The organism is Microbacterium testaceum (assembly GCF_020781835.1).
GTDB lineage: Bacteria > Actinomycetota > Actinomycetes > Actinomycetales > Microbacteriaceae > Microbacterium > Microbacterium testaceum_H.
Map to the genome: position 1 here is coordinate 1 of NZ_JAJGNJ010000004.1, position 57193 is coordinate 57193.

Genomic DNA, 57193 nt, shown 5'->3' on the forward strand with positions numbered 1-57193 from the left:
GGATCAACCAGCCCTCACAGGAGGCCCTCATACAGACCGCCTGACGGAATCTGTCTCACCCGCCTTGACACTTTCCGTGATGCCGACGGCCACCTCGGCGGTACGTCCCGGCCACAGCAGGATGAGCAGACCCACGATGAGCGAGATCGCACCGCTGACGGCCAGGGCGGTGCGCACGGCCCGCACCGCGGGCGAACTGGACGAGGTGGAGGTGGACATGGCGAGCCTTCCTGTGTGAATGCTGGGAGCTTCGAGGCTTACCTTAGACCCTGCGGTGAACGTCTTGGGGGAGCGGTGTCAGCCCAGGACGAGGGCGACTCCGAAGAGCACCGGAAGGCACCCGACGGTGGAGATGAACACGACGTCGCGCGCCAGGATCTCGCCCACGCCATAGCGCTGCGCGAAGTTGAACACATTCTGGGCGGTGGGCAGCGCTGCCAGCACCACGACGACGAAGACCTGGTCGGAGGGCAGGCTGAACGCCGCAGCGACGGCCCATGCGATCGCGGGCATGACCAGGAGTTTCAGCACCGAGGCGATCACGACGTCGATGCGGCGGCCGGGCTCGGTCAGCACGCGCTGCCCGTACAACGACATGCCGTAGGACATGAGCAGGATCGGCACGCACGCCGCGGCGAAGAATGCCAGCGGGTCCATGACGATCGCCGGCAGGTCGATGTCGAGGACGGCCACGAGCACGCCCAGGGCCGACCCGATGAGCATCGGGTTCTTGACCGTCTGGGTGAGGATGCGCCGCGGTGAGCGCGAGCCCGAGGTCGCGGTATCCAGGATCGCCAGGGCGATCGGCATGAGGACGAGCAACTGGAACAAGATGACGGGTGCGGAGTACGCCGCGTTGCCGAGCATGTACAGCGAGATCGGGATCCCGATGTTGTTGCTGTTGACCTGGCCGGCCGAGAGGGCGCCGATCACCGTCTCGGCCGTGCGGCGACGCAGCACGAGCCACGAGACCAGGGCGTAGCCGAGGATGATGACGGCCGCGGTGATCATCGACACCGGCAGCAGCGCGGAGAACAGCGTCTTGACGTCGGCGCGGGCCAAGACGACGAACAGCAGGAACGGCGACAGGACGAAGAACGTCAGGCGGCTCAGCACCGGTCGGGCATGCGGGCCGAGCAGGTCGATGCGGGCGATGATGTAGCCGACGACCACGGCGAGCCCGATGACCGCGAATCCGGTCAGGATGCCACTCATGCCACGGCCCCGGGGCACACCCGCGCGCCGCGGGTGCGACGTCGCGATTCCATTGAGGCGAGCCTAGCCCGGTCGGAGCGGTTGGTGACCTCACCCCGTACGTCGTTCCCTCCGAGAACCCGTTCATCGAGCACCGCGGGACCGCCGTGAGGAAAGCGACCCCCGAGTTCGAGTAACGCCGATAATGCACATTATGTCAGTTTTTAGGGCGATGCCGCTCCCCGCCGACGGAGGTGCCGGCAGGCCACCGGTGTGTCGCGATGGGCGCAGGCCATCAGAGTGGTGCGCCGTCGCTAGGCTGTGGCGATGAGTTCCCCCCGACTCGTGCGCGACCGCCGTCGCACGGCGTCGATCGTGCTGTCCACGATCTCGCTCGCCGCCCTGACGTTCATCCTGCTGTGGACGTTCGGCCTCAACGCCACCGTTTCGGGCGCATCGAGCATGGTGGTGATCCTGCCGATGGTCGTCTTCTGGTTCTCGTCGGTGGTCTGCGGAATCATGGGTTTCATCGCACTCGGGCTCGGCGCCACCACGTCCCGACCGATGCTCCCTTGCCTGCTTGCCGTCGGGGTGCTCCTCGAGATCGTCGTGGGGCTGCTCCTGATCTCACGGCTCTGAGGCGTCGTCCGTCCCGGACTGCTCAGTCCACGATCTCGCCCCGCGCGATGACGACGTCCGCGGGCCTCACTCCCCCGCGAGCTCGCCGATCAGCGCCTCCACGCGGCCGCGGATGTCGTCCCGGATGCGCCGGACCGCCGTGGCATCCTGCCCGGCCGGGTCGTCGAGCTGCCAGTCCTCGTACCGCTTGCCGGGGAAGATCGGGCACGCGTCGCCGCACCCCATCGTGATGACGACGTCGGATTCGCGGACGGCCTCCACCGTGAGGATCTTGGGGGTGTTGCCCGCGATGTCGATACCCTCCTCAGCCATCACCTCGATCGCGACGGGGTTGATCTGGTCTTTGGGCTCGGAGCCGGCCGACAGCACGTCGATGCGGTCGCCCGCGAGATGCTGCAGATAGCCCGCGGCCATCTGCGATCGACCCGCGTTGTGGACGCAGACGAACAGAACAGTGGGACGTGACATGGGTTCCTCGGGGTTCAGGCTGCGCGCGCGTGTGGCGGCAGGGCGTCGATAGGGTGAGAGATGTCATCGAAGGCGGCGGCGAACGCAGCGGCACTGCCGACGCGGACGGGGTCGGGGATCGACCGGTGCAGATCGGTGGATGCCGGCGACTCGCGCGCGCGATCGCACACGGTGATCCGCAGGTCGTCGGTGCCCGCCACCTGTTCCGGGGTCTTGGGGGCGGCTCCGGGCAGGTCGAGTCCCTGGGAGGCCGCGACCGTGATGGCCCCCGCGGCAACCCGGTCGGAGCGCAATGTTCCGCCGATGACACGCGTTGCGCGGATCGGGGCAGCCTGCGCTTCGCCAGGCAAGGCGGTTGCCACGAGGCGGACGTAGCTGCGGCGTTTGTCTTCTTCGGACCAGCGACGTTCGATCAGGCCGAAGTCTTCGCGCGCACGCGGGTGATGAGCGCGAAGATCGGATGCGACGCTGAGCTGCTCCCCCAGCGACCGGTCCCCCAGCGCGAGCGTGTCGATGCCGCGCAGGCGCGCGGGGTCCGCCCGCGCGGAGGGCCGTGCGGCGCGGGCATCGAGCGTTGGCGCGTCCATTACCTCAATGATCATTGAGATAGATCGACTGCGCAAGTCCGTGCGCGTGACGAGTGCGGGTCCGGTAGCTTCGAGGGCATGCCGCCGCGACCGATCGCCGCCGCCGCCGTCATCGCGGTGTGCGCGACACTCGTCGGATGCGTTCCGCCCGGGTTCGCCTGCCCAGCCATCATGTACGTCACGCCGGGACCGGTGGTGGTCGAGATCGATCCGGCGCTCGTGGGCGATGGTTCCCTCGCTGCCTGCCTCGGTAAGCAGTGCAAGCCGACCACGATCTCTCCCGCCGAGTCCGGGGTGTGGAGGGTTCCGGATGCGCCACCCTACTCGGCGCAGAGCGTGGACGGAGTAGATCCCGACGCGGGGGTCCGAATCGTGATCCGGGATGCCACGGGCGCGACCGTCCGCGACGAGTGGCGCGAGATCCCCTTCACGCGCGACAGTCCCGGTCCCTGTCCCGGCCCCATCTCCCTGCAGCCCGTCGTGCTCGACTGATCTCTGTCGGCTCGCACTCGCTGTGTAACGCGCCCACGCCGACCGGACATCACAGGACATGGGGACCCTCGAGACCGACGCCGACCTGTGGCGCGACGCGCTCGCCGGAGACGGCGACGCGTTCGGCGCGCTGTTCGACAGGCACCGCGACCGGGTGTTCCGGCACGCCTACCGTCTTGTGCAGCACGCCGCGGACGCCGAGGACACTCTGGCGGCGGCATTCCTGGAGCTTTGGCGTCGGCGCCGGGCGGTTCGCCTGGTCGATGATTCCGTCCTCCCGTGGCTGCTGCTGACCGCCACGAACTGCGCGCGGAATCTTGCCCGCTCCCGCCGACGACACCACGCCGTCCTGGATGCACTGCCGCGGGAACCAGGAGAAGCTGACGCTCCACCGGATCCGATGGATAGGACGCTGGTCGCCTCGATCTCCCGTCTCCGTCCGCGCGATGCTCGACTGCTCGCGCTGGTCGCCCTCGCCGACCTCGAGATCCGTGAGGCTGCGCCCCTCGTGGGTCTGAGCCCCGGCGCCGCCCGCGTCCGTCTGCATCGCATCCGGGCCACGCTGCAGGACGACCTGGGGCACACGACCCGCGCCGACTACCTCACGGAGATGTCATGACGACTCCCACCCTCTCCCCCGCTTTCTCCGCCGCACTGCGGGAACGCCTGGTGGCCGGCGTCCGCGATTCCCGTCAACGGCGACTCCGCGCGCCGTGGGTCGCCGGTGTTGTCGTCGCGCTCGTGGCCGGCGGTGCATCCGCGGCGGTGGCATCCGGTGTCCTTTCGCTCCCGGGCGCACCGCAGGACACCCCCCTAGGCGCGGAGCAGACCCTCGAGGGAGTCGGTACCGACGCGCTCGATCTCGGCCCTCCGCCGGCTGGCGCCACCGGCGTCGCGCTGACACTGCGGTGCCTGGACCCCGGCACGGTGGGTCTTCCCGGCAGCGGGTCGATGGTGTGCCACGAGTCGGGCGACGGTGTGGCCTCGTGGACCGCAGCGCTGGATGCCGTCGACCCGACGCGTCTCGAGGTCGTCGCCGACTCCGGCACCCGGTGGACGCTGACAGGAAGGTACGTCTCACGCGAGATCCTCCCACTGGGCACCAACGGCGACGGGGAGACGTTCGGTTCGATCGTCGGCGGGGAGTCCCCCGATCTCATCGCCGTCGTCGCGACGAACGGACGTGAAGGGTATGTGCGACGCACGGAGCTCCAGGATGCCGACGGGACGAAGGCGGCGCGCTCGTTCCACTCTCCCGCAGAGGCTCTGGCGTGGCAGGAGAAGCGTGCCGGGAGATCGGTATCCATCCCGGTCTACGCGTCGGACGGGCGCACGGTGCTCGGCGACTTCGTCGTCGGCGACGGCGGCGCCGCGCGTTGAACGTCGCGCCTCAAGCCACTCCGGGCGCAAGCGCGCAGAACGTCAGCCTCCGCGCGGCGTGAGCTCTACCCAGCCGCCGCCGAACTTCGCGGCGCGGCCGTCCCCCGACGACGTCCCGGTGAGGCGCCGACGTACCCACGGCGCGACATGCTCGCGGTAGTACGCGGTGCCCTTCAGGCGCTGGATCTCGGAAATCTCCGGTAGCTTCCACCACTCCTCCGGCGCCGTCGCACCGACGGCCTCCAGAACGCGGGCGGCGACCCGGTGGTGCCCGCGGGCGTTCATGTGCAGCCGGTCGACCGACCAGAACTCGGGTCCGGCGAGCTCGCGGTCGAACCAGTTGTACGCCGTGATCACGTCGGGGCGTGAGCGCAGGCGCTCCTCGACGGCGTGCGACAGGCGGTCGCCGCGCCCGTGGACGACGCGGCCGAACGGCAGGCCTGCCGACGGGTTCGCGCCCGAGAGCACGATGAGCTGCACGCCCTCCTCGTCGCACCGGCGCACCACGTGGTCGAAGACGTCGACGATCCGCTCGATGCCGGTCCGCGGACGCAGCATGTCGTTGCCTCCGCCGTTGAACGACAGGTGTGTGGGCTTCAGGGCGAGCGCGGGCTCTAGCTGCTCATCGACGATCGGCTGGACGAGTTTGCCGCGGATGGCGAGGTTCGCGTACTGGATCGGCTCGCGGATGGCATCCGCCCATCCCTGCGCCGCGAGGTCGGCCCAGCCGCGGACGGTGCCGTCGGGCAGTTCGTCGCCGACGCCTTCGGTGAACGAGTCGCCGATGGCGACGTACCGCACGGATGCCATCGGGCCAGCCTACGCCGGGTCCACGCCACGGCCCTCGATCGGGTTCGGGGCGCGATCTTCGTTTCGGGGCGTGGATTACCGCGCTCCAGAGGGAAGAATGCGCCCAGAAACCCCGCGTGCTGCGGACGCGGGTCAGTCCTCGTCGAGCGCTCGGCCGCGCTGCTCGCGCAGGGTCAGAGCGGCGACCACCGCGACAGCGAAGAACGCCGCGAACACCACGAACAGCAGCGGCGCGCCCCCGAGGCCCAGCAGCGGCGGAACGCTCAGCGGCGCGAGGATGGACGCGATGCGGCCCACACCGGCCGCCCACCCCGACCCGGTGGCTCGCAGCGGCGTGGGATACGTCTCGGGGGTCGCCGCGTACAGAGCACCCCAGGCGCCGAGGTTGAAGAACGACAGCGCCATACCCGCCGCGATGACGGCGACCTCGCCCGAGGCGGTCCCGAAGAACACCGCGGCGACGGCGGAACCGGCCAGGAACGTCGCGAGCGTCGCCCGGCGGCCCCACGCCTCGATGAGCCACGCCGCGACGGCATAGCCCGGCAGCTGAGCCAGAGTGATCACGAGGGTGAAACCGAACGATCGGACGAGGTCGTAGCCCTGCGACACGAGGATCGTCGGGATCCAGATGAAGGCTCCGTAATAGGAGAAGTTCACGCAGAACCACAACACCCACAAGGCCGACGTGCGTGCCCGCAGGGGCGCGGCCCACAGAGCGCTCACCCGGGCGCGCGTCGCGCGCGGCTCCCCGCCGACCTCGGCCGGGACGGGCGAGAACGACACCCGCCCCGCCGCAGCCTCGAAGTCGCGCACGACGGCCGAGGCCTCGGCATCCCTCCCCCGGCTCGCGAGCCACCGCGGCGACTCCGGGAGTCCCCATCGCACGATGAGCGCGTACACCGCAGGGACCGCGCCGAGCGCGAACGCCCACCGCCAGCCGTCCGCCGACGCCGGTACGACGAGGTAGCCGATGACCGCCGCGGCGGTCCAGCCGATCGCCCAGAACGCCTCGAGGAACACGATCAGGCGTCCGCGCATGCGCGCGGGGGCGAACTCGCTGACGTAGGTCGAGGCGACCGGCAGCTCGGCCCCGAGCCCCAGTCCGACGACGAACCGCAGGACGAGCAGTGCCGCGAGTCCGCCCACGAGCGCACTCGCGCCGGTGGCCAGACCGTACACCAGCAGCGTCAGGGCGAAGACGTGGCGCCGACCGAAGCGGTCCGCGAGCAGGCCGCCGAGGCTTGCACCGATCGCCATGCCGGCGAATCCCGCGGACGCGATCCACGACGCCTCGGTCGGGGCGAGCTGCCACTGCGCGGAAAGCGCCGCGATGACGAACGAGATGAGCCCGACATCCATGGCATCCAAGGCCCAACCCAGTCCCGACCCGCCCAGCACGCGGGCGTGGCGGCGGGTGAACGGCAGGGCGTCGAGGCGGTCGGCGATGCGGGCGACGTCGGTCGAGGTGGTCACCGGATGCCGGCCGTCTCGGTCTCGGCGAGCATCTCGTGCACGAGAGGGAGGACGCGCGTGCCGTACAGCTCGATGCTCGACATGAGCCGATCGTGCGAGATCGAGCCGCTGGCGAACTTCATCTGGAAGCGGGTGTTGCCCAGGGCCTGGACGGTCGCGACGATCTTGCGCGCGACCGTCTCGGGCGAACCGATGTACATCGCGCCCTCGGGTCCGACGTCGTGCTGGAACCGCAGACGGTTGTACTCGGGCCACCCGCGCTCGCGGCCGATCGTGTTGTTCAGTTCGGCGACGCCCTCGTACGCCTCATCCCAGGCCTGCTGGTCGGTCTCGGCGACGTGACCGGGCGAGTGCACCGAGATGGGCATCTGCGGCTTGTCGAACTCCTCCAGCGAGCGGCGGTACAGGTCGGCGAAGGGTCGGAACCGGGCCGATGACCCGCCGATGATCGCGAGCACCAGGCCGTAGCCGTAGCGCGCGGCGCGCACCACGGATTCGGGCGATCCGCCGACCCCGACCCAGGCCTTCAGACCGTTCTCGGTCTTCGGATACACGTCGGCGTCCTGGAGCCCGGCGCGGGTACGGCCGGACCACGTCACGGGCTTCTCATCGAGGAGGAGCGAGAACAGCTCGACCTTCTCCTCGAACAGCTGCTCGTAGTCGCGCAGGTCGTAGCCGAACAGCGGGAACGACTCGATGAACGACCCGCGCCCCAGAATCACCTCGGCGCGGCCGTGGGAGACGGCGTCCAGCGTCGCGAACCGCTCGTACACGCGGACCGGATCGTCCGACGACAGCACCGTGACCGACGTGCCGAGGTGGATGCTCGACGTGCGCGCCGCAGCGGCCGCCAAGACGATCTCGGGGCTCGTGACGGCGAAGTCCTTGCGGTGGTGCTCCCCCACGCCGAAGAACGACAGGCCGACCTGATCGGCGAGCACCGCCTGCTCGACGACGTTGCGGATGGTCTGCGCGTCGGACTGCAGACTCCCGTCCGAGCCGCGGGAGATGTCTCCGAAAGTGTCGAGGCCGAGCTCGAGTGGGCGATCGTTCATGGCGTCTCCTTGCATTCGGATGAATGAACTTTATGCCCCCCGGCGGTATTCCCGAGAATCGGGGCGCCACCGCACGACGACGCCCCGATCCCGATCACGCGGATGCCAGAGCCGCACGCAACGTGTCGAGCCCGACGCCCCCGATGTCCAGCGCCTGAGTGTGGAACGACTTCATCGAGAAGTCCGCCCCCGCGCGCTCGCGGGCCTCGTCGCGCACCTGCTCCCACATGCGCTGGCCGACCTTGTACGACGGCGCCTGGCCGGGCCAGCCGAGGTACCGGTTGACCTCGAAGCGGACGAACTCCTCGGGCATGTTGACGTTGCGGAGCATGAAGGCGAGGGCGTAGTCGTGATCCCAGACGCCCTCGCCGTCGAGCCGCGGCTTGCCCAGGTGCACGCCGATGTCGAGGACCACGCGCGCCGCGCGCATCCGCTGCCCGTCGAGCATCCCGAGTCGGTCGGCGGGGTCGTCGAGATAGCCGAGTTGCTCCATGAGGCGCTCGGCGTACAGCGCCCAGCCCTCCGCGTGGCCGCTGGTGCCCGCCAGCAGGCGGCGCCACGAGTTCAGTTCGCCGCGGTTGTAGACCGCCTGCGCGATCTGCAGGTGGTGACCGGGAACGCCCTCGTGGTACACCGTGGTCAGTTCGCGCCACGTGTCGAAGCTCTCCACGCCCTCGGGCACCGACCACCACATCCGTCCGGGGCGCGAGAAGTCGTCGGTCGGGCCGGTGTAGTAGATCCCGCCCTCCTTCGTCGGGGCGATCATGCACTCCAGGCGCCGAATCGGTTCGGCGATGTCGAAATGGGTCCGTCCCAGCTCCTCGACGGCGCGGTCGCTCGTGCGCTGCATCCACTCCTGCAGGGCCGCCGTGCCGTGGAGCTTGCGGGACTCGTCCTTCTCGAGGAAGGCGACGGCCTCCTCGACGCTCGCGCCGGGGAGGATCTCGTTCGCGATCGCCTCCTGCTCGGCCACCATGCGGGCGAGTTCTTCCACGCCCCACTCGTACGTCTCGTCGAGGTCGACCGTCGCGCCGAGGAACTGCCGCGAGTGCAACGCGTACAGCTCCCGGCCGACCCCGTCCGTCTCCCCCGCGGCCGAAGCGAGCTCGGAGGAGAGGAAGGATGCCAGGGCGTCGTAGGCGACGCGGGCGGCGCCGGCGTTCTGGTCCAGGTCACGGGCGAGCGAGGCGGGCAGCTGCCCCTCCTCCGGTGCGGCCTCGCCCACGAACTGCGCGAAGAACCCGGTGTCGGCGGTGTAGCGCGCGATCTGCGTGGCGACCTCGGTGACCTGACGCCGTGCGGGGACGACTCCGCGCGAGATCCCCTCGCGCAGCGTCGCGATGTAGCCGTCGATCGCGCCGGGCAGCGCCTTCAGACGGGTCGCGATCGTGGCCCAGTCCTCGACCGTCGCGGTCGGCATGAGGTCGAACGCCTGGCGAAGGTCCTGCGCGGGCGACGCGATGACGTTGACGTCGCGCAGATGCGTCTGCGCGGCGTGGAGTTCCAGGTGCAGGTCGAGTTCGCGACCGAGGTCCATCTTCGTGACCTCGTCGACCGCATCGACGGGCGTGGCGTTCTCGAGTGCGGCCTTCGTCGCCCGCGCCTGGTCGGCGAGTTCGTTCGCGCCCTCGGGGCTGTAGTCGCCGAAGCGGTCGTTGTATTCCGAGCGTCCGATGTAAGTGGCCAGCGTGGGCACGCGCTCCGCCAGGGTGTCCACCCACGCGTCCGCGATCCGGTCGATCGGCGTGGGGGTGCGTTGTGCATCAGTCATACGTCGAGCCTAGGGAAGGCCCGGGGGCGTGACCACCCGGTGACGGGTCGGACCCGGGCGTCAGTGTCCCGCTTCGTCCCAGTCGCCCCCGCGGCCGATCTGCACGTCCAGCGGCACCGAGAGGTCGGCGGCGTCCGCCATCCGTGCGCGCACGATGCCCTCGACCGCGTCCCACTCCCCCGCGGCGACCTCGACGACGAGTTCGTCGTGGATCTGCAGCAGCACGCGCGAGCGCAGACCGGCGGACGCGAGCTCGTCACGGATACGGAACAGCGCGATCTTCATGATGTCGGCGGCGCTGCCCTGGATCGGGGCGTTCAGCGCTGCGCGCTCGGCGTTCTCGCGCAGCACCCGGTTCATGCTCGTGAGGTCGGGGAACGGCCGCCGGCGTCCGAAGATGGTCTCGGTGTACCCGTCCTGCCGTGCCTGTTCGACCGAACCGCGCAGATAGTCGCGCACCGCCCCGAAGCGGGCGAAGTACTCCAGCATGAGCTGCTTCGCCTCGGACTGCTCGATGCGCAGCTGCTTCGACAGTCCGAACGCCGACAGGCCGTACACGAGGCCGTACGACATCGCCTTGACCTTGGTGCGCATCGCGGGCGTCACCTCGGACGGCTCGACGCCGAACACGCGGGAGCCGACGAAGCGGTGCAGATCCTCGCCGGAGTTGAACGCCTCGATGAGGCCGGGGTCGCCCGACAGGTGCGCCATGATGCGCATCTCGATCTGGGAGTAGTCGGCCGTCAGAAGCGTCTCGTAGCCCTCGCCGACCTCGAAGGCGGCCCGGATGCGACGGCTCTCCTCGGTGCGGATCGGGATGTTCTGCAGGTTCGGGTCGGTGCTCGAGAGGCGCCCGGTCTGGCTGCCGGTCTGCACGTAGGTGGTGTGGATGCGTCCGTCGGCGCCGATCGCGGCGTCCAACGCATCGATGATCTGCTTGAGCTTGGTCGCCTCGCGGTGACGCAGCAGCAGGTCGAGGAAGGGATGGTGCGCGTTCTCCTGCAGGTCGGCGAGGGCAGCGGCATCCGTGGTGTATCCGCTCTTGGTCTTGCGCGTCTTCGGCAGCTGCAGCTCGTCGAACAGAACCTCTTGCAGCTGCTTGGGTGAGCCGAGGTTCACCTCGTGGCCGATGGAGGCGTACGCCTGCTGCGCGAGCGCGTCGGCACGCTCTGCGAGCTCGCCGGAGAACCGCGCGAGCTTGTCGTGCGAGACGGCGACCCCCGCGAGCTCCATGCCGGCCAGGGCCCCGAGGGTCGGGAGTTCGATGTCGTCGAGCACTCCGGCGACGCGCTCGGGCAGCTCCGCGCGCTGGGCCTCGGAGACACGTCGCACGTACCAGGACAGCTGACCCGGAGTGGCCCCCTCCGTCTCGGGGACGAGCTGCGTGGGGTCGGCCTCGGGCAGCTTCTCCCCGAGGTAGCGGTCGACGAGGTCGGCGAGAGTCTTGTCGGGGAAGCTCGGGCGCACGAGCCAACCGGCGAGGATCACGTCGTCAGCGATCCCGCCGACCTCGATGCCCGCGTTGGCCAGCGCCTTCAGCTGCGGCTTCGCACCGGCGAACGCCTTCGGCGCGTCGGATGCCAGCCACTCGGCGAGGGCATCGCGCACGGCATCCGTCCACTCGGCCTCGGCCGCGGCATCGGCGCTGGCCAGGCCGATCCGCGTGGGGGTGTGACCGAGAAGCGTGACGGTCACACCGACGGTGCCGGATGCCGACCTCGCCCATGCGGCGAGACCGTCGGCATCGAGGACCGCCGCGGTGGGTGCGGCGGCGGCGGGTTTGGTCTCTTCGGCTGCCGCCGAGGGATCGGCACCGAAGGCATCGAACACGCGCGGCAGGAGCGTGCGGAACTCGAGACGGGCGAAGATGTCGCGCACGGCCTGCGTGTCGATGGGCTGCACACCCAGGTCGGCCGGACCCACCGGCAGCTCGACGTCACGGAGCAGACGGTTCAGCGCGCGGTTGCGCTTGACGTCGTCGAGGTGCTCGCGCAGGTTGTTGCCCACGACGCCGGTCACCTTGTCGGCGTTCTCCAGCAGCGCCTCGAGCGAGCCCCATTGCGTCAGCCACTTCACCGCGGTCTTCTCGCCGACCTTCGGGACGCCGGGGAGGTTGTCGCTCGTCTCGCCGACGAGGGCGGCGATCTCGGGGTACTGTGCCGGCGGCAGTCCGTACTTCTCCACGACCGCGTCGGTGTCGTAGCGCTTGAGCTGCGAGACCCCCTGCACGTTGGGGTACAGCAGCGTGATGTCGTCGGTGACGAGCTGGATCGTGTCGCGGTCACCCGAGCACACCAGGACCGAGAAGCCCTCGGCTGCGGCCTCGGTGGCGAGCGTGGCGAGGATGTCGTCCGCCTCGACCTCTTCCTTCGTCAGCACGGGAACGTTCAGGGCGCGCAGGCAGTCCTGCAGGAGCGGAATCTGTCCTTTGAACTCGACCGGGGACTCGCTGCGGTTGGCCTTGTACTCGCTGTACTCCTTCGTGCGGAACGACTGCCGCGACGTGTCGAACGCCACGGCGAGGTGCGTCGGCTTCTCGGCCTTGACGAGGTTGACGAACATCGACAGGAAGCCGTAGATGCCGTTGGTGTGCTGCCCGTCCTTCGTGGAGAAGTTGTCGACGGGCAGGGCGTAGAACGCCCGGTAGGCCAGCGAGTGGCCGTCGACGACGAGGAGAGTAGGCTTTTCGGCATCCGTCACTCGTCCAGCGTAACGAGAACCACGGACACTCCCCCGGCCCCGGCTTCTCGAAGGCGACGATGACCTCCACGACACCCGACACCACATCCGGACTGGACTGGGCGAAGCAGCGCGGAATGGGCGCCCTCGCCGAGAAGATGGGCATCGAGTGGGTCGAGTTCTCGGTCGAGCGCAGCGTCGCCACCATGCCCGTGGAGGGCAACACGCAGCCGGTCGGTCTGCTGCACGGCGGCGCTTACGTCGTGCTCGGCGAGTCGCTCGGCTCGATGGCGGCGAACCTCTATGCCGGCGCCGGCCGACTCGCGGTGGGCATCGACATCAATGCCACCCACACCCGTTCGGCTACCTCGGGCATCGTGACGGGCGTGTGCACGCCGATCCACCTGGGGCGCTCGCTCACCGTCCACGAGATCGCGGTGTCCGACGAGCAGGGCCGGCGCTGCTCGACGATCCGCATCACCAACCTGATCAAGGACGCCCCGGCCTCCTGAGGCCGCACAAAAAGAATGGATGCCACCGCGGTGGCATCCATTCGTTCTCGGAAACGGGTGGGGTCAGCCCTTCTTGGGGGCGAGCTGCTCGATGATGGCCTTCGCCACATCCTGCATCGTGAGGCGGCGGTCCATCGACGCCTTCTGGATCCACCGGAAGGCCTCGGGCTCGGACAGGCCCATCTTCTCGTTCAGCAGGCCCTTGGCGCGGTCGACGAGCTTGCGCGTCTCGAAGCGCTCGACCATGTCGGCGACCTCGGCCTCGAGCGTGATGATCTGCTCGTAGCGGGCCAGGGCGATCTCGATCGCCGGCAGCAGGTCGTTGGGCGTGAACGGCTTCACGACGTAGGCGAGCGCACCGGCCTCGCTCGCGCGCTCCACGAGCTCCTTCTGGCTGAACGCCGTGAGGAGAACCACCGGGGCGATGTGGTTCTTGCTGAGCTTCTCGGCGGCGCTGATGCCGTCGAGCTGCGGCATCTTCACGTCCATGATGACCAGGTCGGGACGCAGCTCGGTCGCCAGCTGGACGGCGGTCTCACCGTCGCCGGCCTCGCCGACGACGTCGAAGCCGTTGTCGCGGAGGATCTCGACGATGTCGAGGCGGATGAGCGACTCGTCTTCCGCCACGACGACACGGCGGGGGGCGGTGGGCGCGCTCACCGGCGCGGCTTCGTGATCTGTCACGGTTCCATCCTATGACTGTGGTTGCGAGGGTCAGCCATGCGGCGACCTCGGTATGCGGTGCCGTCGGCTCCGCGGGGGAAAAGGATATCGGGTCGACTCCATCGCGGGAGCCGACCCGTCATCGTGCCGGTGGTGGGACTCGAACCCACACGCCCTTGCGGACAGAGCATTTTGAGTGCCCCGCGTCTGCCATTCCGCCACACCGGCCGGTGCTGCGTTCCCCAACCTACCCGGCGGGAACGACGACGCGCGCCGACAGCGCCGGCGCGCGTCGCCGAGGGGTCAGTTGTCCATGTAGCCCGGAGCCGCGCCGTGCACGGCGTCGCCCACACGGTGCACGCGCAGGTCGTTGGTGGAACCGGCGATCCCGGGAGGGGAACCCGAGATGACCACGACCTTGTCGCCGACCTTCGCCAGGTCGTTGGACAGGAGGTAGTCGTCCACCTGCAGGAACATCTTGTCGGTGTGGGACACGTGCTCGACGAGGGTCGAGCGCACGCCCCAGGTCAGCGCCAGACGGCGGCGGATGCCGGGCTCGGGCGTGAACGCGATCATCGGGATCGTGGAGCGCAGACGCGACATGCGGCGGGCCGAGTCACCGGATTCGGTGAAGACGCACAGGTACTTCGCATCGACGAAGTCGGCGACCTCGACCGCGGCGAGCGTGATGGCGCCGCCCTGGGTGCGCGGCTTGTTCGTCAGAGGCGCGATGCGCTCCAGGCCGTGCTCCTCGGTGGACTGGACGATGCGGGCCATGGTCTCGACGACGACGACCGGGTACGCCCCGACGCTCGTCTCGCCCGAGAGCATGACGGCGTCGGCACCGTCGAGCACCGCGTTGGCGACGTCACTGGTCTCGGCGCGCGTGGGCACCGGGTTCTCGATCATCGATTCGAGCATCTGGGTGGCGACGATGACCGGCTTGGCCATCCGGCGGCAGAGTTCCACCGCGCGCTTCTGCACGATCGGCACGGCCTCCAGCGGCAGCTCGACACCCAGGTCGCCGCGGGCGACCATGATGCCGTCGAACGCGTCGATGATCTCCTCGAGGTTGTCGACCGCCTGCGGCTTCTCGATCTTGGCGATGACCGGGATGTACCGGCCCTCTTCGCCCATGATCTCGTGCACGCGCTCGATGTCCTTGGCATCGCGCACGAACGACAGCGCGATGAGGTCTGCGCCGGCGCGGAGGCCCCAGCGCAGATCGGCTTCGTCCTTCTCGCTCAGCGCGGGGACGTTGACGGCGACGCCGGGCAGGTTGATGCCCTTGTTGTTGGACACCGGACCGCCGACGACGACCTCGGTCGTCACGACGACGCCGTCGGTCTCGACCACGCGGACGCGGACCTTGCCGTCGTCGATGAGCAGGAAGTCGCCGGGGCGCACATCCTGCGGCAGACCCTTGAACGTCGTGCCGACGATCTCCTTCGTGCCGAGGATGTCTTCGATCGTGATCTTGAAGATGTCGCCGGGGGCGAGCTCGTGCGGGCCGTTCTCGAACTTGCCGAGACGGATCTTCGGACCCTGGAGGTCGACGAGGGCGGCCACGGGGCGGCCCGCGTCCTCTGCCGCCTTGCGCACGTTGGCGAAGTTGGCGTCGTGCACGGAGTAGTCTCCGTGGCTCAGGTTCAGTCGGGCGACGTCCACCCCGGCGTCGATGATGGCGCGAACCATCTCATACGACGACGTGGCGGGGCCGAGGGTTGCGACGATCTTGGCGCGTCTCATCCGTTTTCAAGCTCCGTCAGGATATTCGGGAAGTGGCCGATCGGCCCTTGCCAGCTTAGGCGGGCAAGAGGCCGATGGCGACATCGGTGGGGCGGACAGGCGCCGGCAGCACCGTCTCTCCCATGAGGAACGTGTCGACCTCCGCCGCCGCGGCCCGGCCCTCCGCGATCGCCCACACGATGAGCGACTGGCCGCGCCCGGCGTCACCGGCGACGAACACGCCCGGCGCGGTCGTGGCGTAGGTGGCGTCGCGCTCGACGTTGCCGCGTGAGGTGAACTGGGCGCCGAGCTGCTGTTCGAGGTGCTCGCGCTCGGGACCGGTGAAGCCCATCGCGATGAGCACGAGGTCGGCCGGGATCTCGCGCTCCGTTCCGCTCTTGGGCACACGACGTCCGTCGACGTACTCGGTCTCGGCGACGCGCAGGGCACGCACCTCCCCCGCCTCGTTGCCGAGGAACTCCACGGTCGACGCCAGGTAGGTGCGCTCACCGCCCTCCTCGTGCGCCGAGGCGACCTCGAACAGGTTCGGCATCATCGGCCACGGCTGGTCCATCGGACGCTCGGCCGGCGGCTGCTTGCCGATGGCGAGGTTGGTGACGCTCAGCGCCCCCTGCCGGTGGGCCGTGCCGATGCAGTCGGCACCGGTGTCGCCGCCGCCGATGACCACGACGTGCTTGCCGTGCGCCGTGATCTGCTGCGGTACCTGGTCGCCCGCGACGGCCTTGTTGCTCTCGACGAGGTACTCCATGGCGAAGTGCACGCCGTCGAGGTCACGGCCGGGGATGGCCAGGTCGCGCGGAAGGGTCGAGCCGGTCGCGACCACGACGGCGTCGTACCGCGCGCGCAGGTCGCTCCACGAGATGTCGGTGCCGATCTCGACGCCGGCGCGGAAGCGCGTGCCCTCGGCCTGCATCTGGCGCAGCCGCAGCTCGAGGTGGCGCTTCTCCATCTTGAAGTCCGGGATGCCGTAGCGCAGCAGTCCGCCGATGCGGTCGTCGCGCTCGTAGACGGCGACCGTGTGCCCGGCGCGCGTCAACTGCTGCGCGGCGGCGAGTCCGGCGGGGCCGGACCCGACGACGGCGACCGTCTTGCCGGTGAGGCGCTCCGGCGGCTCGGGCTCGACCCAACCGTTCGAGAACGCTTCGTCGATGATCGAGACCTCGACCTGCTTGATCGTCACGGCGGGCTGGTTGATGCCCAGCACGCACGAGCTCTCACAGGGGGCGGGGCACAGGCGGCCCGTGAACTCCGGGAAGTTGTTCGTCGCGTGCAGGCGCTCGATCGCCGCGCGGCCTTCGCCGCGCCACATGAGGTCGTTCCACTCCGGGATGAGATTCCCCAGCGGGCAGCCCTTGTGGCAGAACGGGATGCCGCAGTCCATGCAGCGACCGGCCTGACGACGCACGACGGCCGGGTCGCCGGGCTCGTACACCTCTTTCCAGTCCATGATCCGCACGGGGACGGGACGACGCGGCGGGAGCTCCCGCTGCGTGGTCTTCAGAAAGCCTTTCGGGTCAGCCACCCGTCACCTCCAAGATGCGCGTCCAGACGACGTCGCCGTCGGGGTCGAGCCCCTCGGCCACGGCGTCCTGGCGGGTCTGCAGGACCGCGGCGTAGTCGCGCGGCAGCACCCGGACGAAGTTCTCCACCTCGGCGTCGAAGTCTGCGAGCAGACGACGGGCCAGCGTGGAGTCGGTCTCGGCGACGTGCTTCTCGAGCAGGTCGCGCAGGATCTCGGCATCCCCCGATCCGAGGGGGCCGAGTTCGAGTTCACCGGATGCCACGGCCTCACGGTTCACCAGGTCGGTGTCGAGCTTGTAGACGTACGCCTGTCCGCCGGACATGCCGGCGCCGAGGTTGCGTCCGGTCGCGCCCAGGATGACGGCGAGACCGCCGGTCATGTACTCCAGCGCGTGGTCGCCCACGCCCTCGACGACCGCGGTCGCGCCGGAGTTGCGGACGAGGAAGCGCTCGCCCACGACGCCGTTGAGGAACATCTGCCCCTGCGTCGCGCCGTAGCCGATGACGTTTCCGGCGATGACGTTCTCGGACGCCTCGAACGTCGACCCCCGCGGCGGCCGGACGACGATCTTGCCTCCCGAAAGTCCCTTGCCGACGTAGTCGTTCGAGTCGCCCTCGAGGCGCAGCGTGATGCCGGACGGCATGAACGCGCCGAAGGACTGCCCCGCCGATCCGGTGAGCCGCACGTCGATCGAGCCGTCCGGCAGTCCGTGCTCGCCGTGCGCCTTCGTGACGTGGTGGCCGAGCATCGTGCCGACCGCGCGCGCGGTGTTGCGCACGGGGAGCTCGATCGTGATCTGGCCGCCGTGGGCGACGACGTCCTGCGCGCGTTCGATGAGCTGCACGTCGAAGTGCTCGTCCAGCTCGTGGTTCTGGTTCCGGGCGTGGCGACGCGGCTCGTCCTCGGCGAAGCGCGGGCCCTCCAGGATCGGCGCGAGGTTGAGTCCGCGCGCCTTCCAGTGCTCCACGGCGCCGTTGACGTCGAGAAGCTCGGAACGGCCGACGATCTCGTCGATGGAGCGGTAGCCGAGTGCGGCGAGGTACTCGCGGACCTCCTGCGCGATGAACTCCATGAAGTTCACGACGTACTCGGCCTTGCCGGTGAACCGCTGGCGCAGCACGGGGTTCTGCGTCGCGACGCCGACGGGGCAGGTGTCGAGGTGGCAGACGCGCATCATGATGCAGCCCGACACCACCAGCGGCGCAGTGGCGAAACCGAACTCCTCGGCACCGAGCAGCGCGCCGATGATGACGTCGCGACCGGTCTTCATCTGACCGTCGACCTGCACCACGACGCGGTCGCGCATGCCGTTGAGCATGAGCGTCTGCTGCGTCTCGGCCAGGCCCAGCTCCCACGGCGTGCCGGCGTGCTTGAGCGAGTTCATCGGGCTCGCGCCCGTTCCGCCGTCCTGTCCGGAGACGAGGATGACGTCGCTCAGGGCCTTGGCCACACCCGCCGCGACCGCACCGATGCCCGACTGGCTGACGAGCTTGGTGTGGATGCGGGCCGAGGGGTTGGCGCGCTTGAGGTCGAAGATGAGCTGCTTGAGGTCTTCGATCGAGTAGATGTCGTGGTGCGGCGGCGGCGAGATGAGCCCGACGCCGGCCGTCGCATGACGCGTGCGCGCGACCCACGGGTACACCTTCGTCGGCGGCAGCTGACCGCCCTCGCCGGGCTTGGCACCCTGGGCGAGCTTGATCTGGATGTCGTCGGCCTCGGTGAGGTACAGGCTCGTGACACCGAACCGACCGGATGCCACCTGCTTGATGGCGCTGCGGCGCTCGGGGTCGAGCAGTCGGTCGACGTCCTCGCCGCCCTCACCGGTGTTGGACTTGCCACCGATGCGGTTCATCGCGATCGCGAGGACCTCGTGCGCCTCCTGCGAGATCGAGCCGTAGCTCATCGCACCCGTCGAGAACCGTTTCACGATCGCCGAGACCGGCTCGACCTCGTCGAGCGGCACGGGCGGACGCTGGCCGGTGCGCAGCGAGAACAGGCCGCGCAGCGTCTTCAGCTCCTGCGCCTGGTCGTCGATGAGCTTGGTGTACTCGCGGAAGATGTCGTACCGACGCTCGCGTGTGGCGTGCTGCAGGCGGAACACCGTGTCGGGGTTGAACAGGTGGGGCGCGCCGTCGCGGCGCCACTGGTACTCCCCGCCGGTCCACAGGCGCTCGTGCGCGCGGGCCGCCGCGTCCTCGGGGTAGGCGTACTCGTGGCGCGCGGCGTTCTCGGCCGCGATGACGTCGAGCCCCACGCCGCCGAGCTTGGTCTCGGTGCCGGTGAAGTAGGCATCCACGAACTCCCGCGAGAGTCCGACCGCCTCGAACACCTGCGCACCCGCGTAGGACGACACGGTCGAGATGCCCATCTTGGACATGATCTTCAGCACACCCTTGCCGAGCGCGTAGATCAGGTTCTTCACGGCCTTCTCGGGCGTGACGCCCGTGATGAAGCCGGCGCGCACGAGGTACTCGACCGTCTCCATGGCCAGGTACGGGTTGACCGCGGAGGCGCCGTAACCGATCAGGGTCGCCACGTGGTGCACCTCGCGCACGTCGCCGGCCTCGACCACGAGGCCGACCTTCATGCGGGTCTCCTTGCGGATGAGGTGGTGGTGCACCGCCGCGAGCATGAGCAGCGACGGGATCGGCGCGAGGTCCTTGTTCGAGTCGCGGTCGCTGAGCACGATGAACTCCGCGCCGTCCTCGATGGCGTGGTCGACCTCGTTGCACATCTGCGTGAGGCGCTTCTGCAGGCCCTTGTGCCCCGCCTCGACGCGGTAGAGACCGCGGATCGTCACCGACGAACGCCCGGGCAGGGCGGTGTCGATGTGCTGGATCTTGGCGAGCTCGTCGTTGTCGATCACGGGGAAGTCGAGCGTCACGGTGCGGGTGTGCTCCGGACCCCAGTCCAGGAGGTTGCGCTCGGGACCGAGCCCCAGAGACAGCGAGGTGACGACCTCTTCGCGGATGGAGTCCAGCGGCGGGTTCGTGACCTGCGCGAACTGCTGCGTGAAGTAGTCGAACAGCAGCCGCGGACGGTCGCTGAGGACCGCGACGGGTGCGTCGCTGCCCATCGCGCCGAGCGGCTCGGCACCGTTCTGGCCCATGGGGGTCAGGAGCAGTCGCACCTCTTCCTCGGTGTACCCGAAGGTGCGCTGGCGGCGCGTGATGGAGGCGATCGGGTGCACGATGTGCTCGCGCTCGGGTAGCTCCGACAGGCGCACGCGGCCGGCATCCAGCCACTCCTGCCACGGCTCGAGCGTGGCGAGCTGCGTCTTGATCTCCTCGTCCTCGACGATGCGGCGCTGGGCGGTGTCGACGAGGAACATGCGCCCGGGCTGCAGGCGGCCGCGGCGCTTGATGCGCTCGGGCGCGAAGTCCAGGACACCCGTCTCGGACCCGATGACGACCAGACCGTCGGTCGTCTCGGTCCAGCGACCGGGGCGCAGACCGTTGCGGTCCAGCGTCGCCCCCACGAGCGTGCCGTCGGTGAAGATGAGGGCCGCGGGGCCGTCCCACGGCTCCATCTGCATGGAGTGGTAGTCGTAGAACGCGCGCAGGTCGGGGTCGATCGTGGCCTGCTTCTCGTAGGCCTCGGGCACCATCATCATGATCGCGTGGGGCAGGCTGCGACCGGTGAGGGTCAGCAGCTCCAGCACCTCGTCGAAGGATGCCGAGTCGCTCGCGCCCTCGGTGCAGATGGGCAGCAGCGGGCGCACGTCGCCGATGAGCTCGGACTCGAGCTGCGACTGCCGCGCGCGCATCCAGTTGCGGTTGCCCTTGACGGTGTTGATCTCGCCGTTGTGCGCGAGCATGCGCAGCGGCTGCGCGAGCGGCCACGAGGGGAACGTGTTGGTGGAGTACCGGGAGTGCACGACGGCCAGCTCGGAGGCGAAGCGCTCGTCCTGCAGGTCGGGGTAGAAGGGCTCGAGCTGCAGCGTGGTGACCATGCCCTTGTAGCCGAGGGTGCGGCTGGACAGCGACACGAAGTACGCGTCGAGCTCGTGGCGCGCGCGCTTGCGCAGCCGGTACACGCGCCGGTCGAGCGCGATGCCGGAGAGGGCCGGCTGGTCGCCGACGGCGGGGTGGGAGACGAACAGCTGCTCGAACGCGGGACGAGCGTCGAAGGCGAGCTTTCCGAGGTTCTCGGGCTCGGTCGGCACCTCGCGCCAGCCGAGGACCTCGAGGTTCTCGGCACGGGCGATCTGTTCGATCCCCGCCTTCTGCGCGGCGCGCTCGTCGTGGCCGAGCGGCAGGAAGACGAGACCGGCGGCGTACTCCCCCACCGGCGGCAGGTCGAAGTCGACGACCGCGCGGAGGAACGCGTCGGGCATCTGCGTGAGGATGCCCGCGCCATCGCCCGTACCGGCGTCCGACCCGATGGCGCCGCGGTGCTCGAGGTTGCGCAGCGCGGTCAGCGCCAGGTCGATGATGTCGTGCCCGGGCTCGCCACGGAGCGTCGCGACCATGGCGAGGCCGCAGGCGTCCTTCTCGAACGCCGGGTCGTACATGCCCTGCCGGGCGGGGAAAGCGCCGCCGACGGCGCCGGAACGGGAGCTCGAAGCCATACCAACCGTCCTCACGTTGATGCTGCGAATGGGACGACGTCGGCCCAGGGAGTTACTTCGTGGCGGGGCTGCTTGTGGCGCTGGTGCCGACGGTGTCGTTCGTCGCGGGCGGCTCGCTCACGTCGACGAAGTCTGTGGGGTCGGTCGATTCTACAGCCCCCGGAGCCTTGGACTCGCGCCCCGGCATGTACGGCGAGGGTTCGAGACCGTGGTGGCGCCGAGACTGGACGACGAAGATCACCAGGCCGAGCACGACGCCGAAGATGGCGGCCCAGACGTTGGTGCGCAGGCCCAGGATGATGTCGCTCGGGTCGATGCGGATGGATTCCCAGACGATTCGGCCCGCGCTGTACCAGACGAGGTAGAGCGCGAACTGCTTGCCCCACTGCAGCGTGAAACGCTTGCCCGCCCACAGGATCACCGCGGCGCCCAGCAGGTTCCAGATGACCTCGTAGAGGAAAGTCGGCTGGAAAAGAGTGCCGGATGGCAGTCCGACGGGGATCGCGGGGTTGCCGGGATCGATCTCGAGACCCCAGGGGAGGTCGGTCGGCTGGCCGAAGAGCTCCTGGTTGAACCAGTTGCCGAAGCGGCCCATCGCCTGCGCGATGATGAGGCCGGGGGCGAGGGCGTCGGCGAAGGTCCAGAACCGGATGCCGGTCCACTTGCACCCGAGGTACGCGCCGATCGCACCGCCGATGAGCGCGCCGTAGATGGCGATGCCACCTTCCCAGATCGCCCACACGGAGCCGGGCTGAAGGGGGTTCCAGGGGTTCGATCCGGGTCCGAAGTAGAAGCCCAGGTGCGTGACGACGTGGTAGATCCGAGCGAAGACGATCGCGATGGGCACCGCGAGCAGGCAGATGTCGATGACGACCCACTTCTCGGCCCCGCGACGGGTCAGCCGCGCGTTCGTGAGGAACACCGCGACGATGATGCCCGCGACGATGCACAGGGCATAGAAGTGGATGCGCAGGAATCCGAGGTCGATGTACGAGATCGAGGGGCTCGGGATGCTGGCGAGCACGCCGGAGGCGGCGCTCGAGAGGGCGAACGTCATGCAGACGAGTCTAGGCGCGCCGTGCGGTGCCCGCCGACAGCTCCCGCGCGAGCTCCCGCAGCGCCTCCACGCCGCCGTCGCGCAGGGCCTTCACGAGCGCCGTGCCCACGATCGCGCCGTCCGCGTACTCGACGACTCCCGCGACCTGCTCGGCGTTCGAGATGCCGATGCCGACGCACGCGTGGGCGGCACCGTGCGCGCGCAGGCGTTCCACGAGCCCTCGGGCCGCGGCATCCAGCTGCGCCCGCTCCCCCGTGATGCCCATCGTCGAGACGGTGTACACGAACCCGGTGGAGGCGCCGACGATCATGTCGAGGCGCTCGTCGGTCGACGTCGGCGCGGCGAGGAAGACGCGGTCCAGGCCGGTGCGCTCGCTCACGGCGATCCACGCCGCTGCGGCGTCGGGCGTGATGTCGGGCGTGATGAGACCGGCACCGCCCGCGGCGAGAAGGTCGTCGGCGTAGCGCTCGACACCGTACTGCTCCACGAGGTTCCAATACGTCATCACGAGCACCGGTACGTCGGTGCGCGCGGTGATCTCGCGGATGATCGTGAACAGGTCGCTCATGCGGAAGCCGTTGGCCAGCGCCGTCTGCGTCGCCTCCTGGATGACGGGGCCGTCCATCACCGGGTCGCTGTAGGGCGGGCCCAGTTCGATGACGTCGACACCGGATTCGGCCAGGGCGACCGCGGCCTCGATGCTCGTCGCGACATCGGGGAAGCCGGCCGGCAGGTAGCCGACGAGAGCGCCACGGCCGGCGGCGCGGGCGGCGTCGATCGCCGCGGAGACCCGCGAGGTCACAGCTCGACCCCCGCACCGCTGGCGGCATCCGGGGCCGGGGCGACCTCGACCGGGGACCCGGACGCGGATGCCACGGCCTCGGCCCCCGCGGTCTGGCTCGGAGCGGGACGACCCTCGGGGGCGGGTGCGTGCTCGGCGTCGTAGAGGTCGAAGTATCGGGCGGCGGTGTCCATGTCCTTGTCGCCGCGCCCGGAGAGGTTCACCGCGAGGATGGCATCCGGACCCAGCTCCCGGCCGATGCGCAGCGCTCCGGCCAGGGCGTGGGCCGACTCGATCGCCGGGATGATGCCCTCGGTGCGCGAGAGGAGACGGAGCGCTTGCATGGCCTCGTCGTCGGTGGCCGGGATGTACTGCGCTCGGCCGATGTCGGCGAGCCACGCGTGCTCGGGACCGACGCCGGGATAGTCGAGGCCGGCCGAGATCGAGTGCGACTCGGTGGTCTGGCCGTCCTCGTCCTGCAGCACGTACGTGCGGGCGCCGTGGAGGACGCCGGGGCGTCCGCGCTCGATGGAGGCCGCGTGCTTCGGGGTGTCGACGCCGTCGCCCGCCGCCTCGACGCCGTACAGCGCCACGCCTTCGTCGTCGAGGAAGGCGTCGAACATGCCGATCGCGTTCGATCCGCCGCCGACGCACGCGAACACCGCGTCCGGAAGGCGGCCGAGGCGCTCGAGGAATTCGGCGCGGGTCTCTTCGCCGATGATCTTCTGGAAGTCTCGCACCATCGCCGGGAACGGGTGCGGGCCCGCGGCGGTGCCGAAGATGTAGTTCGTCGTCTCGACGCTCGACACCCAGTCGCGGTACGCCTCGTTGATGGCGTCCTTCAGGGTGCGCGACCCCGTCGTGACCGGGACGACCTCTGCGCCGAGCAGCCGCATCCGGGCGACGTTGAGAGCCTGTCGTTCGGTGTCGACCTCGCCCATGTAGATGACGCAGTCGAGGCCGAACAGGGCCGCCGCCGTCGCGGTGGCGACACCGTGCTGGCCCGCGCCCGTCTCGGCGATGACGCGGGTCTTGCCGAGACGCTTGGTCAGCAGAGCCTGGCCGAGCACGTTGTTGATCTTGTGCGAACCGGTGTGGTTGAGGTCTTCGCGTTTGAGGAACACACGGGCGCCGCCGGCGTGCTCGGCGAAGCGCGGGACCTCGGTCAGCACCGATGGGCGGCCGGCGTAGTCGTGCAGCAGCGTCTTCAACTCGGCGAGGAACGCCGGGTCGGCCATCGCCGACTCCCAGACCTCGGTGAGCTCGTCGATCGCGGCGATGAGCGATTCGGGCATGTAACGGCCGCCGAAGTCGCCGAAGAACGGCCCCTTCTGGTCGCGCAGGCTGACGGTGGTCACGGGGTCTCCTGGAGGAAGGCGCGCAGGGTCGCGACGGGGTCGCCGGTGACGAGCGCTTCGCCGACGAGCACGACGTCGGCTCCGGCGGCGCGGTAGTGCGCGACGTCGGCGGGTGCGAGGACGGCGGACTCGGCGATCTTGATCGCGTCCGCGGGGAACGAGTCGGCGAGACGGCCGAACAGGTCGCGGTCGAGCTCGAAGGTCGAGAGGTTGCGAGCGTTGACGCCGATGAGCTTCGCCCCCAGGTCGGCGGCGCGTTCGAGCTCGTCGGCCGAGTGCGTCTCGACGAGCGCGGTCATGCCGAGGTCGGTCGCCAGGGTGTACAGCTCGGTCAGCGTCTTCTGGTCGAGCGCCGCGACGATCAGCAGCACCAGATCGGCGCCCGACGCGCGGGCCTCCAGCACCTGGTACGGCGTGGCGAGGAAGTCCTTTCGAAGGACCGGCACCGACACCGCGGCGCGGACGGCCTCGAGGTCGGCGAGGCTGCCCTTGAACCTCCGCCCCTCGGTCAGCACCGAGATCGCGGAGGCGCCGCCCTCTTCGTAGAGGCGCGCCTGACGTGCGGGGTCGGGGACCGCCGCCAGGTCGCCGCGCGAGGGGCTCGCGCGCTTGACCTCGGCGATGATCTTCACGCGGTCGGCGGGAGCCAGCATCGCCAGCGCGTCGCGCGCGGGCGTCTGCGCGAGGGCATCGCGTTCGACGGCCGCGAGCGGGCGCTCCTGGGCGCGCTGCTCCGCATCCTCCACCGCTCCGGCCGTGAGATCGGCCAGCACGGTCAGTGCGCCTTCGGGTTGGACTTCGCGCCGTTCGCGCCGTATCCGGCCTTGCCCATCGCCCATCCGACGATCGCGCCCACCACGAGCAGACCCACCGAAGCCCAGACCAGCACCGGGAGATCGAACCAGAAGAACAGCGTGCCGAGCGTGACGGCGAGCAGCATGATGATCACGGCCGTCCAGGCAGCCGGCGAGTGTCCGTGGCCGGGGTCGCCGATGGGGTTGCTCATGGATCTCCTTAGAGTCGCGCGCGGGCGCGCGGGAAACAGCGTCGGCCCAGTCTATCGACACGGGCGGGCGCGGCCCGCGCGGTTGGCTCGATGTCGACGAAGCCGCAGCTCAGGCGGTGGGGTCGTCGCCGCGCGAGAGGTCGTCCCACGAATCGATCGCGTCGTGGGGGCGCGACGAGTCACCGGGGGCGTCTGCCGCCGTGCGGTACTTGCGGCCCGCACTCCCTCGCCAGCGCCGGGCGGTGACGAGCGTGAAGACGGCGGCGGCGGCCAGGATCAGCTGAGCGAGGAGCGTCAGGGCGGGCCAGGGGGTGAGCGCCATGGACGCGACGAGGTCTCCGACGGCATCCACACCGGAGATGCCGGTCGCATCGGTGACCGTCGCAGCCGTCGCCGACACCGGCAGCGTCAGCAGGATCTGCGCGGCTCCGACACCGACGGTCGCCGCGATCGTCAGCGCGATGACGCCGAGGACGTAGCGCAGCACCGGCCCGACGATCGACAGGGCGGCGCCGAGCGCCAGGGCCGCGAGGCTGAGCGGGGTGAGCACCGGAATGGCGTCCGACCCGGGGACCGCGAGGGTCTGCTGCGCTCCGTCGGCGAGGGTGACATCGATCCACGTCTGGGTCGATGCGATGACGCCGAGGGCTCCGGCGAGGAGCATCCCGACGACGGCGAGCGAGCGCGCTCGGCGCATCAGGGCTGCCCCACGACGGGCTCGAGGTCGGTGGAGTCGAAGCACGTGTGGTCGCCCGTGTGGCACGCGGCACCCACCTGATCGACCTCGATGAGGAGCGTGTCGCCGTCGCAGTCCAGGCGCGCGCCCTTGACGATCTGGATGTGGCCGGACGTGTCGCCCTTGCGCCAGTACTCCTGCCGTGAGCGCGACCAGAAGGTCACGCGGCCGGTCGTGAGGGTGCGACGGAGGGCCTCGGCATCCATCCACCCGACCATGAGCACCTCGCGTGAGTCGAACTGCTGCACCACCGCGGTCACGAGCCCCTGGGCGTCGTACTTCACGCGCTCGACGGCTTCGATGTTCACCGGCGCACCTCGATCCCCTCGGCCGCCATGGCGTCCTTGACCTGTCCGACCGTGAGCTGGCCGGAGTGGAAGACGGACGCGGCCAGCACGGCATCGGCACCGGCCTCGACGGCGGGGGCGAAGTGCTCCAGCGCTCCCGCGCCGCCCGAGGCGATCACCGGGACCGCCGCGACCTGACGCATGAGGCGCACGAGCTCGAGGTCGAAGCCCTGCTTCGTGCCGTCGGCGTCGATGGAGTTGACCAGCAGCTCACCGGCTCCCCGTTCGACGGCCTCGCGGGCCCAGTCGAGAGCGTCGAGCGTCGTCTCGGTGCGACCACCGTGGGTCGTCACGACGAACCCGGAGGGGGTGGATGCCGCGCGCTTGACGTCGAGCGACAGCACGATCACCTGCGCGCCGAAGCGGTCGGCGATCTCATCGATCAGCGCGGGGCGGGCGATCGCGGCGGAGTTGACGCCGATCTTGTCGGCGCCGACGGACAGCAGCCGTGCGACGTCCTCGGCGGAGCGCACTCCCCCGCCGACCGTCAGCGGGATGAACACCTGCTCGGCCGTCCGGCGCACGACGTCGTACGTCGTGGCGCGCTCGTCGACCGTCGCGGTGACGTCGAGGAACGTGATCTCGTCGGCGCCCTGCTCGAAGTAGAGCTTGGCGAGCTCGACGGGGTCGCCCATGTCGCGCAGGTCGAGGAAGTTCACGCCCTTCACCACGCGCCCGGCGGCGACGTCGAGACAGGGGATGATGCGGCGGGCGAGCGTCATCAGAGCCTCGCGGCGAGGATCTCGGTCACCAGGATCGCCCGGGCGCCGATCGCGTACAGCTCGTCCATGACGCGGTTGACGTCGCGGCGCGGGCTCATGACGCGCACGGCCACCCACTCAGGGTCGCGCAGCGGGGAGATGGTGGGCGACTCCAGCCCCGGGGCGACGGCGATCGCCTGCTCGACGAGGGCGGTCGGCAGGTCGTAGTCGATGAGCACGTACTTGCGGGCCGCGAGGACGCCGCGCAGCCGCCGCAGCAGCGTCTCGGTGCCCTCGACCTCGTGCGGTCCCGCGATCAGGACGGCATCCGACTCCAGCAGCACGGGCCCGAAGATCTCGAGCCCCGCCTGCCGCAGCGTCGTGCCGGTCGAGACGACGTCGGCCACGGCATCCGCGACCCCCAGCTGCACGGCGGACTCGACCGCGCCGTCCAGCGGCACGATGTCGACCGCCACGCCGCGCTCGTCCAGGAACGCGTCGACAAGGCCCGGGTAGGCCGTTGCCACGCGGAGACCCTGGAGGTCTTCGACGTCGGTGAAGCGCCCGGGCCGGCCCGCGAAGCGGAACGTCGACCCGGCGAAGCCGAGCGACTCGATCTCGCGCGCGCCGGGCATACGGGCATCCAGCAGCAGGTCGCGGCCGGTGATGCCGACGTCCAGAGCGCCCGAGCCGACGTAGGTGGCGATGTCACGGGGACGGAGGTAGAAGAACTCGACCTCGTTGACGGGGTCGACGGTGTACAGGTCTTTCGAGTCGCGACGTCCGGTGTATCCGGCCTCCGAGAGCATCTCGGCGGCGGTCTCGGCCAGCGACCCCTTGTTCGGCACGGCGATTCGCAGCATGACGGGGGCTTTCGTGGTTCGTGAGCGGCGGGTGGGAGAGCGCGGCTCAGAGATGTCGGTAGACGTCCTCGAGCGTCAGGCCCTTCGCGAGCATGAGCGTCTGCAGGTGGTACAGCAGCTGCGAGATCTCTTCGGCCGCAGCTGCGTCGGACTCGTACTCGGCCGCCATCCACACCTCGGCGGCTTCCTCGACGATCTTCTTGCCGATGGCGTGCACGCCCGCATCCAGCTGGGCGACGGTGCCGGAGCCGGCCGGGCGTTCGACGGCCTTGGCGCTCAGCTCGGCGAACAGGTCGTCGAAGGTCTTCACGCCTCTAGGGTATCGGCTCGGCGATGCCCCGGCTGCCGGGCGGTGCTCGGGCGGTGCGCCGGCGTTCGGGCGGTGCGCGGGCGCGCGGCCGGTGCGCGGGCGCGCGCTGTGCACGCATAAACGCTCTGAGCGTGCGGAAACGCGAGCAGGGCGTGTTTATGCGCGCGGATGGCGTTTATGCCCGAGGCGTCGAGGCGTGCGCGGCATCGAGGCGTGCGCGGCGGCGACGCGTGCGCGGCGTCGAGGCGGCGAGGCGTCGGTGCGCGACGTCGTCGAGGCATCGAGGCATCGAGGCGTGCGCGGCGGCGCCGTGCCCGATGCCGCTGGCCCCCGGGACCGCCGGAGTCCGGGTCAGTGCGCGTGGCGGGCGGCGAGGGAGCGCAGCGACTGGATCGCGCGGTCGGGATCGTCGGCGCCGAACACCGCAGACCCGGCGACGAAGGTGTCCGCCCCCGCCTCAGCGGCCTGGGCGATCGTGGACTCGCCGATCCCGCCGTCGACCTGCAGCCACACGCTCGACCCCCGACGGCGGGCCTCGTCGGCGAGAGCGCGGAGCTTCGGCATCGTCTCGGGCATGAAGGACTGGCCGCCGAAGCCCGGCTCCACCGTCATGACGAGGATCTGATCGAACTCGTTGAGCACGTCGAACAGGTTCTCCACCGGGGTGGCGGGCTTCACCGCGACGCCGGCGCGCGCACCGATCGAACGCAGCGTGCGGGCCAGGGCGACGGGCGACGCCGCGGCCTCCAGGTGGAAGGTGACGGATGCCGCTCCGAGCTCGGCATATTCCGGCGCCCACCGGTCGGGGTCATCGATCATGAGGTGGACGTCCAACGGCACGGGACTGGTGTCCTGGATGCGGCCGACCATCTGCGGACCGAAGGTGAGGTTCGGCACGAAGTGGTTGTCCATGACATCCACGTGCACGAAGTCGGCCCCGGAGATGCGGGCGAGCTCCGCCTGCATGTTCACGAAGTCGGCGGCGAGGATGCTCGGATTGATGCGGGGGGCGTCGGAGGGCACCCGACCATTATGCGAGGGGCGGCGGTCACACGCGGTGCAGGAGGGCGATCGACATCGCGTCGGTGCCGTGGCGATGCGGCCAGAGCTGGGCGCGGAGCGAGCCGTCGGACTGGGCGGGAAGATCGACGTGCGCACCAGAGATCTCGGCCACCACCGCCCGCGCGTCGAGCTCCTCGATCGCGTCCCCGAACTCGCGGCGCACCTCGGCGAGCACGCCGGAGGTCTCGGCCAGGTGCGGGGAGCAGGTCACGTACGCCAGCACCCCACCGGGCTTGAGTGCGCCCAGCCCCGCCCGCACGAGCTCGAGCTGCAGCGCGGTGAGGTCGGGCACATCCGCCGGGGTCTTCCGCCACCGGGCTTCGGGGCGGCGACGCAGAGCGCCTATGCCGGTGCACGGCGCGTCGACCAGGATGCGGTCGTACTCCCCCGCGGCCCGGGCGGCGCGATCGCGGCCGTCCTCCTCGGTCACCTCGACCTCCAGCGGAACGGATGCCACGGCACGGCGCACCAGTCCGGCGCGGGCGGGTGAGATCTCGTTGGCGTCGAGATGCGCACCGCCGGCGAGGGCTTCGGCCGCGAGGAGAGCGGTCTTGCCTCCGGGGCCGGCGCACAGGTCGAGCCACCGCTCCCCCTCGACCACGGGGCGCACCCGGCTGAGCGTGAGGGCGGCCAGCTGCGACCCCTCGTCCTGCACGCGGATGCGACCGTCGGAGGAGCGGATGAGGGCTTCCGGATCGCCGCCGCGCGTGGTGAAGGCGGTGGGAGCGAAACGTGCGGCACGGGCGTCGTCGGGGATCTCGGCGAGCCCCGGAAGCGCGATCATCGCCACCCGTGGCGCGTCGTTGTCGGCCGCGAGGAGGGCGTCGAGTTCGTCGACGCGGCCTTCGGCGGCGAGCGCGCGGCGCAGGGCCCGTACGATCCACACCGGGTGCGAGGTCGTGAGGCCGAGACGTTCGTCGTCGCTGCGGGCGGCGGCGGTGATCCGCTCCATCCAGTGCCCCGGCGTCTCGCGCGATACCCGCCGCAGGACGGCGTTGGCGAATCCGGCGGCCCCGCGCCCTCCGCCGTGGCGGCGGGCGAGCTCCACCGACTCGTTGACCGCGGCGTGCGAGGCCACCCGCGTGGACAGCAACTGGTGCACGCCGAGCCTCAGCGCGTCGAGCACCGGCGGTTCGATGCGGTCCACGGTGCGATCGGCGGCCGCCGCGATGATCGCGTCGTACGTACCACGGCGGCGCAGGGTGCCGTAGGTCAGCTCGGTGGCCAGCCCTGCGTCCTTGGCATCCAGCTTCGCCCTCTCGATCGCGTGCGGCAGCAGGAGGTTCGCGTACGCTTCGTCGGCCGTGACCGCACGCAGGACGTCGTAGGCGACGGCGCGCGCTCCCTGCACGGTCATGATCCCAGCACCGGTTCGCTCGTGCGCAGTCCGCGGAACCAGTCGCCGGCGGCCATGGCACCCTTCCCCGCGGGCTGCACCGTCTCCAGGCGCAGTGGCGCGGTCGCGGTGCCGACGAGGATCTCGCGTCCGGATGCCATGACGTGGCCCGGCGCTATCGGCGGTGCGGAGCTGGCCGAGGCGCGCAGCACCTTCAGCCGCGCTCCGTCGATGGTCGTGTGCGCGCCGGGCTCGGGCGTCACCCCGGCGATGCGCGCTCTCAGGCTCTCGGCATCCCGGGCGAAGTCGAGAGAGCCGTCGGCGAGCGTCAGCTTCGGCGCGAGCGTGGGCTCGCCGTGCTGGGGCGTCGCGACCGCCGAACCCTCCGCGATCCCGTCGACCACCCGGGCCAGCAGCGGCGCTCCGAGGTCGGCCAGGGCGTCGAGGACCTCGCCGGCGGTGGCGTTCTCGGGCACGGGGTAGCGCTCCTCGGCGAAGACGTCACCGGCATCCAGTTCCGCCACCAGCTGGAAGACGCTCGCGCCGGTCTCGCGGTCTCCGGCGATGAGCGCCCGCTGCACGGGAGCCGCGCCGCGCCAGCGTGGGAGGAGGGAGAAGTGCAGGTTGATCCACCCGTGCAGGGGGGCCGACAGGAGGGGCTCGCGCACCAGTCCCCCGTAGGCGACGATGACGCCGAGGTCGGGCTCGAGCGCGCCGATCCGGGCCGTCGCCTCGGCATCGAGGCGGTCCGTCTTGATCACGGGGAGCCCGAGCTCGTCGGCCGTCTGGGCGACCGGCGACGGCGTCAGGACGCGCTTGCGGCCGAGCGGGGCGTCGGAGCGCGTGACCACGGCGGCGATCTCGTGCGGACCTCCGGCCAGGGCGCGCAGGGAGGGGACGGCGACGGCGGGGGTGCCGGCGAAGACGAGGCGCATGGTTCTCCTCACGCTTCGGGTGCGGGTGGGTGGGACCGGGCGACGGCGCTCAGAGGTCGGGCTCGGGGAGATCGAGCCGCACTCTGAGTGTATTCCGGGGCCTCGGGCCCTTGTCCTTCGTCGACTTGCGCGCGCGGAGGGCGTCGGCGACGACACCCGCGCGCAGCGCTTCGGCGACGGCGCGTCCGTGCGCGTAGTCGAAGCGCACCAGAGCGCGGGAGGTCGGGGCATCCGCTGCCGCCGAGGTGTCGACCGGGCCGAGCACGGCGAGCGCATCGAGGTCGGGCACGGCCTCGCGCAGCTCGGCCAGCAACGCGTCGACGCTCCGGGCGTGTCCTTCGACGCTCGCGACGCGCACGGCCGGTGGCATGCGCAGCGGTGCCCGATCCGCCAGCTCGGCACGGGCGTATGCCGGCTGGGTCCACGTCGCCAGCGCACGCGCCACCGGTCCGGTGACACCGACGAGGTGGACGGGAGCGCCCGGAGCCGCCAGAGCCGCAGCGTTCGACCACCACCGCAGGCAGCTCTCGCCGATGCGGAGAGCCTCGTTCTGCAGCATCCGGTCGCCGTCGAGCAGGATCACCGCGCGATACCCGCCGCGCGCGATCGGCTCGGCCCCGCGGGTGGCGATGACCAGGGCCGGGGTGGCATCCACCTCGGCCACCGGATGCGTGCCGTCGGCGACGATCACGCGCGTGTTCGGGAAGGCGCGCCCCAGTTCATCGGCGGTGCGTTCGCTGCCCGATGAGGCCATGCGCAGTTTCACCGAACCGCAGTTGCCGCACGTCCACGCGTGTGCACTGCGCCCGCACCACGCGCACACCGGCACCGCGCCCGGCCGCGCCGCCCGCAAGGGTCCCGCGCAGTGCGCGCACCGCGCAGGACGGCGGCAGTCGGCGCACACGAGCGACGGTGCGTATCCGGGGCGGGCGACCTGCACGAGGACGGGACCGCGGACCAACGCCTCGCGCGCCGCCGCGAACGCCGAGGAGGGGACACGCGCGGTGCGCGACTCCCCCTCCCTCGTCGCGCTGAGCACGACCCGGGGGCTCTCGCGCCGCTTCGGGACCGTCTCCCGCACGTATCCCACCTCGACCAGACGCTGTACGTCGGTGGTGCGGGTGTGCCCCGCGAACACGAGCGCCGACCCCTCGATCTCCTGCCGCACCAGCGCCGCGTCGCGGGCGTGCACCCCGGGCGCCAGCGGCTCGGCGAGGAGCGAGTCGCCGTCGTCCCAGATCGCCACGAGCCCGGTCTCGTGCGACGGGGCATACACGGCGGATCGGCGGCCCACCACGATCACCGGGACCGGCGCGAGGGTCCGGAGGTACTGGGCGTATCGCGCCGGGCCCGACTGATCGGCGTCGTCGCGCACGACGGCCTCGGTGGGCACCAGTTCGCCCAGCGCCGCCATGAGCTGGGACTGGTCGCGGTAGTCGGGGACCACGAGCACGGCGCTCCTGCCCCGCGCGAGGGTGTGCACCGCGGCGGCGGCGAGAAGGTCCGCCCAGGCTCCGCGCGGCAGGTCGCCCGACGGATGCGGCGGCGCGTCCACGGCGACGCGCTCACCGCCGTCGAGGGCGTCGAGGAGGCCGACGTACGGGGCCAGCAGCGCGTCGGCCCGTTCGAGCGAGGCCCGTGGAACGTCGGGAGCCTCTGGCGGTGGGGCCGCGAGCCAGGCCTTTTCCGCCCGCACCATGCGCTTGGGCACCGCCAGTCGTAGGACGTCGCTCACCGAACCGGCGGCGCGGTCGGCGACCCGGCGGGCGAGGGTGAACAGCCGCTCGGGCAGCACGGGCATCGGCGAGACGACCGACTCGACGGAGGACAGCGGGCGCTCGCTGCCGTCATCGGCCACGACCTCGACGACGAAGGCATCCATCATCCGTCCCGCGGAGCGCAGCGGCACCTTCACGCGCACGCCCGGCGTCACATCGGCGACCAACGGGTGCGGGATGGCGTAGTCGAAGAGCCGGTCGAGCTGGGGCACCGGGGAGTCCAGCTGCACCCGCGCCACGCGCCGGGCGCTCATGCGCGTTCTCCGACAGCCCGCTGCATCAGGTCGGTGCCGCGCGCGGCGACGCCGAGGCGTGGGCCACGCCGGCTTCGTCGTGCCCGCGGGCACGGATCGAGGGATGCCAGGGGTGCGGCGTCGCGGTGCACGCCCGGCGCGGGCGCCCCCACGTCAGAGTCCGGCGGCGGCGCGCAGGTCGTCGACGCGGTCGGTGCGCTCCCACGTGAAGTCGGGCAGCTCGCGCCCGAAGTGCCCGTACGCCGCGGTCTGCGCGTAGATCGGGCGCAGGAGGTCGAGCTGGTCGATGATCGCCTTGGGCCGCAGGTCGAACACCTCGCGGATGGCGCGGACGATCGTCTCGTCGGCGACGTGCGCCGTACCGAAGGACTCGACGTACAGCCCCACCGGGTTGGCCTTGCCGATCGCATACGCGACCTGCACCTCGAGGCGGTCGGCGAGGCCCGCCGCGACGGCGTTCTTGGCGACCCAGCGCATGGCGTACGCCGCGGAGCGGTCGACCTTGGACGGGTCTTTGCCGCTGAAGGCACCGCCGCCGTGCCGAGAGGCGCCGCCGTAGGTGTCGATGATGATCTTGCGGCCGGTCAGGCCCGCGTCACCCTTCGGACCGCCGATGATGAACGGGCCGGCGGGGTTGATGTAGTACTGCACCCCGGGCAGGTCGAGTCCGGTGTCGCGCAGCACCGGGTCGATGACCTCGGCCTGCACGAGCGCGCGCAGTTCGTCCTGGGAGATGTCGGGGTGGTGCTGCGTCGACAGCACGACCGAATCGACCGTGCGGGGGGTGTGCCCGTCGTAACCGAGCGTGACCTGGGTCTTGCCGTCGGGACGCAGGAACGGCAGCGTGCCGTCGCGGCGGACGGCGGAGAGGCGCTCGGCGATCCGGTGGGCGGTCCAGGCGGCCATGGGCATCAGCTGCGGGGTCTCGTTGGTGGCGAAACCGAACATGATGCCCTGGTCGCCGGCACCCTGCAGGTCGCGGGGATCGACCGAACCGCGTTCGCGCTGCTCGAATGCCTTGTTGACGCCCGCGGCGATGTCGGACGACTGGGCGCCGATCGACACGCTCACCCCGCACGAGTCGCCGTCGAAGCCGGTCTCGCTGGAGGTGTACCCGATGCGGTTGACCACGTCGCGCACGATCGCAGGGATCTCGACGTACGCGCTGGTGGACACCTCGCCCGCCACGTGGACGAGCCCGGTGGTCACGAGGGTCTCGACGGCGACGCGACCGGTCGGGTCTTCGGCGAGGATCGCGTCGAGGATGCTGTCGGAGATCTGGTCGCAGATCTTGTCAGGGTGTCCTTCGGTGACGGACTCGGACGTGAACAGGCGCAGGTCGGTCAAGACGACTCCCGGTCGGTTTCGGGCTGGGGACGGGCACAAGTATGCCCCGGACGGCGGACAGCCGCCCGGGGCATCGTCACATCTGTGAACGGATCACTCGGCGGCGCGAAGGCGCAGCTTGTCCTCGTGGATCTCGTGCAGAGCGATCGTGAGCGGCTTGTCCTCGACGGTGGAATCGACCAGCGGGCCCACGTTGTCGAAGAGGTTGCCCTCGTGCAGATCGGAGTAGTAGTCGTTGATCTGACGCGCGCGCTTGGACGCGTAGATCACGAGCTGGTACTTCGAGTCGACCTTGTCGAGCAGAGCGTCGATGGGCGGGTCGATGATGCCCTTGTCACGTCCGGCCATGGGGAACCTCCTGGTTCGGCGGGATGGGGTGGATGCGGCGCCCGTCGGCGCCGAAGCATCCTCGTATTCTATCCGACGTCGGGGCGTCGTGCGGCGAGGGCCACGACCTCGGCCGCGGCGCGCGCGACCTCGTCGTTTACGACCCGGTAGTCGAACTCGTTCTGTGCCGCGAGCTCGGTCCGCGCGGTACGCAGGCGCCGCGCGCGCTCGTCGGCATCCTCGGTACCGCGACCGACGAGGCGGTGGACGAGTTCGTCCCAGCTCGGCGGCAACAGGAACACCAGCGTCGCGGACGGGTCCGCCGCGCGCACCTGACGAGCGCCCTGCAGGTCGATCTCGAGCAGCGCGGTGCCGCCGGCGGAGAGCACGCGTTCGATCGGCTCGCGCGGCGTGCCGTAGCGGTGCGCGTTGTGCACCGTCGCCCACTCCAACAGCTCGCCCGAGGCGATGAGACGGTCGAACTCGGCGTCGTCGACGAAGTAGTAGTGCTCGCCGTCCACCTCACCGGGTCGCGGAGCCCGCGTGGTCGCCGAGACCGACAGGTGGATCTCGGGGAAGTGCTCCTTGATGTGCGCGGCGACCGTGCCCTTGCCGACGGCGGTGGGACCGGCGAGCACGACGAGGCGGCTGCGGCCCTCGCGCGGGCCCGGTTCGGGCCAACGGCTGTCGAGGTACGCGCGCAGCGCATCCCGCTGGCGTGAACCCAGCCCGCCGAGGCGCTTCACGGGCGAGATGCCGAGCGAGGCCAGGATGCGGTCGCGCTTGCTCTCGCCGATCGCGGGGATCGCGGTGAGGAACTCGGTCACGCGCATGGCACCGGCCGCGGAGAGCGGGTCGGCGAGGCCGCGGCGCAGCAGCTCCTGCGGGGTGATGACGCGCGTGGAGACGTCGCGCTTGAGGGCGGCGCGCTCGCGGCGCGCGGCGACCGCACGGCGCGACGCCGCGGCGCGATCGACTTCGGGGGGACGACGGGAGTCAGACATGCAGAGCCCTACGGTACAGGTCGGCGCGCTCCTCGATCCGCTGCGCCAGGCGCGCCGGGCCGACGGCGAGCACGCTCCGGCTCTCGTTGGCCACGACGGCCTTCGCGACGTAGCCGAACAGACGGGCGAGGTCAGCGGGGTCGGCGCCCTGCGCCCCGAAACCGGGGGCGAGGATCGGCATCCCGGCCAGGGCGATGTCGCCGAGCCCGAAGGCGGCGCGGTCGACGGTCGCCCCCACGACGACGCCGACCGAGCCGAGGGCGCCGGGGAGCCCCAGGTTCGCCTCGTTGACGTCGTGAGCGACACGGGCCGCCACGTGCTCGTGATCGCCTACGGCGAGGGCGTCCTGCACCACCGCGCTCTGCACCGGCAGGGCCTCCGGGTTGCTGGTCGCGGCCAGGACGAAGGCCCCCTTCCGAGCCCGCAGGGCGACGGCGAGCGTGTCGCGCAGCGAATCGGGGCCGAGGTAGGGCGTGAGCGTCACGGCATCCGCCTCCAGGGGCGAACCGGGTTCGAGCCACGCCGAGGCGTAGCCCTCCATCGTCGTGCCGATGTCGCCGCGCTTGGCGTCGGCGATGACGAGGAGTCCCGCGGCGCGCGCCGCGGCCATGACGTCCTCGAGTGCGGCGAAGCCCTTCGACCCGTAGCGCTCGTAGAACGCCACCTGGGGCTTGACGACCCCGACACGGCCCGCGGCGGCCTCGACCACGCGCAGGCCGAACTCGCGTGCGCCGTCGGGCGTGGCATCCAGCCCCCACGCCGACAGCAGGGCGGCGTGGGGGTCGATGCCGACGCAGAGCGCGCCGTGGGTCTGAAGGGCTGTCGCCAGCCGCTGGCCGAACGTCTCGCTCACAGGCGACCCGCGCGGTCGACGGCGTACTCCTGGAGGCTGCGCACCTCGAAGCCGTCCTTCATCGCTCCCAGGGCGCTCACGGCCGCGCCGAGCACGGCCATCGTGGTGAACAGCGCCTTGTCGGCGGCCACGGCGGCGGCCCGGATCTCGTAGCCGTCGGCACGGGCCGTCCCCCCGCTCGGGGTGTTGACGATCATGTCGATCTCACCGGCGTTGATGAGGTCGACCACGTTCTGCTGATCGGACCCCTGCGTCTCGGAGTACTTCTCGACGACCTGGACCCGGATGCCGTTGCGGGCGAGGATCTCGGCCGTGCCCTCGGTCGCCATGAGCTCGAAGCCCAGCTCCTGCAACCGGTGGGCGGGGAGGATCACTGCGCGCTTGTCGGCGTCGGCGACCGAGATGAACACCGTGCCCGAGGTCGGCATGCCACCGTAGGCGGCCTCCTGCGACTTTGCGAACGCCGTCGGGAAGTCGCGGTCGATGCCCATGACCTCGCCGGTGGAGCGCATCTCGGGGCCGAGCACGGAGTCGACCGTGCGCCCGTCCGCGGTCCGGAACCGCTTGAAGGGCAGGACGGCCTCCTTGACCGCGACCGGGGCGTCCAGGGGCACGCGCGACCCGTCGTTCTCGGGCAGCAGCCCCTCGGCGATGAGCTCGGCGACGGTGCTGCCGGCCATGATGCGGCTGGCGGCCTTCGCGAGCGGGATACCGAGCGCCTTCGACACGAACGGCACCGTGCGGCTCGCGCGGGGGTTCGCCTCGATGACGTAGAGCACGCCCGCCGAGATCGCGAACTGCACGTTCAGCAGCCCCCGCACCCCGACGCCGCGCGCGATGGCGAGGGTCGCCTCACGGACACGGTCGACCTCCGTGCGGCCGAGGCTGACCGGCGGCAGCGTGCAGGACGAGTCGCCGGAATGGATGCCGGCCTCCTCGAGGTGCTCCATGACACCGCCGATGTACAGATCGGTGCCGTCGAAGAGCGCGTCGACGTCGAGCTCGATCGCGTCGTCGAGGAAGCGGTCGACCAGGAGCGGAAGCCCGGGCCCGATGATCGCCTGGTCGGCGACGCGCACGAAGTAGTCGCGCAGCGCCTCGGTCGAGTACACGATCTCCATGCCGCGGCCGCCGAGCACGAAGCTCGGGCGCACGAGCACCGGGTAGCCGATCTCCTCGGCGACCTGCACCGCACCCTCGACATCGATCGCGGTGCCGTTGCGGGGGGCGATGAGACCGGCGTCGTCGAGCAGGCGCGAGAACAGTTCGCGCTCCTCGGCGAGGTCGATCGCGGCGGGGCTCGTGCCCAGGATCGTGTAGCCCGCGGCCTCGATGCCCTTGGCCAGGCCCAGCGGCGTCTGGCCGCCGAGCTGACAGACGACGCCGAGAATCTCGCCGGACCGGCTCTCGGCGTGCAGCACCTCGAGGACGTCCTCGAGCGTCAGGGGCTCGAAGTAGAGGCGGTCGCTGGTGTCGTAGTCGGTCGAGACGGTCTCGGGGTTGCAGTTGACCATGATCGTCTCGTACCCGGCGTCCGAGAGCGCGAAGGACGCGTGCACGCACGAGTAGTCGAACTCCACGCCCTGACCGATGCGGTTGGGGCCGGAGCCGATGATGACGACCTTCGTGCGGTCGGACGGAGTGACCTCGGTCTCCCAGTCGTAGCTGGAGTAGTGGTACGGCGTGAGGGCCGGGAACTCCCCAGCGCACGTGTCGACCGTCTTGTAGACCGGGCGCACGTCGAGGGAGTACCGGATGCCACGCACCTCGGCCTCATCGAGACCGCGGATCTGCGCGATCTGGGCGTCGCTGAAGCCGTGCTCCTTCGCGAGACGCAGGGTCTCGGCATCCAGTTCGTCGGCCGTGCGGATCATCTCGGCGACCTCGTTGATGAGGACGATCTGATCGATGAACCACGGGTCCATCGCGGTGGCCTCGAACGCCTGCTCGGGCGTAGCGCCCAGGCGCAGCGCCTGCTGAAGCACGACGATGCGGCCGTCAGTCGGGGTCTGCGAGATCTCGAGGAGCTCCTGCACCGACCGGGACTCCTCGCCCCAGTGGAAGCTGGAGCCGCGCTTCTCGAGCGAGCGCAGCGCCTTCTGCAGGGCCGTGGTGTAGTTGCGACCGATCGCCATCGCCTCGCCGACCGACTTCATGGTGGTCGTCAGCGTGGTGTCGGCGGCGGGGAACTTCTCGAAGTTGAAGCGCGGAACCTTCACCACGACGTAATCGAGCGTCGGCTCGAAGCTCGCCGGGGTCACCTTGGTGATGTCGTTGGGGATCTCGTCGAGGCGGTAGCCGATCGCGAGCTTGGCGGCGATCTTGGCGATCGGGAAGCCGGTGGCCTTCGACGCGAGCGCCGACGAGCGCGAGACCCGGGGGTTCATCTCGATGACGATGATGCGACCGGTGGCCGGGTCCACGGCGAACTGGATGTTGCAGCCACCGGTGTCCACACCCACCGCGCGGATGATGTCGATGCCGATGTTGCGCATCTTCTGGTACTCGCGGTCGGTGAGGGTCAGCGCCGGAGCGACCGTGATCGAGTCGCCGGTGTGCACGCCCACGGGGTCGACGTTCTCGATGGAGCAGACCACGACCGTGTTGTCGTGGGTGTCGCGCATGAGCTCGAGCTCGTACTCCTTCCACCCCAGGATCGACTCCTCGAGCAGCACCTCGTGCGTGGGCGAGTCGTGCAGACCCGCGCCGCCGATGCGACGGAGGTCGGCCTCGTCGTACGCGAAGCCCGAGCCGAGGCCACCCATCGTGAACGACGGACGCACGACGAGCGGGTAGCCGAGCTTCTCGGCACCGGCGAGCAGCTCCTCCATCGAGTGGCAGATCACGGAGTCGGCGACGTCCGCGCCCGACTCGATGACGAGCTCCTTGAAGATCTGGCGGTCCTCGCCCTTGCGGATGGCGTCGACCTTCGCGCCGATCAGCTCGACGCCGTACTTGACCAGGATGCCGCGGTCGTGAAGGGCCATCGCCGCGTTCAGCGCCGTCTGGCCGCCGAGCGTGGGCAGGATGGCATCCGGCTTCTCCTTCGCGATGATCGTCTCGATCACCTCGGGGGTGATCGGTTCGATGTACGTCGCGTCGGCGAAGTCGGGGTCGGTCATGATCGTGGCCGGGTTGGAGTTGACCAGGATCACGCGCACGCCCTCTTCGCGCAGGACGCGGCAGGCCTGGGTGCCGGAATAGTCGAACTCGCAGGCCTGGCCGATGACGATCGGGCCGGAGCCGATGACGAGGACGGAGCGGATGTCGTCGCGCTTAGGCATTCTTCTTCGTCTCCTGGGTCGCGAGCACCATGTCGCGGAAGCGGTCGAACAGGTAGTTGGCATCGTGCGGGCCGGCGGCGGCCTCGGGGTGGTACTGCACGCTGAATGCCGGGATGTCGAGGGCGCGCAGACCCTCCACCACGTTGTCGTTGAGGCCGATGTGGCTCACCTCGACGCGGCCGTAGCCGCCGGGGCTGTCGATCACCGTGTCCAGCGGCGCCTCGACGGCGAAGCCGTGGTTCTGGGACGTGATCTCGACGCGACCCGTGGTCTTGTCGAGCACCGGCTGGTTGATGCCGCGGTGGCCGAAGGGCAGCTTGTAGGTGCCGAAGCCGAGGGCGCGGCCGAGCAGCTGGTTGCCGAAGCAGATGCCGAAGAAGGGCAGGCCCTCGTCGAGCACGGCGCGCAGCAGCTCGACGTGCTGGTCGCTCGCGGCCGGGTCGCCCGGGCCGTTGGAGTAGAACGCCGCGACCGGCTCGATCGCGCGGATCTGCTCGATCGTCGCGGACTGGGGGAACACGTGCACCTCGAACCCGCGGGCGGCGAGGTTGTCGATCGTGGACTGCTTCACGCCCAGGTCCAGGACGGCGAGATTGCCGATGCGCTCCCCCGTCGCCGGGGTCACCTCGACCTCGGTCACCGAGACCTCGGCCGAGAGGTTGCGGCCGGCCATGCCCGGCGCGGCCAGGACGCGGCGCAGCTGTTCGTCGGCGTCGAGGCTCGCGGCCTCACCAGAGAACACTCCCCCGCGCATGCTGCCCGAAGAGCGGATACGGCGGGTCACCGCGCGCGTGTCGATGCCGGAGATGCTGACGATGCCGTCCTCGATGAGCGCGTCGTCGAGCGAGCGGTCGGCTCGCCAGTTCGACACGACCCGCGAGGGATCCCGGACGACGTATCCGGCGACCCAGATGCGGCGGGATTCGCGGTCCTCGGCGTTGACGCCGGTGTTGCCGATGTGCGGGGCGGTCTGCAGCACGATCTGACCGGCGTACGAGGGGTCGGTGAGGGTCTCCTGGTAACCGGTCATGCCGGTGGCGAAGACGACCTCGCCGTAGGTCTCGCCGCGGGCGCCGTAGGCGCGACCGGGATAGCGGGTGCCGTCCTCCAGCACCAGGACGGCGGGTTCGCGCGAGATGCGCGGAGGGGAGATCAGGGCGGTCATGCGTCGCTTCCTGTCGAGATGAGCGGACGGATGGCGTCGGCGAGGGCTCTGGCCGAGGCATCCTGGGGTCGGAGGTAGGTGTCGACGACGGTTTCGTCGTCGATGCGCCAGCTGACGCGCGTCAGGCCGTCGCGTTCGACCACGCGGTCGATCGCGACCGTGGCCTGATCGGCGTCCACGAGGCGGTCGCGGGTGAGCGCGATGCGGGGCTGACCCGGCAGGTCGAGGGCGATCCCGGCCGAGGTGACCGTGACGTCCACGCGGGAGCGGAAGCCGAGGCCGCGGATGGCGAGGCGTTCCAGGGGCTCGCCGTGACGCGTGGTCGCGACGTACAGGCCCGGGAAGACACCCGTCTCCACGGCTCCGTCGGGAAGCTCTCCTACCGGGGCGGTGTAGCGCGCATCGCGCCGCGTTCGTCGCACCCATGCCCAGGCCAGAAGAGCCAGCACGACGATGGCGACGCCGGCCATGACCAGGAGGGCGCCTTCGCGGGTCACGCGAGAACCCCCGGCGACTCCAGCACCGCGCCGTCGACGACGGTCGGGATGCCGCCACGCACGGTCCAGCGAACGTCCCCCGGCAGCTCCCGGCCGAGGTACGGCGAGTTCTTGCTGCGGCCGCGCAGGTCGTCGAGGGCGAACGTGCGTGAGGGGCGCGGGTCGTACAGCGTGAAGGTCGCCGGCTGCCCTTCGGCCAGCGGGGTGCCGTGTCCATCGAGGCGGCCGATCCGCGCGGGCGTGCGCGACATCACCCGGGCGACGTCGGACCAGTCCAGCAGGCCCGTCTCCACCATCGCCCGGTGCACGACCCGCAGGGCGCTCTCCAGGCCCACCATGCCGTTCGCGGCGGCGGCCCACTCGCACGACTTCGCCTCCGCGGGATGCGGCGCGTGGTCGGTCGCGACGATGTCGATCGTGCCGTCGGCCAGACCCTCGCGCACCGCGAGGACGTCTTCCTCGCTGCGCAGTGGCGGGTTGACCTTGAACCGCGCGTCGTAGTCGCGGACGAGCTCGTCGGTCAGCAACAGGTGGTGAGGTGTCACCTCGGCAGTGACGTTCACCCCGCGCTTCTTGGCCCAGCGGATGATGTCGACCGAACCGGCCGTCGAGAGATGGCACACGTGCAGACGCGAGCCCACGTGCTCGGCGAGCAGGACGTCGCGCGCGATGATCGACTCCTCGGCGACGGCCGGCCACCCGGTCAGGCCCAGCTCGGCCGACACGGCGCCCTCGTTCATCTGGGCGCCCTCGGTCAGCCGCGGGTCCTGCGCGTGCTGCGCGATGACGCCGTCGAACGCTTTCACGTACTCCAGCGCTCGCCGCATGATGAGCGGGTCGAAGACGCAGAAGCCGTCGTCGCTGAACACCCGGACACGTGCCCGGGAGTCGGCCATGGCTCCGAGCTCTGCGAGCCGTTCGCCCTTCTGCCCGACCGTGACCGCGCCGATCGGCTGCACGTGGACGTACCCCGCGGCCTCACCGAGCGCGAGCTCCTGTTCGACCACCCCGGCGGTGTCGGCCACGGGCGAGGTGTTCGGCATGGCGAAGACGGTGGTGAAGCCGCCCGCAGCCGCCGCGCGTGAGCCGGTCTGAACCGTCTCGGACGCCTCGTACCCGGGCTCGCGCAGGTGGACATGCAGGTCGACGAGTCCCGGCAGGGCGATGAGGCCGTCGGCATCCACGACCGTCGCGCCGGCGTGCGAGAGGCACGTGCCGGTCTCGGCGATGACGCCGTCGCGCACGAGCAGGTCGGTGGCATCCTGACCCTCGATCCGCGCGCCGCGCACCAGCAGGGTGTGGGAGGGGGCGTGGGTCATCGAAGGTCCTCTTTCTCGGAGTCGGTCCGCGCGCCCGCCAGCAGCAGGTACAGCACGGCCATACGCACGGAGACGCCGTTCGCCACCTGCTCGAGAACCGTCGAGCGCGGCGAGTCGGCGGCTTCGGCGGAGATCTCCAGGCCGCGATTCATCGGGCCCGGGTGTAGAACGATGCTACCGTCCGGCAGCGCTTCCAGGCGCCGCGCGTCGAGGCCGTACCGGCGGGAATACTCCCGTTCAGTCGGGAAATACGCGGCATTCATGCGTTCGAGCTGGATCCGCAGCATCATCAGCGCGTCCGGACCTCCGGCGATCGCGTGATCCAGGTCGTAGTCCACCTCGACGGGCCATCCGCTGACGTCCTGCGGCACGAGCGTGGGTGGGGCCACGAGGGTGACGTGCGCACCCAGAGTGTGCAGCAGCCACACGTTCGAGCGCGCGACGCGCGAGTGCAGGATGTCCCCGACGATCGCGACACGGACGCCGTCGAGGGCACGCCCGCGGCTGTCGGCGCCGAACAGGCGCTTGCGGATCGTGAACGCGTCCAACAGCGCCTGCGTGGGGTGTGCGTGCGTGCCGTCGCCGGCGTTGATGACCCCGGCGGTGATCCAGCCGCTCGTGGCGAGGGTGCGCGGGGCGCCGGAGGCTCCGTGGCGGATGACGACGGCATCCGCCCCCATCGCCTGAAGGGTCTGCGCGGTGTCCTGCAGGGACTCGCCCTTGCTGACGCTCGAGCCCTTCGCGGAGAAGTTGATGACGTCGGCGCTCAGGCGCTTGGCGGCAGCCTCGAACGAGATGCGGGTGCGCGTGGAGTCCTCGAAGAAGAGGTTCACGACGGTCTTGCCGCGCAGCGTCGGCAGCTTCTTGACCTCGCGGCGCTGGGTGTCGGCCATGTCCTCGGCGACGTCGAGGATCTCCAGGGCCTGCGCGCGCGTGAGGTCGCGGGTGTCGAGGAGGTTCCTCATGACTCGATCGTCACCTCCTCGATACCGTCGACCTCCGCCAGGCGCACGTTCACGCGCTCGTCGCGGGCCGAGGGCAGGTTCTTGCCGACGAAGTCGGGGCGGATCGGCAGCTCCCGGTGGCCGCGGTCGATGAGGGTCGCCAGCCGCACGGCGGCGGGACGGCCGATGTCCTGCAGGGCGTCGAGGGCGGCGCGGATGCTCCGGCCCGAGAACAGCACGTCGTCCACCAGCACGACGACCTTGCCGTCGATGCCGCCCGCGGGAATGCGGGTGGTGTGCGGCGCGCGCGTCGGATTGCGGTGCAGATCGTCGCGGTACATCGTCACGTCGAGGGCGCCGACCGGGACGGCCGCTCCCCCGAACTCGCTCACGAGCGGAGCGATGCGCTCGGCGAGGGTGACACCGCGGGTCGGGATTCCGAGGAGGACGAGTCCTTCCGGTCCTTTGTTGGACTCCAGGATCTCGTGGGAGATGCGCGTCAAAGCGCGGGCGATGTCGGCATCGTGCATGACGGTGCGCGTACTCATCCGCTGCTCCCTTCTCCGCCTCACGGGACGGGGTTAAAGGTTGCCGTGGTTCTGGTTCGAGTGTAGCGGGTGTGGATGACGGATGCCGGGTGCGCGGGGATGTGCAGGAGGGGGTGCGTCGGCGCGACGGCGGGAGACAGTGCGGGCCGCCCCATTACTCGACCGCTGCGCAGGCGGCCACGGCTCGGCGGGTTGCACGCATAAACGCTTCGCGCGCGCACACGCTTCGCGCGCATAAACGCTTCGCGCGCGCACAAACGCGGTGTGCACGCGTTTCTGCGGGCGGAGAGCGTTCATGCCTTCCAGGACGAGGGCGAACGCGACTCAGCCCGCCTGCGTGAGGCTCGTGATGAGGTTGATCGCCACCGCGACGACGAACGTGCTGTAGAAGTACGCCAGCAGGCCGTGCCCGAAGGCGACGCGACGCGACGGCGTGGACGACTGGGTCACGCTGCTCGAGGTGTACGACATCCCGATGTTGAACGCGGCGTACGCGAAGTCGCTGTACGACGGATCCTCGTCCTGATCGAAGTCGAAGCGGTGGCGGTCGTCGAGGTAGTACATGCGGGCGTACTTGAACGCATAGACGGTGTTCACCACTGCCCACGCCGCGACCACGCCGACGACCGCGAGAATGGCGCAGGCCGAGCCGATGGGATCCTTCTGCTGACTGCGGATGAGAGCGAGCACGACCCCGACAAGGCCGAGGAACGTCACCCCGATGATGAGTGTGTCGACGAGTCTGCGCGCGCGGTCTTCCTGGGTCGCCAGCTGACGTGTCTGGGCGGGGTCCGCCGGCCATGCCACGATCCACGCCCAGGTCAGGAACACCGCGGCAGCGACCGCCCAGCCGACGAGCGGGGCGAGCTCGGGGGTGCCGAGGACGAGCGGGATGATCGCGACGAGGACACCGGCGATCGCGGCGACCCCCGCCTTGCGAGTGATGTGCGACATACGTGCCCCTACCGTCGGCGAGGGATGCACGCTCGCATCGCTCGGGATCCGCCGCGTACGGCCTTGACAGCTCTCGCGGTGCTCCCTCGGAATGCGCTGCTCGGCCACGAAGGCAGCCCCGTGCCGCGAGGAGGTCCGGGCAGCGGAGGAGGGATGCCGCGGATACGGCTCCCGTCGGACGAATCGCCCTGAGCGCGCGGCGGCGCTCTGCCCGCGCGGACGGACTCAGCCGGCGGCGAGCTCGGCGGCCTTCTCCTTCGCGAGGCCCGACGGCGTCGAGCGGATCGGGTGCCCGGTCGTCGTGAGGCACCGGCCCGAGGCGAGGTCCCACTTCCAGTCGTGCAGTGAGCAGGTCAGGACGCCGTCCTCGATCTTTCCGGTCTTGGTGAGGTCGGCGCGCAGGTGCGGGCATCGGCGCTGGACCGTCCAGCCGTCGATCTCGGCATCCTCGGTCTGATCGGACTGTTCGGCGTACCAGTTCTCGACGTACTCGATCCGGTCACGCGACAGGCACTTGAGGAACGTCGTGAGGAACTCATTGAACTTCCCCGACCGGCCCACCTCGAACTGCATCGACAGGAAGATCGAGTTCGACCAGTCGATCTCGTGGTCGCGGATGTTCGTCGAGACCAGGTCGGCAGGGATCGTGTACCAGTAGATGCACTCCTCGCCGGCGTACTCACGCAGCTTCGCCTTGGGGAAGTCCACGACCATGTCGAGCTCGCCGATGCGGAACCGCACCATGCCGCCGACGCCGTTGCGGATCGTGCGCGCGCGACGCAGGAGCGGCTCCCACCACTCCTTCAGCGCCGCGAGCATCTCGGCCGGCGGGATGATCTCGGCACGGGATGCCTCTTCCGCGGCGATCTCGTCCTGGCGGCTGTCGCGCTGCTCGGCGAGGTACGCCCACTTGTCGCCGAAGATGCGCTCGATCTCGGCATCCGTGAACAGCGTCTGTGTGACGGTCGCGTCGGAGCCGCGCAGCTCGACCTCGGTGCCGGGGAGGAACAGGTACCCCTTCTGGTCGGGGCGCAGCTCCTTCATGTGCGCGAGGAACTCGCGCTGGTCGGTGAAGATCGAGTCGTTCTCCAGGCCCGTGCCGTTGTAGCGGAACAGCGCCTCGCGCAGGAACATGGGCGGACCGGCCATGGGGAAGACATGCTCGGCATCCACCTTCTCGATGTAGTACATCGCGCGCTTGTTCTGCGCGTCGCGCTTGAGCTGCGCGAAGTTCTGCTTTGCGTCCTGCGGGAGGTCGTAGACCATCGGCCACCAGATCGCGCCGGAGACCTGGGTGAAATACGCGTCGGGCTTGCCGAAGTCGAAGAGCTTGTCGAGGTCGAGCGGGTGCGAGTCGTTCTGATTCAGGATGCTGGCGGTGCCGTCGTCGACCGACAGCGACGAGTCGCCGATCGGGCCGTCGGACGGGGCGCGGAGGGGGGTGACCATGAGCTTCAGGTCACCGAACTGCAGAGGCACGCCCGCCTCGGTGCGCACGAGGTTCGTGTACCCGAGGGCGATGAGGTCCCGCTCGAGGTCGTCGGTCGGGTACTCGGGCAGCAGGACCTTGATGTCCTTCGAGACGTACCGCTCGAGCATGGCCGGGTCGAAGTGGTCGCGGTGGCGGTGCGAGATGTAGAGGAAGTCGGCCGCGCCGAAGCGCTTCCAGTCGAGCGCGCGGTTGTCGGGGAACGGGAACCACGAGCCGAAGAAGCTCGGACCGATCACGGGGTCGCAGAGGATGCTGCCGCCCGCGGTCTCGATGAACATGCCCGCGTGGCCGAGGCCGGTGATCTTCATGTCGCTCCTGTCCGTGAGAACCCATCGAGTCTACGCGGGGGTCGGCTGTGGGGAGGGTCGGCGCGGCGTCGCGGTTCACCCGCCGAGGATCGCGCGGATGTCGTCGGCATCCAGCGCGTTCGCGAACGCGTCGCCGTCGTCGAGCACCGCACGCGACAGGGCGGCCTTGCGCTGCTGCAGCTCGAGCACCTTCTCCTCCACCGTGCCCGCCGCGATGAGCCGGTAGACGAACACGCTCCTGGTCTGCCCGATGCGGTGGGTGCGGTCGATCGCCTGCGTCTCGGCGGCGGGGTTCCACCACGGGTCGAGCAGGAACACGTACTCGGCCTCGACGAGCGTCAGACCGAACCCGCCGGCCTTGAGGCTGATGAGGAACACCGGCGCCTCTCCCCTACGGAACGCCTCGACGACCTCGCCGCGGCGGGAGGTCGAGCCGTCGAGGTGCGCGTAGGCGAGGCCGGCGGCATCCAGGCGCTCCGCCGCGAGATCGAGGAAGGACGTGAACTGGCTGAACACCAGAGCGCGATGGCCCTCGGATGCCACTTCGACCAGGCGCTCCATCAGGACGTCGAGCTTCGCCGACCCGAGGGGGGCGTCGCGCTCGTCGACGAGGCCGGGGGCGAGCGCGAGCATGCGCAGGAGCGTGATCGAACGGAACACGATGAAGCGCTGCCGGTCGAGGTCGTCGAGCAGCCCCAGCACCTTCTGCCGCTCGCGTTGCAGCACGCGGTCGTACAGCTCGCGGTGCGCGGGGGCGAGGGGCACTGCGATCGTCTGCTCCTGCTTGGGCGGCAGGTCGGCGGCGACGACGTCTTTCGTGCGGCGCAGGAGGAACGGCCGCACCCGTGAGCGGAGGCGCGCGAGGCTGCCCCGGCGGTGGGCCTCGGCCGCTGCGGCGGAGAGCTCGGTCGGGGCGTCGGAGGGCAGCTGCTCGATCGCCCGGACGTACTCCTCGCGGAAGCGTCGCGCCGAGGGGTACAGGCCGGGCGCGACGAGGGCCAGCAGCGCCCACAGGTCGTCGAGGCCGTTCTCGATCGGGGTGCCGGTGACGGCGAACACCGAGTCCGCGCGAAGCGCCGCGACGGCGCGGTGAATGCGGGTCGCGGGGTTCTTCACGAACTGGGCCTCGTCGAGCACCACGCCGGCCCACTCGGGCACGGCGAATTCGGCGTCGTCCGTGCGCACCACGCCGTACGGTGCGACGACGACATCGGCGCGCTCGGCGAGGTGGGCGATGGTGTCGTTCCGCCGCACAGCGGTCGCCTCGACAGCGACCACGTCGAGGTCGGGTGCGAAGCGCGCAGCCTCCGCCCTCCACGTCGGCAGCACCGAGGTGGGGGCGATCACGAGCCATGGACGACGCTCCCCCGTCGCCCGTGCGTGCGCGATGAGCGCGAGGATCTGCACGGTCTTGCCGAGCCCCATGTCGTCGGCCAGGATGCCGCCGAGCCGGTGCGCGTGCAGGAGCGCGAGCCACGCGAGACCTTCGCGCTGATACGGCCGGAGCTCGGCGCGAAAGCCCGGCGGTGTGGCCACCGAAGGCACCTCGGACACGTCGCGCAGCACCCGCGCCAGGTCGCGCCACTCGACGGCGGCCGCGGACTCGTCGGCGAGGTCTTCGAACTCGCTCCACAGGGCGAGGTGGCGGCGAGGGATGCGCGGGCCCGTCTCCCACTCATCCAGCGCCGCCGCCTCCTCCAGCAGGTCGCGCAGACGCTGAAGCGACGGGTGGGCGAGCGAGAACCATGCCCCGTCGGAGAGCTTGATGCGGGTGCGGCCGCGCGAGAGGGCGGTGAAGAGCGTGCCGAACGGGATCGCGCGCCCGTCGATCACGACGACGATCCCGAGGTCGAACCAGTCACGGTCGGCCGACGGCACGGCGGTGATCGTCAGCGTCGGGTCTCCGCGCAGCTCGCGGAACGTCGGAACGGATCCCCGCGTGAGCACCCGCACGTCGGCGAGGAGGTCGAGGGCCGGCAGCACGCGCGTCGCGAACGCGGCGGCGTCGGCGTCGCGCAGCAGCTCCCGGGCCTTGACCGGCAGATCGGCGCGCTCGGCCCAGGTCGTTTCTACCCGGCCCGCGATCTCGCCCTCGGCGCGGGGGTCGCGCTCGTCGTCGGCCGGGATGCCGTAGGCGGCGCGGATGCCGCCCGGGTACACCCAGTCGAGCGCGTACTCGACGGACTCGTCATCGAGATACGACACGGTCACCTCGAGCGTCGGCCGCGGCGGCGGAGGCGCGGGGGCGCCGGGCGCCACGGCGAGGGCGACCCGCCGCGCGAGGCGCGGGTACGCGTCGGCGAGGAACTCCCCCACGTCCGCGGCCGGCACGATGACAGGGCCGTCGGTCAGCAGGGCCGGCAGCGGGGACGGCAGGGCGACGGGGGCGAGGACCAGCGGGATCGGGTCGCGGTCGGGCTCGAACGCGAAGATCCCCGCGGTGCCGAGAGGTCGCACGTGCGCGGCATCCACGGCTCGTCCGTCGATCTCGATGGCCGCCGCGAGACGCAGTCCGCCGCCGGACGCGGTGTCGACCGACACGCGCGCCGTCGCCTCGTCCGCCAGCCGGACGCTCTGCTGCGGGTGCATCGGCACGAGCGGGATGCCGAGGCCCGCGGCCGCGCGCAGGTGCGGCCACAGCAGTGGCGAGGCGATGGCATCCAGGGCGACGGTGTCGCCGGCCGCGACGAAAGGTCCGGTCGTGCGCATCGCCTGCGCGAGAGCGTGGAGTTCGGCGAGCCAGCCGACCTGCGCCGGGTCGAAGCGGCCGGTCGACCGGCGGACCGCGTCCCACGTGGCATCCGCTCGGATCCAGGTCTCGCGCGTGCCGCGCACGAGCGGCCGGGCGACGAGCTGTAGCTCGTCCTGGCGTCGAGCGAGCATGCGGGGCGTGACCGGGTCGACGGACCGCGCCTCCCACCGCGCGGGGTCGTACGCCTCGCGCTGGCGCAACTCGATGCCGAGCGCGAGCGCCTCGAAACCCCGACGCTCGGGGTCGGGGAGCAATCCGCGCCAGCTGGTCATGCCGAAATCCTGTCATCGGCCACCGACACCCCCGGCCGCCCGCCGCGATCCGGCGTCGGGGCGACGGCGGTGTCCGCTCGTGCATAAACGCGATCGGCGCGCAGAAACACGTTGCCCTCGCGTTTATGCGCGCGAATCGCGTTTATGCGTGCTCGGCGCAGCCGCGGGAGCACGTCGGCGGGTGTCAGGACGAGCGCGCGATGCGGGCGAGGACGCCGTGGACGAACGAGCCGGAGTCGTCGGTGGAGAACTCCTTCGCCAGCTCGACCGCCTCATCGATCGCGACGGCCGTGGGCACCTCGTCGTTGTAGAGGATCTCCCACGTCCCGATGCGCAGGAGCGCACGGTCGACGGCGGGCATCCGCTGCAGCGACCAGTCCTTCGCGAACGTGGTGATCTGCTCGTCGATCGCCTCGCGGTTGTCGATGACGCCGTCGACGATGTCACGGGCGTACAGCCACGAGGCCTGGCGGTCGGGCTCGGAGGCGGCGCGCTTCGCCTCGACGGCGAGCATGACCGGCAGCTCCTCACCGCGGACGTCGGCCTGGAACAGGATGTCGAGCGCGCGTTTGCGCGCCTTGGTGCGGGCGCTCAAGGTCAGCTGATGCGGCCGAGGTACTCGCCGGTGCGAGTGTCGACCTTGATCTTCGTGCCGGTCTCGAGGAACAGCGGGACCTGCATCTCGTACCCGGTCTCGACGGTGGCGGGCTTCGTGCCGGCCGAGGACCGGTCGCCCTGCAGACCCGGCTCGGTGTAGGTGACCTCGAGCACGACGGACGGCGGGAGCTCGATGTACAGCGGGTTGCCGTTGTTCAGGGCGATCTGCACCTGCTGGTTCTCGAGAAGGAAGTTGGCGGCGTCGCCCACGGTGGCCGCGCCCACGGTGATCTGGTCGTAGTCGGCGACGTCCATGAAGACGAAGCCCTCACCGTCGTTGTACAGGTACGTGAAGTCGCGGCGGTCGACGTTCTCGAGGTCGACCTTCGCACCGGCGTTGAACGTGCGGTCGACGACCTTGCCGGACATGACGTTCTTGAGCTTCGTGCGGACGAACGCGCCGCCCTTGCCGGGCTTGACGTGCTGGAACTCCACCACGCTCCAGAGCTGACCGTCGATGTTGAGGACGACGCCGTTCTTGATGTCTGCGGTGGATGCCATGAGGTTCGATGTTCCGTTTCGTGAGTCGGTGGGGCGTCGCGTCGGCGCTCGCCCAGCGGTCGAGTCTACGCGATGGGGCGCTCAGCCGTCCGCGAGCCCGCTGATGACCTCGACGAGGAGGTCGACGGCGCGCGCGTATCCCGGCACGCCCTCGCCGACCACGTGGACCGCGGCGACGTCTTCGATGTAGGAGAAGTGCCGGAAGCTCTCGCGTTCCTTGATGTTCGAGATGTGTACCTCGGCGACCGGAAGAGCCACGGATGCCAGGGCGTCGCGCAGCGCCACGGACGTGTGCGTCAGTCCCCCGGCGTTGATCACGATGCCGGCGCAGTCGAGCCGTGCGGCGTGGATCGCATCGATGAGCACGCCCTCGTGGTTGCTCTGGATCGCGCGGACCTCGAGCCCATGCCGATCGGCCGCCTCGGTCGTCACCCGCTCGACGTCGGCGAGAGTGTCTCGGCCGTAGATCTCGGGCTGTCGCGTGCCGAGCAGGTTGAGGTTCGGACCGTTGACGAGGAGGAGGCGGCGCGGCGTGCTCACGCCCCGACCTCCTGGTATGCGGCGAACAGAAGGGATTCGTCCGGCGCCTGGAGCACGGTCGGCCGCGCCAGGTCGTCGAGCACGATGAAGCGCAGCATGCTGCCGCGGCTCTTCTTGTCGCGCTGCATCGTCGCCTTCAGGGTCGGGAACGCCCCGGCGCGATAGGTCGTCGGCAGACCGAGCGACTCGAGCACCGTGCGGTGACGCTGAGCGACGTCGTCGGACAGGCGGCCGGCCAGCCGCGACAGCTCGGCGGCGAAGACCATGCCGACCGAGATCGCGGCTCCGTGACGCCAGCGGTACCGCTCGGCGTGCTCGATGGCGTGACCGAGGGTGTGCCCGTAGTTCAGCACCTCGCGCAGACCCGCCTCACGCAGGTCCTCGCCGACCACGCGCGCCTTCATGTCGATCGCGAGTTCGATGCACCGGCGGAACGCGTCGCCGCGCGGATCGACGATGTGCTCGGGGTCGGCCTCGATCAGGTCGAGGATCTCCGGATGCCAGATGAACCCGGCCTTCACGACCTCGGCGAACCCCGCGGTGGCCTCGTTGCGCGACAGCGTCTCGAGCAGATCGAGGTCGCAGACGACGGCGTGCGGGGGCCAGAAGACACCGACGAGGTTCTTGCCCTCGGCGGTGTTGACGCCCGTCTTGCCTCCCACCGCGGCGTCGACCATGGCGAGGACGGTCGTCGGCACCTGGACGATCGCGACGCCGCGCAGCCAGGTGGCGGCGACGAACCCGGCGAGGTCGGTGACAGCTCCCCCGCCGAAGCCGATGACGGCATCCGTCCGTGTGAAGTCGGCCTGGCCCATGACCTGCCAACAGAACGCGGCGACTTCGATGCGCTTGCCGGCCTCGGCGTCCGGGACCTCGGCGAGCAGGACCTGCCTGTCGCCGACGAGCTGCGCACGCAGCGCCTCGGCCTGCGTCGCGAGCGTCGGCGGATGCACGATGAGCACCTTCTGCGCTGCCGCCGGAAGCTTCTCCCCCAGGGAGGCGAGCAGGCCGCGCCCGATTGTGACGTCGTACCCGGGGTCGCCGGCGACGGTGATGGTGGTGGTGTCGGTCATGGGGTCTCCTGGGCCGGGACGCGCTGCGCCCAGGCCACGATGTCGTCGACGACGCGGGCGAGGGGGCCCGACGACGTGTCGAAGGCGATGTCGGCGGCCGCTTCGTAGATCGGTCGCCGCTCCTCGTAGATGCGCAGCCAACGCTCCGCGGGGTCTTCGCCGCCCAGCAGGGGGCGTTCGTCCCCGTGTATCCGGGAGGCCACCACGTGCGGCGCCACCGTCAGCAGGACGACGCGGTGGTGCGTGAGCCTCTCCTGCGTGACGGGATCGAGCACCGCTCCGCCGCCGAGCGCGACCACGCCGCCGCGGCCGAGCGCTTCGGCCACGGCATCCCGCTCGAGCGCGCGGAAATGGGCCTCGCCGTGGGCGAGGAAGAGGTCGCGGATCGGGCCGTGGTCGCGCACGACGATCTTGTCGGTGTCACTGAAGGGCATGCCGAGTGCGCGTGCGACGCGGCGTCCGACGCTCGTCTTGCCCGCACCCATCGGTCCGATGAGCACGAGTGCGCCGTCGCCGGCCTCAGCCGAGATCATGCGCGAGCAACGCCGCGTCGGAGGCGTCGGTGGTGCGCAGCGTCTCGGGCAGGTGCGCGAGATAGGCGTCGAGGTTGCGGCGCGTCTCGGCCACGTTGTCGCCGCCGAACTTCTCCAGCACCGCGTCGGCGAGCGTGATCGCGACCATGGCCTCGGCGACGACGCCGGCGGCCGGAACCGCGCAGACGTCGGAACGCTGGTGGTGGGCGGCGGCGGTGTCACCGGTGGCGACATCGACGGTGCGCAGCGCGTGCGGAACGGTCGCGATGGGCTTCATGCCCGCCCGAACCCGCAGCACCGTACCGGTGGACATGCCGCCCTCGGTGCCACCCGCCCGGTCGGAGGACCGCGTGATGCCGTCCTCGGTCGCGAACAGCTCGTCGTGCGCCTGCGAGCCACGGCGCGTCGTGGTGAGGAAGCCGTCGCCGACCTCGACGCCCTTGATGGCCTGGATGCTCATGAGTGCCTGCGCGAGCTTGGCATCCAGTCGACGGTCCCACTGCACGTGCGAGCCGAGGCCCGGCGGGAGCCCGTACGCGAGGACCTCGACGATGCCGCCCAGGGTATCGCCGGCCTTCTTCGCGTCGTCGACCTCGGCGACCATGGCGGCGGAGGTCGCGGGGTGGAAGCAGCGCAGCGGATCGGCGTCCAGCAGGTCGACGTCGTCGGGCGCGGGGAACGGCGCGTCGTCGGGGACGCGCACGGGGCCGATCGAGAGCGTGTGGCTGACCAGACGGATGCCGAGCTCGCCGAGGAACGCGCGGGCGACGGCGCCGAGGGCGACGCGTGCCGCGGTCTCGCGGGCGGACGCGCGCTCGAGGATCGGTCGCGCCTCGTCGAAGCCGTACTTCTGCATGCCGACGAGATCGGCGTGGCCGGGACGCGGACGCGTCAGCGCGGCGCCGCGGCCGCGGGAGCGGTCGGACAGCTCGACGGGCTCCGGGCTCATGACCTCGACCCACTTGGGCCACTCGGTGTTGCCGATGCGCAAGGCGATGGGGCTGCCGATCGTGAAGCCGTGCACGATGCCGGTCGAGAGCGTGAGCTCGTCCTCTTCGAACTTCATGCGCGAGCCGCGACCGTAACCGAGCTTGCGGCGGGCCAGGTCGGCGCGGATCTGCGCGGGAGAGATCGGGACACCGGCCGGCATCCCCTCCATGAGGGCGACCAGTTCGGGGCCGTGGGATTCCCCGGCCGTGAGCACGCGAAGCATGGCTCTATTCTCCCATGACGGCGGCGCGCATCGCGGCCAGCACGGCGTCCTCGCGCTCGAGAGGCGCCGCCGGGTCGCCTCCGACGAACACGCGCACCTGCAGGAGCGCCTGGTGAACCAGCATCGGCAGGCCGTTGATCGCCCGGTTGCCCGCGGCGAACCAGTACTCCGCGAGGGACGTCGGCCAGTTGCCGTACACGACGTCGACGAGCAGCCCGCCGTGCTCGGCGAAGGGACGGATGCCGGGACCGGCGTCGACCTGTCCGGGCAGGGCTCCGATCGTCACATCGACGGGCTCCGGCGCGTCGGGGTCGTCGAACGACGACCGCACGACGTCGACGCCGACGGACTCCCCCCGTTCGCGTAGGGCGGCGACCGCCTCCGGCCGCCGGGCCACGACCTCGACGCGCTCGGCGCCGAGCTCGGCGAGGGACAGTACGGCCGAGGTCGCGGTCGCACCCGCGCCGAGGATCCGCGCCGTCCGGGGATGCGTGACGCCGGCCTCGCGCAACGCGCGCGCGAGACCGCCGACATCGGTGTTGAACCCGAGGGGGCCGTCGTCCGTCAGCAGGTACGTGTTCACCGCACCGGTCCGGCGAGCAGCGTCGTCGAGGGACACCGCCGCCATCGCCGCGGCCTTCTTCAGCGGCATGGTCAGCGAGAGGCCGCGCCACGTGGCATCCAGGTCCGCGATCGCCGCGGGGAATCCCGCCTCGGTCACTCGCCGTCGGCCGTACTCCCACGGCAGACCCAGCTCGCGGTATGCCGCCGCGTGCAGCAGCGGTGACCGTGAGTGGTCGACCGGGTCGCCCCAGACGGCGAGACGCGTCCGGTCGCTCAGCATCCGCTGTCGGGGTTGTCCGTGCACCACTCCCGCCACTGGGCGACGGCCTGCTCGTGCTCGCTGTACGTGGACGTGAAGACGGTCTCGCCGGTGTCGAGGTTGACGGTCACGAAATACAGCCATGGGCCGTCCGCGGGCTTCATGGCCGCGTCGATGGCCAGATCGCCGGGGTTGGCGATCGGACCGATCGGGAGCCCCGGGTACATGTACGTGTTCCACGGGTTGTCGCTGTTGCGTGCTTCGGTGGACGTGCTCACCGACCCGCTGCCGAGTTCGTCGGCTCCGTACTGCACGGTCGAGTCCATCTCGAGCTTGCCGAACGTCTCCTGGTTGGAGGGCTGGAGGCGGTTCTCGATGACGCGCGACACCTTGTAGAAGTCGTCGGGGTTGCGCGCCTCGCGCTCGATGATCGAGGCGACGATGAGGATCCGCTCACGGTCCCCCTCCGGGACGCCCGCCTGGTCCAGCGACTGGATCGTCCGCTGCACCATCCGGCCGATGACGTCGGTGGCGCTCACGCCCTCGTCGAAATCGTAGGTCGCGGGGAAGATCCAGCCCTCGAGGGTCGCCGCGGGAACGCCGTACTGGGACGGGTCGGCCACGGCGGCGTCGAGCTCCTCACGGGGCATGCTCAGCTGCTCGGCGATGACATCCAACGACTGGTTCAGCGTGAGACCC

General features: G+C 70.5%; 53 protein-coding genes and 1 tRNA gene (1 of these 54 cut by a window edge). 5 read left to right on the plus strand and 49 right to left on the minus strand.

Going from position 1 to position 57193, the window contains the following annotated elements:
* Nucleotides 1-27 precede the first annotated feature (27 nt).
* A complete protein-coding gene (locus tag LL239_RS07090) occupies nt 28-219 on the minus strand; it encodes a hypothetical protein (protein WP_228162761.1) in 192 nt (63 codons plus the stop codon).
* Between the two features lie 78 nt (nt 220-297).
* The gene (locus LL239_RS07095; RefSeq protein WP_228162762.1) at nt 298-1215 is read right to left on the minus strand and encodes an AEC family transporter; all 918 of its coding nucleotides are present in this window, start codon (nt 1213-1215) and stop codon (nt 298-300) included.
* Nucleotides 1216-1521: 306 nt separating this feature from the next.
* Here LL239_RS07095 and LL239_RS07100 point away from each other — a divergent pair, with 306 nt between their 5' ends.
* Entirely contained in the window at nt 1522-1833 is a 312-nt protein-coding gene (locus tag LL239_RS07100) for a hypothetical protein (RefSeq protein WP_228162763.1), read from the plus strand.
* Nucleotides 1834-1899: 66 nt separating this feature from the next.
* Here LL239_RS07100 and LL239_RS07105 read toward each other — a convergent pair whose 3' ends face one another.
* Nucleotides 1900-2301, minus strand: a complete 402-nt coding sequence (locus tag LL239_RS07105) for an arsenate reductase ArsC (protein ID WP_228162764.1) — start codon at nt 2299-2301, stop codon at nt 1900-1902.
* A 14-nt stretch (nt 2302-2315) separates the two neighbouring features.
* Entirely contained in the window at nt 2316-2888 is a 573-nt protein-coding gene (locus LL239_RS07110) for an ArsR family transcriptional regulator (RefSeq protein WP_228162765.1), read from the minus strand.
* A 78-nt stretch (nt 2889-2966) separates the two neighbouring features.
* On the opposite strand from LL239_RS07110, the gene LL239_RS07115 reads away from it, so the two are divergent.
* Genes LL239_RS07115 through LL239_RS07125 form a run of 3 tightly spaced genes read left to right on the plus strand, consistent with a single transcriptional unit; the run spans nt 2967 to nt 4760 of the window.
* The gene (locus LL239_RS07115; RefSeq protein WP_228162766.1) at nt 2967-3380 is read left to right on the plus strand and encodes a hypothetical protein; all 414 of its coding nucleotides are present in this window, start codon (nt 2967-2969) and stop codon (nt 3378-3380) included.
* Between the two features lie 58 nt (nt 3381-3438).
* Entirely contained in the window at nt 3439-3999 is a 561-nt protein-coding gene (locus LL239_RS07120) for an RNA polymerase sigma factor (protein WP_228162767.1), read from the plus strand.
* The gene (locus LL239_RS07125) at nt 3996-4760 is read left to right on the plus strand and encodes a peptidase M56 family protein (protein ID WP_228162768.1); all 765 of its coding nucleotides are present in this window, start codon (nt 3996-3998) and stop codon (nt 4758-4760) included. Before LL239_RS07120 ends, LL239_RS07125 begins: the two co-directional genes overlap by 4 nt.
* A 42-nt stretch (nt 4761-4802) precedes the next feature.
* Here LL239_RS07125 and LL239_RS07130 read toward each other — a convergent pair whose 3' ends face one another.
* The 5 genes from LL239_RS07130 to polA form a co-directional block, all read right to left on the minus strand.
* Nucleotides 4803-5570: an SGNH/GDSL hydrolase family protein gene (locus LL239_RS07130; RefSeq protein WP_228162769.1), complete on the minus strand. Its 768-nt coding sequence runs from the start codon at nt 5568-5570 to the stop codon at nt 4803-4805.
* A gap of 132 nt (nt 5571-5702) precedes the next feature.
* Complete coding sequence (locus LL239_RS07135; RefSeq protein WP_228162770.1) at nt 5703-7043, minus strand: MFS transporter; 1341 nt, start codon at nt 7041-7043, stop codon at nt 5703-5705.
* Nucleotides 7040-8098, minus strand: a complete 1059-nt coding sequence (locus tag LL239_RS07140) for an LLM class flavin-dependent oxidoreductase (protein WP_228162771.1) — start codon at nt 8096-8098, stop codon at nt 7040-7042. Before LL239_RS07140 ends, LL239_RS07135 begins: the two co-directional genes overlap by 4 nt.
* Before the next feature lie 94 nt (nt 8099-8192).
* The gene (locus LL239_RS07145) at nt 8193-9869 is read right to left on the minus strand and encodes a DUF885 domain-containing protein (RefSeq protein ID WP_228162772.1); all 1677 of its coding nucleotides are present in this window, start codon (nt 9867-9869) and stop codon (nt 8193-8195) included.
* Between the two features lie 60 nt (nt 9870-9929).
* Complete coding sequence (polA, locus tag LL239_RS07150; RefSeq protein WP_228162773.1) at nt 9930-12569, minus strand: DNA polymerase I; 2640 nt, start codon at nt 12567-12569, stop codon at nt 9930-9932.
* Nucleotides 12570-12628: 59 nt separating this feature from the next.
* Between polA and LL239_RS07155 the strand changes: the two genes are divergently transcribed.
* Complete coding sequence (locus tag LL239_RS07155; protein ID WP_228162774.1) at nt 12629-13060, plus strand: hotdog fold thioesterase; 432 nt, start codon at nt 12629-12631, stop codon at nt 13058-13060.
* A 63-nt stretch (nt 13061-13123) separates the two neighbouring features.
* On the opposite strand, the gene LL239_RS07160 is transcribed toward LL239_RS07155, so the two are convergent.
* The 40 genes from LL239_RS07160 to mltG form a co-directional block, all read right to left on the minus strand.
* The gene (locus LL239_RS07160) at nt 13124-13744 is read right to left on the minus strand and encodes an ANTAR domain-containing response regulator (RefSeq protein ID WP_022877510.1); all 621 of its coding nucleotides are present in this window, start codon (nt 13742-13744) and stop codon (nt 13124-13126) included.
* Between the two features lie 124 nt (nt 13745-13868).
* Nucleotides 13869-13951: transfer RNA gene (locus LL239_RS07165), tRNA-Leu, on the minus strand.
* Between the two features lie 75 nt (nt 13952-14026).
* Nucleotides 14027-15472 (minus strand): pyruvate kinase, encoded by a 1446-nt coding sequence (pyk, locus tag LL239_RS07170; RefSeq protein WP_228162775.1) that lies wholly within the window; start codon nt 15470-15472, stop codon nt 14027-14029.
* A 55-nt stretch (nt 15473-15527) separates the two neighbouring features.
* Nucleotides 15528-16994, minus strand: coding sequence for a glutamate synthase subunit beta (locus tag LL239_RS07175; RefSeq protein ID WP_228162776.1), 1467 nt, complete (start codon nt 16992-16994; stop codon nt 15528-15530).
* Entirely contained in the window at nt 16987-21564 is a 4578-nt protein-coding gene (gene gltB, locus LL239_RS07180; RefSeq protein WP_228162777.1) for a glutamate synthase large subunit, read from the minus strand. The genes LL239_RS07175 and gltB overlap by 8 nt, the downstream gene beginning before the upstream one ends.
* Before the next feature lie 52 nt (nt 21565-21616).
* A complete protein-coding gene (lgt, locus tag LL239_RS07185) occupies nt 21617-22621 on the minus strand; it encodes a prolipoprotein diacylglyceryl transferase (RefSeq protein ID WP_228162778.1) in 1005 nt (334 codons plus the stop codon).
* Between the two features lie 10 nt (nt 22622-22631).
* Nucleotides 22632-23423, minus strand: a complete 792-nt coding sequence (gene trpA, locus LL239_RS07190) for a tryptophan synthase subunit alpha (RefSeq protein ID WP_228162779.1) — start codon at nt 23421-23423, stop codon at nt 22632-22634.
* The gene (trpB, locus tag LL239_RS07195) at nt 23420-24697 is read right to left on the minus strand and encodes a tryptophan synthase subunit beta (RefSeq protein ID WP_267189043.1); all 1278 of its coding nucleotides are present in this window, start codon (nt 24695-24697) and stop codon (nt 23420-23422) included. Before trpB ends, trpA begins: the two co-directional genes overlap by 4 nt.
* 59 nt (nt 24698-24756) lie before the next feature.
* A complete protein-coding gene (gene trpC / locus LL239_RS07200) occupies nt 24757-25533 on the minus strand; it encodes an indole-3-glycerol phosphate synthase TrpC (RefSeq protein ID WP_228162781.1) in 777 nt (258 codons plus the stop codon).
* 2 nt (nt 25534-25535) lie between these two features.
* Complete coding sequence (locus tag LL239_RS07205; protein WP_228162782.1) at nt 25536-25766, minus strand: DUF6704 family protein; 231 nt, start codon at nt 25764-25766, stop codon at nt 25536-25538.
* 109 nt (nt 25767-25875) lie between these two features.
* Nucleotides 25876-26463: a Trp biosynthesis-associated membrane protein gene (locus tag LL239_RS07210; RefSeq protein WP_228162783.1), complete on the minus strand. Its 588-nt coding sequence runs from the start codon at nt 26461-26463 to the stop codon at nt 25876-25878.
* Nucleotides 26463-26810 (minus strand): phosphoribosyl-AMP cyclohydrolase, encoded by a 348-nt coding sequence (gene hisI, locus LL239_RS07215; RefSeq protein WP_228162784.1) that lies wholly within the window; start codon nt 26808-26810, stop codon nt 26463-26465. Before hisI ends, LL239_RS07210 begins: the two co-directional genes overlap by 1 nt.
* Entirely contained in the window at nt 26807-27571 is a 765-nt protein-coding gene (gene hisF, locus LL239_RS07220) for an imidazole glycerol phosphate synthase subunit HisF (protein ID WP_228162785.1), read from the minus strand. Before hisF ends, hisI begins: the two co-directional genes overlap by 4 nt.
* Nucleotides 27571-28413, minus strand: coding sequence for an ATP phosphoribosyltransferase (gene hisG / locus LL239_RS07225; RefSeq protein ID WP_228162786.1), 843 nt, complete (start codon nt 28411-28413; stop codon nt 27571-27573). The genes hisF and hisG overlap by 1 nt, the downstream gene beginning before the upstream one ends.
* 46 nt (nt 28414-28459) lie before the next feature.
* Nucleotides 28460-28723, minus strand: coding sequence for a phosphoribosyl-ATP diphosphatase (locus tag LL239_RS07230; protein ID WP_228162787.1), 264 nt, complete (start codon nt 28721-28723; stop codon nt 28460-28462).
* Between the two features lie 351 nt (nt 28724-29074).
* Complete coding sequence (rpe, locus tag LL239_RS07235; protein ID WP_228162788.1) at nt 29075-29746, minus strand: ribulose-phosphate 3-epimerase; 672 nt, start codon at nt 29744-29746, stop codon at nt 29075-29077.
* A 25-nt stretch (nt 29747-29771) separates the two neighbouring features.
* Nucleotides 29772-31142: an RsmB/NOP family class I SAM-dependent RNA methyltransferase gene (locus tag LL239_RS07240; RefSeq protein ID WP_228162789.1), complete on the minus strand. Its 1371-nt coding sequence runs from the start codon at nt 31140-31142 to the stop codon at nt 29772-29774.
* Nucleotides 31139-32056, minus strand: a complete 918-nt coding sequence (fmt, locus tag LL239_RS07245; RefSeq protein ID WP_228162790.1) for a methionyl-tRNA formyltransferase — start codon at nt 32054-32056, stop codon at nt 31139-31141. The genes LL239_RS07240 and fmt overlap by 4 nt, the downstream gene beginning before the upstream one ends.
* 49 nt (nt 32057-32105) lie before the next feature.
* On the minus strand, nt 32106-34088 hold the full coding sequence (locus tag LL239_RS07250) for a primosomal protein N' (protein WP_228162791.1): 1983 nt from the start codon (nt 34086-34088) through the stop codon (nt 32106-32108).
* A gap of 153 nt (nt 34089-34241) precedes the next feature.
* Entirely contained in the window at nt 34242-35435 is a 1194-nt protein-coding gene (metK, locus tag LL239_RS07255; RefSeq protein ID WP_228162792.1) for a methionine adenosyltransferase, read from the minus strand.
* 93 nt (nt 35436-35528) lie between these two features.
* Nucleotides 35529-35783 (minus strand): DNA-directed RNA polymerase subunit omega, encoded by a 255-nt coding sequence (rpoZ, locus tag LL239_RS07260; RefSeq protein WP_055837405.1) that lies wholly within the window; start codon nt 35781-35783, stop codon nt 35529-35531.
* Between the two features lie 68 nt (nt 35784-35851).
* On the minus strand, nt 35852-36766 hold the full coding sequence (gmk, locus tag LL239_RS07265) for a guanylate kinase (RefSeq protein ID WP_228162793.1): 915 nt from the start codon (nt 36764-36766) through the stop codon (nt 35852-35854).
* Nucleotides 36759-37619, minus strand: coding sequence for an orotidine-5'-phosphate decarboxylase (pyrF, locus tag LL239_RS07270; RefSeq protein WP_228162794.1), 861 nt, complete (start codon nt 37617-37619; stop codon nt 36759-36761). The genes gmk and pyrF overlap by 8 nt, the downstream gene beginning before the upstream one ends.
* Complete coding sequence (gene carB, locus LL239_RS07275; RefSeq protein WP_228162795.1) at nt 37616-40903, minus strand: carbamoyl-phosphate synthase large subunit; 3288 nt, start codon at nt 40901-40903, stop codon at nt 37616-37618. The genes pyrF and carB overlap by 4 nt, the downstream gene beginning before the upstream one ends.
* The gene (gene carA, locus LL239_RS07280) at nt 40896-42068 is read right to left on the minus strand and encodes a glutamine-hydrolyzing carbamoyl-phosphate synthase small subunit (RefSeq protein WP_228162796.1); all 1173 of its coding nucleotides are present in this window, start codon (nt 42066-42068) and stop codon (nt 40896-40898) included. The genes carB and carA overlap by 8 nt, the downstream gene beginning before the upstream one ends.
* A complete protein-coding gene (locus LL239_RS07285; protein WP_228162797.1) occupies nt 42065-42565 on the minus strand; it encodes a PH-like domain-containing protein in 501 nt (166 codons plus the stop codon). Before LL239_RS07285 ends, carA begins: the two co-directional genes overlap by 4 nt.
* The gene (locus LL239_RS07290) at nt 42562-43884 is read right to left on the minus strand and encodes a dihydroorotase (protein WP_228162798.1); all 1323 of its coding nucleotides are present in this window, start codon (nt 43882-43884) and stop codon (nt 42562-42564) included. The genes LL239_RS07285 and LL239_RS07290 overlap by 4 nt, the downstream gene beginning before the upstream one ends.
* Entirely contained in the window at nt 43881-44849 is a 969-nt protein-coding gene (locus tag LL239_RS07295; protein WP_228162799.1) for an aspartate carbamoyltransferase catalytic subunit, read from the minus strand. The genes LL239_RS07290 and LL239_RS07295 overlap by 4 nt, the downstream gene beginning before the upstream one ends.
* On the minus strand, nt 44846-45376 hold the full coding sequence (gene pyrR / locus LL239_RS07300) for a bifunctional pyr operon transcriptional regulator/uracil phosphoribosyltransferase PyrR (RefSeq protein ID WP_228162800.1): 531 nt from the start codon (nt 45374-45376) through the stop codon (nt 44846-44848). The genes LL239_RS07295 and pyrR overlap by 4 nt, the downstream gene beginning before the upstream one ends.
* Nucleotides 45377-45700: 324 nt before the next feature.
* The gene (locus LL239_RS07305) at nt 45701-46330 is read right to left on the minus strand and encodes a DUF1345 domain-containing protein (RefSeq protein WP_228162801.1); all 630 of its coding nucleotides are present in this window, start codon (nt 46328-46330) and stop codon (nt 45701-45703) included.
* A 225-nt stretch (nt 46331-46555) separates the two neighbouring features.
* Entirely contained in the window at nt 46556-48130 is a 1575-nt protein-coding gene (locus LL239_RS07310; protein WP_228162802.1) for a Rieske 2Fe-2S domain-containing protein, read from the minus strand.
* A 75-nt stretch (nt 48131-48205) separates the two neighbouring features.
* On the minus strand, nt 48206-51154 hold the full coding sequence (locus LL239_RS07315) for a DEAD/DEAH box helicase (protein WP_228162803.1): 2949 nt from the start codon (nt 51152-51154) through the stop codon (nt 48206-48208).
* A gap of 184 nt (nt 51155-51338) precedes the next feature.
* Complete coding sequence (gene nusB / locus LL239_RS07320; RefSeq protein ID WP_228162804.1) at nt 51339-51749, minus strand: transcription antitermination factor NusB; 411 nt, start codon at nt 51747-51749, stop codon at nt 51339-51341.
* A gap of 2 nt (nt 51750-51751) precedes the next feature.
* Nucleotides 51752-52312, minus strand: a complete 561-nt coding sequence (efp, locus tag LL239_RS07325; protein WP_228162805.1) for an elongation factor P — start codon at nt 52310-52312, stop codon at nt 51752-51754.
* 81 nt (nt 52313-52393) lie between these two features.
* Nucleotides 52394-52852: a type II 3-dehydroquinate dehydratase gene (locus tag LL239_RS07330; RefSeq protein ID WP_228162806.1), complete on the minus strand. Its 459-nt coding sequence runs from the start codon at nt 52850-52852 to the stop codon at nt 52394-52396.
* Nucleotides 52849-53925, minus strand: a complete 1077-nt coding sequence (gene aroB / locus LL239_RS07335; RefSeq protein WP_228162807.1) for a 3-dehydroquinate synthase — start codon at nt 53923-53925, stop codon at nt 52849-52851. The genes LL239_RS07330 and aroB overlap by 4 nt, the downstream gene beginning before the upstream one ends.
* Nucleotides 53922-54458, minus strand: a complete 537-nt coding sequence (locus LL239_RS07340) for a shikimate kinase (protein ID WP_228162808.1) — start codon at nt 54456-54458, stop codon at nt 53922-53924. The genes aroB and LL239_RS07340 overlap by 4 nt, the downstream gene beginning before the upstream one ends.
* The gene (gene aroC / locus LL239_RS07345; protein WP_228162809.1) at nt 54445-55671 is read right to left on the minus strand and encodes a chorismate synthase; all 1227 of its coding nucleotides are present in this window, start codon (nt 55669-55671) and stop codon (nt 54445-54447) included. Before aroC ends, LL239_RS07340 begins: the two co-directional genes overlap by 14 nt.
* Nucleotides 55672-55675: 4 nt before the next feature.
* Nucleotides 55676-56539, minus strand: a complete 864-nt coding sequence (locus LL239_RS07350) for a shikimate dehydrogenase family protein (RefSeq protein WP_228162810.1) — start codon at nt 56537-56539, stop codon at nt 55676-55678.
* Nucleotides 56509-57193 carry the end of an endolytic transglycosylase MltG gene (mltG, locus tag LL239_RS07355; RefSeq protein WP_228162811.1) on the minus strand. 860 nt of this gene lie beyond the right edge of the window, so the window shows 685 of its 1545 coding nt (coding positions 861-1545); its start codon lies beyond the right edge, outside the window; the stop codon is at nt 56509-56511. Before mltG ends, LL239_RS07350 begins: the two co-directional genes overlap by 31 nt.

What these genes read in the sequence shown, in the direction of transcription:
- LL239_RS07090 (WP_228162761.1), bottom strand. Translation starts at nt 219, where the DNA reads ATGTCCACCTCCACCTCGTCCAGTTCGCCCGCGGTGCGGGCCGTGCGC.
- LL239_RS07095 (WP_228162762.1), bottom strand. Translation starts at nt 1,215, where the DNA reads ATGAGTGGCATCCTGACCGGATTCGCGGTCATCGGGCTCGCCGTGGTC.
- LL239_RS07100 (WP_228162763.1), top strand. Translation starts at nt 1,522, where the DNA reads ATGAGTTCCCCCCGACTCGTGCGCGACCGCCGTCGCACGGCGTCGATC.
- LL239_RS07105 (WP_228162764.1), bottom strand. Translation starts at nt 2,301, where the DNA reads ATGTCACGTCCCACTGTTCTGTTCGTCTGCGTCCACAACGCGGGTCGA.
- LL239_RS07110 (WP_228162765.1), bottom strand. Translation starts at nt 2,888, where the DNA reads ATGGACGCGCCAACGCTCGATGCCCGCGCCGCACGGCCCTCCGCGCGG.
- LL239_RS07115 (WP_228162766.1), top strand. Translation starts at nt 2,967, where the DNA reads ATGCCGCCGCGACCGATCGCCGCCGCCGCCGTCATCGCGGTGTGCGCG.
- LL239_RS07120 (WP_228162767.1), top strand. Translation starts at nt 3,439, where the DNA reads ATGGGGACCCTCGAGACCGACGCCGACCTGTGGCGCGACGCGCTCGCC.
- LL239_RS07125 (WP_228162768.1), top strand. Translation starts at nt 3,996, where the DNA reads ATGACGACTCCCACCCTCTCCCCCGCTTTCTCCGCCGCACTGCGGGAA.
- LL239_RS07130 (WP_228162769.1), bottom strand. Translation starts at nt 5,570, where the DNA reads ATGGCATCCGTGCGGTACGTCGCCATCGGCGACTCGTTCACCGAAGGC.
- LL239_RS07140 (WP_228162771.1), bottom strand. Translation starts at nt 8,098, where the DNA reads ATGAACGATCGCCCACTCGAGCTCGGCCTCGACACTTTCGGAGACATC.
- LL239_RS07145 (WP_228162772.1), bottom strand. Translation starts at nt 9,869, where the DNA reads ATGACTGATGCACAACGCACCCCCACGCCGATCGACCGGATCGCGGAC.
- LL239_RS07155 (WP_228162774.1), top strand. Translation starts at nt 12,629, where the DNA reads ATGACCTCCACGACACCCGACACCACATCCGGACTGGACTGGGCGAAG.
- pyk (WP_228162775.1), bottom strand. Translation starts at nt 15,472, where the DNA reads ATGAGACGCGCCAAGATCGTCGCAACCCTCGGCCCCGCCACGTCGTCG.
- gltB (WP_228162777.1), bottom strand. Translation starts at nt 21,564, where the DNA reads ATGGCTTCGAGCTCCCGTTCCGGCGCCGTCGGCGGCGCTTTCCCCGCC.
- lgt (WP_228162778.1), bottom strand. Translation starts at nt 22,621, where the DNA reads ATGACGTTCGCCCTCTCGAGCGCCGCCTCCGGCGTGCTCGCCAGCATC.
- trpB (WP_267189043.1), bottom strand. Translation starts at nt 24,697, where the DNA reads ATGCCCGAATCGCTCATCGCCGCGATCGACGAGCTCACCGAGGTCTGG.
- LL239_RS07205 (WP_228162782.1), bottom strand. Translation starts at nt 25,766, where the DNA reads ATGAGCAACCCCATCGGCGACCCCGGCCACGGACACTCGCCGGCTGCC.
- LL239_RS07210 (WP_228162783.1), bottom strand. Translation starts at nt 26,463, where the DNA reads ATGCGCCGAGCGCGCTCGCTCGCCGTCGTCGGGATGCTCCTCGCCGGA.
- hisF (WP_228162785.1), bottom strand. Translation starts at nt 27,571, where the DNA reads ATGACGCTCGCCCGCCGCATCATCCCCTGTCTCGACGTCGCCGCCGGG.
- hisG (WP_228162786.1), bottom strand. Translation starts at nt 28,413, where the DNA reads ATGCTGCGAATCGCCGTGCCGAACAAGGGGTCGCTGGCCGAGACCGCC.
- LL239_RS07240 (WP_228162789.1), bottom strand. Translation starts at nt 31,142, where the DNA reads ATGACCGTGCAGGGAGCGCGCGCCGTCGCCTACGACGTCCTGCGTGCG.
- fmt (WP_228162790.1), bottom strand. Translation starts at nt 32,056, where the DNA reads ATGCGCCTCGTCTTCGCCGGCACCCCCGCCGTCGCCGTCCCCTCCCTG.
- LL239_RS07250 (WP_228162791.1), bottom strand. Translation starts at nt 34,088, where the DNA reads ATGAGCGCCCGGCGCGTGGCGCGGGTGCAGCTGGACTCCCCGGTGCCC.
- rpoZ (WP_055837405.1), bottom strand. Translation starts at nt 35,783, where the DNA reads ATGGCCGGACGTGACAAGGGCATCATCGACCCGCCCATCGACGCTCTG.
- gmk (WP_228162793.1), bottom strand. Translation starts at nt 36,766, where the DNA reads ATGTCTGACTCCCGTCGTCCCCCCGAAGTCGATCGCGCCGCGGCGTCG.
- carB (WP_228162795.1), bottom strand. Translation starts at nt 40,903, where the DNA reads ATGCCTAAGCGCGACGACATCCGCTCCGTCCTCGTCATCGGCTCCGGC.
- carA (WP_228162796.1), bottom strand. Translation starts at nt 42,068, where the DNA reads ATGACCGCCCTGATCTCCCCTCCGCGCATCTCGCGCGAACCCGCCGTC.
- LL239_RS07290 (WP_228162798.1), bottom strand. Translation starts at nt 43,884, where the DNA reads ATGACCCACGCCCCCTCCCACACCCTGCTGGTGCGCGGCGCGCGGATC.
- LL239_RS07295 (WP_228162799.1), bottom strand. Translation starts at nt 44,849, where the DNA reads ATGAGGAACCTCCTCGACACCCGCGACCTCACGCGCGCGCAGGCCCTG.
- pyrR (WP_228162800.1), bottom strand. Translation starts at nt 45,376, where the DNA reads ATGAGTACGCGCACCGTCATGCACGATGCCGACATCGCCCGCGCTTTG.
- LL239_RS07305 (WP_228162801.1), bottom strand. Translation starts at nt 46,330, where the DNA reads ATGTCGCACATCACTCGCAAGGCGGGGGTCGCCGCGATCGCCGGTGTC.
- LL239_RS07310 (WP_228162802.1), bottom strand. Translation starts at nt 48,130, where the DNA reads ATGAAGATCACCGGCCTCGGCCACGCGGGCATGTTCATCGAGACCGCG.
- LL239_RS07315 (WP_228162803.1), bottom strand. Translation starts at nt 51,154, where the DNA reads ATGACCAGCTGGCGCGGATTGCTCCCCGACCCCGAGCGTCGGGGTTTC.
- efp (WP_228162805.1), bottom strand. Translation starts at nt 52,312, where the DNA reads ATGGCATCCACCGCAGACATCAAGAACGGCGTCGTCCTCAACATCGAC.
- aroB (WP_228162807.1), bottom strand. Translation starts at nt 53,925, where the DNA reads ATGACCGACACCACCACCATCACCGTCGCCGGCGACCCCGGGTACGAC.
- LL239_RS07340 (WP_228162808.1), bottom strand. Translation starts at nt 54,458, where the DNA reads ATGATCTCGGCTGAGGCCGGCGACGGCGCACTCGTGCTCATCGGACCG.
- aroC (WP_228162809.1), bottom strand. Translation starts at nt 55,671, where the DNA reads ATGCTTCGCGTGCTCACGGCCGGGGAATCCCACGGCCCCGAACTGGTC.